General features: G+C 28.1%; 53 protein-coding genes, 3 pseudogenes and 4 riboswitches (1 of these 60 running past the window's edge). Of the genes and pseudogenes, 47 read left to right on the top strand and 9 right to left on the bottom strand.

The genetic code is table 11. From position 1 onward, the window contains the following. The 12 genes from Q0G30_RS02975 to Q0G30_RS03030 form a co-directional block, all read left to right on the top strand. A partial coding sequence (locus Q0G30_RS02975; protein WP_294386296.1) for an SH3 domain-containing protein occupies positions 1-750 on the top strand: 750 nt, incomplete at its 5' end. Positions 751-927: 177 nt separating this feature from the next. After that, the gene (locus tag Q0G30_RS02980; protein ID WP_294386297.1) at positions 928-1,755 is read left to right on the top strand and encodes an HAD family hydrolase; all 828 of its coding nucleotides are present in this window, start codon (positions 928-930) and stop codon (positions 1,753-1,755) included. A 368-nt stretch (positions 1,756-2,123) separates the two neighbouring features. After that, positions 2,124-3,641 carry a sodium-dependent transporter gene (locus tag Q0G30_RS02985; protein WP_294386300.1) on the top strand — a complete coding sequence of 506 codons (1,518 nt, stop codon included), beginning with the start codon at positions 2,124-2,126 and terminating at the stop codon, positions 3,639-3,641. A gap of 1 nt (position 3,642) precedes the next feature. After that, the gene (locus tag Q0G30_RS02990; protein WP_294386302.1) at positions 3,643-3,750 is read left to right on the top strand and encodes a MetS family NSS transporter small subunit; all 108 of its coding nucleotides are present in this window, start codon (positions 3,643-3,645) and stop codon (positions 3,748-3,750) included. Between the two features lie 147 nt (positions 3,751-3,897). Continuing rightward, the gene (gene asnB / locus Q0G30_RS02995; RefSeq protein WP_294386304.1) at positions 3,898-5,739 is read left to right on the top strand and encodes an asparagine synthase (glutamine-hydrolyzing); all 1,842 of its coding nucleotides are present in this window, start codon (positions 3,898-3,900) and stop codon (positions 5,737-5,739) included. A 121-nt stretch (positions 5,740-5,860) separates the two neighbouring features. After that, a riboswitch (purine riboswitch) is annotated at positions 5,861-5,958 on the top strand. Positions 5,959-6,084: 126 nt separating this feature from the next. Beyond that, entirely contained in the window at positions 6,085-7,155 is a 1,071-nt protein-coding gene (locus tag Q0G30_RS03000) for a BMP family ABC transporter substrate-binding protein (protein ID WP_294386309.1), read from the top strand. Positions 7,156-7,267: 112 nt separating this feature from the next. Continuing rightward, positions 7,268-7,365, top strand: a riboswitch (purine riboswitch). A 120-nt stretch (positions 7,366-7,485) separates the two neighbouring features. Next, complete coding sequence (locus Q0G30_RS03005) at positions 7,486-8,559, top strand: BMP family ABC transporter substrate-binding protein (protein WP_294386315.1); 1,074 nt, start codon at positions 7,486-7,488, stop codon at positions 8,557-8,559. 192 nt (positions 8,560-8,751) lie between these two features. Then, a riboswitch (purine riboswitch) is annotated at positions 8,752-8,849 on the top strand. Positions 8,850-8,976: 127 nt separating this feature from the next. Further along, a complete protein-coding gene (locus Q0G30_RS03010) occupies positions 8,977-10,047 on the top strand; it encodes a BMP family ABC transporter substrate-binding protein (protein WP_294386319.1) in 1,071 nt (356 codons plus the stop codon). A 458-nt stretch (positions 10,048-10,505) separates the two neighbouring features. Next, on the top strand, positions 10,506-12,026 hold the full coding sequence (locus Q0G30_RS03015; RefSeq protein WP_294386321.1) for an ABC transporter ATP-binding protein: 1,521 nt from the start codon (positions 10,506-10,508) through the stop codon (positions 12,024-12,026). Beyond that, a complete protein-coding gene (locus Q0G30_RS03020) occupies positions 12,026-13,105 on the top strand; it encodes an ABC transporter permease (protein WP_294386323.1) in 1,080 nt (359 codons plus the stop codon). Before Q0G30_RS03015 ends, Q0G30_RS03020 begins: the two co-directional genes overlap by 1 nt. Then, positions 13,105-14,052, top strand: coding sequence for an ABC transporter permease (locus Q0G30_RS03025; RefSeq protein ID WP_294386327.1), 948 nt, complete (start codon positions 13,105-13,107; stop codon positions 14,050-14,052). The genes Q0G30_RS03020 and Q0G30_RS03025 overlap by 1 nt, the downstream gene beginning before the upstream one ends. 159 nt (positions 14,053-14,211) lie before the next feature. Then, the gene (locus tag Q0G30_RS03030; protein ID WP_294386330.1) at positions 14,212-15,513 is read left to right on the top strand and encodes a homoserine dehydrogenase; all 1,302 of its coding nucleotides are present in this window, start codon (positions 14,212-14,214) and stop codon (positions 15,511-15,513) included. 670 nt (positions 15,514-16,183) lie between these two features. Here the strand turns inward: Q0G30_RS03030 and Q0G30_RS03035 are convergent. Then, entirely contained in the window at positions 16,184-16,681 is a 498-nt protein-coding gene (locus tag Q0G30_RS03035; RefSeq protein ID WP_294386333.1) for a ferritin family protein, read from the bottom strand. 153 nt (positions 16,682-16,834) lie between these two features. After that, positions 16,835-17,434: a hypothetical protein gene (locus tag Q0G30_RS03040; protein ID WP_294386335.1), complete on the bottom strand. Its 600-nt coding sequence runs from the start codon at positions 17,432-17,434 to the stop codon at positions 16,835-16,837. A 182-nt stretch (positions 17,435-17,616) separates the two neighbouring features. On the opposite strand from Q0G30_RS03040, the gene Q0G30_RS03045 reads away from it, so the two are divergent. From Q0G30_RS03045 to Q0G30_RS03055, 3 genes are all read left to right on the top strand, one after another. Further along, positions 17,617-18,033, top strand: coding sequence for a DUF3785 family protein (locus Q0G30_RS03045; RefSeq protein ID WP_294386339.1), 417 nt, complete (start codon positions 17,617-17,619; stop codon positions 18,031-18,033). Positions 18,034-18,198: 165 nt separating this feature from the next. Next, positions 18,199-18,333 carry a clostri-philic family protein gene (locus Q0G30_RS03050; protein ID WP_294386342.1) on the top strand — a complete coding sequence of 45 codons (135 nt, stop codon included), beginning with the start codon at positions 18,199-18,201 and terminating at the stop codon, positions 18,331-18,333. A gap of 111 nt (positions 18,334-18,444) precedes the next feature. After that, positions 18,445-19,104 (top strand): peptidylprolyl isomerase, encoded by a 660-nt coding sequence (locus tag Q0G30_RS03055; RefSeq protein ID WP_294386345.1) that lies wholly within the window; start codon positions 18,445-18,447, stop codon positions 19,102-19,104. 230 nt (positions 19,105-19,334) lie between these two features. On the opposite strand, the gene Q0G30_RS03060 is transcribed toward Q0G30_RS03055, so the two are convergent. Then, positions 19,335-19,847: a L,D-transpeptidase gene (locus Q0G30_RS03060; protein ID WP_294386348.1), complete on the bottom strand. Its 513-nt coding sequence runs from the start codon at positions 19,845-19,847 to the stop codon at positions 19,335-19,337. A gap of 258 nt (positions 19,848-20,105) precedes the next feature. Here Q0G30_RS03060 and Q0G30_RS03065 point away from each other — a divergent pair, with 258 nt between their 5' ends. The 3 genes from Q0G30_RS03065 (at position 20,106) to yidA (ending at position 21,698) form a co-directional block, all read left to right on the top strand. Continuing rightward, the gene (locus Q0G30_RS03065; protein WP_294386350.1) at positions 20,106-20,393 is read left to right on the top strand and encodes an ATP cone domain-containing protein; all 288 of its coding nucleotides are present in this window, start codon (positions 20,106-20,108) and stop codon (positions 20,391-20,393) included. A gap of 90 nt (positions 20,394-20,483) precedes the next feature. Next, a complete protein-coding gene (locus tag Q0G30_RS03070) occupies positions 20,484-20,753 on the top strand; it encodes an ATP cone domain-containing protein (protein WP_294386352.1) in 270 nt (89 codons plus the stop codon). Between the two features lie 138 nt (positions 20,754-20,891). After that, a complete protein-coding gene (gene yidA / locus Q0G30_RS03075) occupies positions 20,892-21,698 on the top strand; it encodes a sugar-phosphatase (RefSeq protein WP_294386354.1) in 807 nt (268 codons plus the stop codon). Between the two features lie 55 nt (positions 21,699-21,753). Here the strand turns inward: yidA and ade are convergent, their stop codons facing one another. Further along, the gene (gene ade, locus Q0G30_RS03080) at positions 21,754-23,493 is read right to left on the bottom strand and encodes an adenine deaminase (RefSeq protein ID WP_294386357.1); all 1,740 of its coding nucleotides are present in this window, start codon (positions 23,491-23,493) and stop codon (positions 21,754-21,756) included. Positions 23,494-23,528: 35 nt separating this feature from the next. Further along, positions 23,529-23,630: riboswitch (purine riboswitch) on the bottom strand. A gap of 116 nt (positions 23,631-23,746) precedes the next feature. Between ade and metA the strand changes: the two genes are divergently transcribed. The 14 genes and pseudogenes from metA (at position 23,747) to Q0G30_RS03150 (ending at position 38,683) form a co-directional block, all read left to right on the top strand. Continuing rightward, positions 23,747-24,661 (top strand): homoserine O-succinyltransferase, encoded by a 915-nt coding sequence (gene metA / locus Q0G30_RS03085; protein WP_294386359.1) that lies wholly within the window; start codon positions 23,747-23,749, stop codon positions 24,659-24,661. A gap of 586 nt (positions 24,662-25,247) precedes the next feature. Continuing rightward, positions 25,248-27,397, top strand: a pseudogene (gene nrdD / locus Q0G30_RS03090) (anaerobic ribonucleoside-triphosphate reductase). 311 nt (positions 27,398-27,708) lie between these two features. Continuing rightward, a complete protein-coding gene (gene nrdG / locus Q0G30_RS03095) occupies positions 27,709-28,206 on the top strand; it encodes an anaerobic ribonucleoside-triphosphate reductase activating protein (protein ID WP_294386362.1) in 498 nt (165 codons plus the stop codon). A gap of 172 nt (positions 28,207-28,378) precedes the next feature. Beyond that, entirely contained in the window at positions 28,379-29,137 is a 759-nt protein-coding gene (locus tag Q0G30_RS03100; RefSeq protein ID WP_294386365.1) for a hypothetical protein, read from the top strand. A 558-nt stretch (positions 29,138-29,695) separates the two neighbouring features. Next, a complete protein-coding gene (gene hemA / locus Q0G30_RS03105; protein WP_294386368.1) occupies positions 29,696-30,898 on the top strand; it encodes a glutamyl-tRNA reductase in 1,203 nt (400 codons plus the stop codon). Next, the gene (locus Q0G30_RS03110; protein ID WP_294386371.1) at positions 30,859-31,539 is read left to right on the top strand and encodes an NAD(P)-dependent oxidoreductase; all 681 of its coding nucleotides are present in this window, start codon (positions 30,859-30,861) and stop codon (positions 31,537-31,539) included. The genes hemA and Q0G30_RS03110 overlap by 40 nt, the downstream gene beginning before the upstream one ends. 5 nt (positions 31,540-31,544) lie before the next feature. Then, positions 31,545-32,417, top strand: coding sequence for a hydroxymethylbilane synthase (gene hemC / locus Q0G30_RS03115; RefSeq protein WP_294386374.1), 873 nt, complete (start codon positions 31,545-31,547; stop codon positions 32,415-32,417). A gap of 39 nt (positions 32,418-32,456) precedes the next feature. Next, on the top strand, positions 32,457-33,935 hold the full coding sequence (gene cobA / locus Q0G30_RS03120) for a uroporphyrinogen-III C-methyltransferase (RefSeq protein WP_294386377.1): 1,479 nt from the start codon (positions 32,457-32,459) through the stop codon (positions 33,933-33,935). Continuing rightward, positions 33,928-34,899 (top strand): porphobilinogen synthase, encoded by a 972-nt coding sequence (gene hemB / locus Q0G30_RS03125; RefSeq protein ID WP_294386379.1) that lies wholly within the window; start codon positions 33,928-33,930, stop codon positions 34,897-34,899. Before cobA ends, hemB begins: the two co-directional genes overlap by 8 nt. Before the next feature lies 1 nt (position 34,900). After that, entirely contained in the window at positions 34,901-36,175 is a 1,275-nt protein-coding gene (gene hemL / locus Q0G30_RS03130) for a glutamate-1-semialdehyde 2,1-aminomutase (protein ID WP_294386383.1), read from the top strand. 186 nt (positions 36,176-36,361) lie between these two features. After that, positions 36,362-37,138, top strand: coding sequence for a sirohydrochlorin cobaltochelatase (locus Q0G30_RS03135; protein WP_294386387.1), 777 nt, complete (start codon positions 36,362-36,364; stop codon positions 37,136-37,138). A 210-nt stretch (positions 37,139-37,348) separates the two neighbouring features. Next, positions 37,349-38,134, top strand: a complete 786-nt coding sequence (locus Q0G30_RS03140) for a formate/nitrite transporter family protein (protein ID WP_294386390.1) — start codon at positions 37,349-37,351, stop codon at positions 38,132-38,134. Between the two features lie 153 nt (positions 38,135-38,287). Continuing rightward, on the top strand, positions 38,288-38,473 hold the full coding sequence (locus Q0G30_RS03145; protein ID WP_195469631.1) for a ferredoxin: 186 nt from the start codon (positions 38,288-38,290) through the stop codon (positions 38,471-38,473). A gap of 36 nt (positions 38,474-38,509) precedes the next feature. Beyond that, positions 38,510-38,683, top strand: a complete 174-nt coding sequence (locus tag Q0G30_RS03150) for a (2Fe-2S)-binding protein (RefSeq protein ID WP_195469632.1) — start codon at positions 38,510-38,512, stop codon at positions 38,681-38,683. Positions 38,684-38,844: 161 nt separating this feature from the next. On the opposite strand, the gene Q0G30_RS03155 is transcribed toward Q0G30_RS03150, so the two are convergent. After that, complete coding sequence (locus Q0G30_RS03155) at positions 38,845-39,870, bottom strand: branched-chain amino acid aminotransferase (protein ID WP_195469633.1); 1,026 nt, start codon at positions 39,868-39,870, stop codon at positions 38,845-38,847. 276 nt (positions 39,871-40,146) lie between these two features. On the opposite strand from Q0G30_RS03155, the gene Q0G30_RS03160 reads away from it, so the two are divergent. The 4 genes from Q0G30_RS03160 to abc-f all read left to right on the top strand — a co-directional run bounded on the left by Q0G30_RS03160 (position 40,147) and on the right by abc-f (position 44,069). Beyond that, positions 40,147-40,524 (top strand): RidA family protein, encoded by a 378-nt coding sequence (locus tag Q0G30_RS03160; protein WP_294386393.1) that lies wholly within the window; start codon positions 40,147-40,149, stop codon positions 40,522-40,524. A 146-nt stretch (positions 40,525-40,670) separates the two neighbouring features. Continuing rightward, a complete protein-coding gene (locus tag Q0G30_RS03165) occupies positions 40,671-41,723 on the top strand; it encodes a spermidine/putrescine ABC transporter substrate-binding protein (RefSeq protein WP_294386395.1) in 1,053 nt (350 codons plus the stop codon). 128 nt (positions 41,724-41,851) lie between these two features. Beyond that, positions 41,852-42,409, top strand: coding sequence for a DUF3867 domain-containing protein (locus Q0G30_RS03170; RefSeq protein ID WP_294386397.1), 558 nt, complete (start codon positions 41,852-41,854; stop codon positions 42,407-42,409). Between the two features lie 103 nt (positions 42,410-42,512). Beyond that, positions 42,513-44,069: a ribosomal protection-like ABC-F family protein gene (gene abc-f, locus Q0G30_RS03175; RefSeq protein WP_294386399.1), complete on the top strand. Its 1,557-nt coding sequence runs from the start codon at positions 42,513-42,515 to the stop codon at positions 44,067-44,069. Between the two features lie 263 nt (positions 44,070-44,332). On the opposite strand, the gene Q0G30_RS03180 is transcribed toward abc-f, so the two are convergent. Then, positions 44,333-44,749: a TOBE domain-containing protein gene (locus tag Q0G30_RS03180; RefSeq protein ID WP_294386401.1), complete on the bottom strand. Its 417-nt coding sequence runs from the start codon at positions 44,747-44,749 to the stop codon at positions 44,333-44,335. A 264-nt stretch (positions 44,750-45,013) separates the two neighbouring features. Here Q0G30_RS03180 and Q0G30_RS03185 point away from each other — a divergent pair. Together Q0G30_RS03185 and Q0G30_RS03190 are read left to right on the top strand one after the other, a co-directional pair. Next, positions 45,014-45,184, top strand: a pseudogene (locus tag Q0G30_RS03185) (DUF2935 domain-containing protein); the annotation flags it as partial. Positions 45,185-45,454: 270 nt separating this feature from the next. Continuing rightward, positions 45,455-46,324 carry an alpha/beta fold hydrolase gene (locus tag Q0G30_RS03190; protein ID WP_294386530.1) on the top strand — a complete coding sequence of 290 codons (870 nt, stop codon included), beginning with the start codon at positions 45,455-45,457 and terminating at the stop codon, positions 46,322-46,324. A gap of 119 nt (positions 46,325-46,443) precedes the next feature. On the opposite strand, the gene Q0G30_RS03195 is transcribed toward Q0G30_RS03190, so the two are convergent. Next, positions 46,444-46,938 carry a DUF308 domain-containing protein gene (locus Q0G30_RS03195; protein ID WP_294386403.1) on the bottom strand — a complete coding sequence of 165 codons (495 nt, stop codon included), beginning with the start codon at positions 46,936-46,938 and terminating at the stop codon, positions 46,444-46,446. A 169-nt stretch (positions 46,939-47,107) separates the two neighbouring features. Here Q0G30_RS03195 and Q0G30_RS03200 point away from each other — a divergent pair. The 3 genes and pseudogenes from Q0G30_RS03200 to Q0G30_RS03210 all read left to right on the top strand — a co-directional run. Next, a pseudogene (locus tag Q0G30_RS03200) lies at positions 47,108-47,233 on the top strand (zinc-ribbon domain containing protein); the annotation flags it as partial. A gap of 716 nt (positions 47,234-47,949) precedes the next feature. Continuing rightward, a complete protein-coding gene (locus Q0G30_RS03205; protein WP_294386405.1) occupies positions 47,950-48,570 on the top strand; it encodes a superoxide dismutase in 621 nt (206 codons plus the stop codon). 230 nt (positions 48,571-48,800) lie between these two features. After that, on the top strand, positions 48,801-49,157 hold the full coding sequence (locus tag Q0G30_RS03210; RefSeq protein ID WP_294386407.1) for an aromatic acid exporter family protein: 357 nt from the start codon (positions 48,801-48,803) through the stop codon (positions 49,155-49,157). Between the two features lie 182 nt (positions 49,158-49,339). Here the strand turns inward: Q0G30_RS03210 and Q0G30_RS03215 are convergent, their stop codons facing one another. After that, positions 49,340-49,606 (bottom strand): hypothetical protein, encoded by a 267-nt coding sequence (locus tag Q0G30_RS03215; RefSeq protein ID WP_294386409.1) that lies wholly within the window; start codon positions 49,604-49,606, stop codon positions 49,340-49,342. 197 nt (positions 49,607-49,803) lie between these two features. Between Q0G30_RS03215 and Q0G30_RS03220 the strand changes: the two genes are divergently transcribed. Beyond that, positions 49,804-50,133, top strand: a complete 330-nt coding sequence (locus tag Q0G30_RS03220; protein WP_294386411.1) for a hypothetical protein — start codon at positions 49,804-49,806, stop codon at positions 50,131-50,133. A gap of 279 nt (positions 50,134-50,412) precedes the next feature. Beyond that, the gene (locus Q0G30_RS03225) at positions 50,413-51,048 is read left to right on the top strand and encodes a CAP domain-containing protein (RefSeq protein ID WP_294386412.1); all 636 of its coding nucleotides are present in this window, start codon (positions 50,413-50,415) and stop codon (positions 51,046-51,048) included. Positions 51,049-51,100: 52 nt separating this feature from the next. Here the strand turns inward: Q0G30_RS03225 and Q0G30_RS03230 are convergent, their stop codons facing one another. Beyond that, complete coding sequence (locus Q0G30_RS03230; RefSeq protein WP_294386414.1) at positions 51,101-52,327, bottom strand: helix-turn-helix transcriptional regulator; 1,227 nt, start codon at positions 52,325-52,327, stop codon at positions 51,101-51,103. A 670-nt stretch (positions 52,328-52,997) separates the two neighbouring features. Between Q0G30_RS03230 and Q0G30_RS03235 the strand changes: the two genes are divergently transcribed. The 4 genes from Q0G30_RS03235 to Q0G30_RS03250 all read left to right on the top strand — a co-directional run. After that, positions 52,998-54,332, top strand: coding sequence for a hypothetical protein (locus Q0G30_RS03235; RefSeq protein WP_294386417.1), 1,335 nt, complete (start codon positions 52,998-53,000; stop codon positions 54,330-54,332). 92 nt (positions 54,333-54,424) lie between these two features. Next, positions 54,425-54,886, top strand: coding sequence for a hypothetical protein (locus Q0G30_RS03240; RefSeq protein ID WP_148322604.1), 462 nt, complete (start codon positions 54,425-54,427; stop codon positions 54,884-54,886). 40 nt (positions 54,887-54,926) lie between these two features. Beyond that, complete coding sequence (locus Q0G30_RS03245) at positions 54,927-57,014, top strand: ABC transporter permease subunit (RefSeq protein ID WP_294386422.1); 2,088 nt, start codon at positions 54,927-54,929, stop codon at positions 57,012-57,014. Positions 57,015-57,019: 5 nt separating this feature from the next. After that, positions 57,020-57,671 carry the 5' portion of a sugar ABC transporter permease gene (locus tag Q0G30_RS03250; RefSeq protein ID WP_195515741.1) on the top strand. 245 nt of this gene lie beyond the right edge of the window, so the window shows 652 of its 897 coding nt (coding positions 1-652); its start codon is at positions 57,020-57,022; the stop codon falls past the right edge of the window.

Here is a 57,671-nt window from a genome sequence, read left to right on the forward strand (position 1 = left end):
AGTAAAGATTATATAACAGTATCATCAAGTAGTAGTGGAAACTCAAGCTCAAGTAGTACTGGAAGCTCAAGTAGTAGCAGTACTACAATACAAAGCGGAACAGTAAAAGTAAATGGTGGGCTAAATGTAAGAAGTGGAGCAGGAACAAGCTATTCAGTAATAGGATCATTAAGCAATGGATCAAAAGTAGAAATAGTAGAAACAAGTGGTACATGGTATAAAATAAAATACGGAAGCGGCTATGGATATGTAAGTAAAGATTATATAACAGTATCATCAAGTAGTAGTGGAAACTCAAGCTCAAGTAGTACTGGAAGCTCAAGTAGTAGCAGTACTACAATACAAAGCGGAACAGTAAAAGTAAATGGTGGGCTAAATGTAAGAAGTGGAGCAGGAACAAGCTATTCGGTAATAGGATCATTAAGCAATGGATCAAAAGTAGAAATAGTAGAAACAAGTGGTACTTGGTATAAGATAAAATACGGAAGTGGTTATGGGTATGTATCAAAAGATTATATTACAATAAATACAAGAAGTATCGCAGAAAATACAGTTTTAAAAGAAGGAACAGCTGTTACATTGGCATTAAAGGTTAGAGATGAATCTAACTATGAAGCAAATATTGTGGGAACAATAGCTATGGGAGAAAAAGTTTCTGTAGTAGAAGATAATGGTGAGTGGAGTAAAATACAATACAATGATACAATAGGTTATATATTAAATGAATATGTAGATTTCAATATAGCATAGTTTAAGGTTAATCTTTAATATAACTAATGAGTTATATTAGTTTGAATTATAGATATAGTAATTATTTATAAAAATCAAATTAATATAACTCTTTGAATTTTTATATGGCATAAATTATGTTTATGTGATAAACTAAATAACCCTATGAAAATAAGTACAAAAGAGGAGAGTGAAAATATGGAATTATTTGTGACTGATTTAGATGGAACATTAATTAATAGCAAAAGAGAGGTTCCTAAAAAGTCTGTAAAAATTTTAAATGAATTAATCAATCAAGGTGTTAATTTTACAGTAGCTACAGCTAGAACTCCGGCAACAGCAGTTGAAATATTACAAGATTTAGATTTAAAGCTACCAGTTGCTTTAATGAATGGAGTACTAATATATGATACTAGAGAATTAAAGTATATAGATATTAAAAGAATAGAGAAAGAATCAGCAAATAAAGTTTTAGATATTTTCAAATCATATAATAAAAATCCATTAGTATATGGTGTTAAAGATAATCACTTATGGGTGTATCATAAAGAATTTGAAAATGTTTATGAATATAACTTTTATAAGGAAAGAACTGACAAAAAGTTAAAAACCTTTGTAAAGATTGAAAATTACAAAGAATCAATTATAGAGTCAAATATAATTAATTTTGTAGCTTTTGATGATTATGAAAAAATAAAAGCAATAGCTGAAGAAATTAGAGATGTTGAAGGAATGACAGTTAACTATTATAAAGACGTATACGAAGATTGTTACTTTTTAGAGGCTTATAGTAGTGAAGCATCTAAAGCTAATGGTATAAAGTACTTATCAAAATATATAGACTATAGTAAGGTTATTTGCTTTGGAGATAATTTAAATGATATACCTATGTTTGAACTAGCTAACGAAGCATATGCTACTGCAAATGCAGCAGAAGAAATTAAAAAAATAGCTACTGATGTAATAGGTAGTTGTGAAGATGATGGAGTTGCTGAGTTCTTAGTAAATAGATTTAAAACTAAATAATAAATTAAAACAGAAAGTATTATATTATTAATAAAATAATAAAATATTTTCTGTTTTATTATTTTATTAATAAAAATAAATCTATATATATCCAAAGAAGAGAGGTGAAAACGATACAAAAAGAAAAATTTACCTAATAAATTAATAAATTGTAAATTTAATTAAAGTAAGGTATATCAATAGTTTTATATAGTTAAAAAATAAAAATATAAAAATAAATATAAAATTATTAACGAATTATCAATAAAATATAAGCTTTAATTAATAGTTTTTCATAAAATGCTTGAAAAAAATAATAAAACAATATATTATAAAAACAAGAGATGATTGAAATACATATTAAGGCAATTAAAAGAGGGGGAGTAATTATGGATAATAAAAGAGACCAATGGGGGACAAAGCTTGGTTTTATATTAGCAGCTGTAGGGTCAGCGGTTGGTTTAGGTAACATATGGAGATTTCCATACCTAGTTTATGAAAATGGAGGAGGAGCATTTTTAGTTCCATACTTCTTTGCTATATTTACAGCTGGTATACCATTATTGATTTTAGAATATGGAATGGGTCATAAATTTAAGGGCTCTACTCCATTAGCTATGGCAAGAGGAAATAAGAAATGGGAGTGGCTTGGATGGTGGCCAAGCATTACTGCATTCTTTATATTAGGATATTATTCAATGATTTTAAGTTGGGCTATGAAGTACTTTACACTAAGTTTTTCAAAAGGTTGGGGTAGTGATCCTAATTCATTTTTCTATAATGATTTTTTAAAACTTACAGATTCACCATTCCAATTTGGAACAGTTATTTGGCCGGTATTAATAGGAATAATATTAGTTTGGGGAATTAGTTGGTTTATATGCTATAAGGGTGTAAAAGGTGGTATAGAGAAATTAAATAAAGTTTTACTACCAACATTAGTGGGAATAATGATAGTAATTGTTGTAAGGGGCATAACTTTAGAAGGTGCTACTTTAGGATTAAATAAATTATTCACTCCTGATTGGAACAAAGTAATGGAACCAAAGGTTTGGATAGCAGCATATGGACAAGTATTCTATTCATTAAGTTTAGCTATGGGAATAATGATGACTTATTCAAGTTATTTACCTAAAAAGACAGATATAAATAATAGTGCATTTATGACTGGATTTGCAAACTGTGGATTTGAATTTTTATGTGCAATTGGAGTATTTGCAATTTTAGGATTTATGGCAACAAGCCAAGGGGTTGGAATTGATGAAGTTGTTTCAAGTGGTATTGGATTAGCGTTTATAGTTTTTCCTAAGGTATTTTCAGTTATGGGAATATGGGGAACTATACTTGGATGTTTATTCTTTACTTGCTTAGTTTTTGCAGGATTAACATCTTGTGTATCTTTAGTTGAAGCTGTATCATCGGCTATAATAGATAAAACTGGTTGGGAGCGTAAGAAAGTTGTTTCTGTCATAGCTTTAGCAGGTGTTGTTATGAGTTCAACATTTGCATCAGGAGCAGGATTATATATATTAGATATAATGGATAACTTTATTAATTGCTATGGAATTGTAGTTGTAGGATTATTAGAGGCTATTGTTATAGGATGGATAATTAAACCTGCAACAATTAGAAATCACACAAATAAAACTTCATACTTTAGAATTGGGAAGTGGTGGGATTTTACTGTTAAATTTATAACACCAACAATGTTAGCAATAATGTTAATTAGTAATTTTGTAAAAGAAATAAAAACACCTTATGGAGGATACAATATACCAGAATTATTTGCTTATGGATGGTCCGTTATTGCTTTAGGTATAATAGGAGCTTTATTAGCTTCAAAGAGCCCTTGGAGAAATAAAGCAATAGAAGATTTTAAAGAGGAAAGTGAAGAGGAGGTAGTTTAATATGACAGCAACAGCATTAACTTATTTTGCAATTGGTGCAATAGTATTATGGGGTGGTTTAATAACTACATTAACTATCTCAATAAAAAAAGAAAAAGAAATGAATTAGTTAAATCCAAGATTAACAATATAAAATATTTAGGAAACAAAAGGGAGGCGCAGATGCGTCTCTCTTTTGTTTCCTATTAACTAAGCGTTCACTTAAAGACAAAGTTCGTCATATTCTATAATATGAATTTAATGAGAAGGTGAAATTATGTGTGGAATAGCTGGAATGGTAGACTTTAATAGAATTTTAAAAGGGAAAAAAGATATACTTTGTAAAATGGTAAAAACATTAGAGAGAAGAGGACCAGATAGTGAAGGATTATATAACTCTAATAACGTATTGCTTGGACATAGAAGATTAATAGTTGTTGATCCTGAGGGTGGAAAACAACCAATGATTAAAATTGTAGGTGGAAAAAAATACGTTATAGTATATAATGGAGAACTTTATAATACAGAAGACTTAAGAAAAGAGTTATTAGAAGAAAATTTTACTTTTGATTCGTACTCAGATACAGAAGTATTATTGACATCATATATTGCTTGGGGAATAGATGCAATTAAAAAATTAAACGGAATATTTGCATTTGCTATATATGATGAAGATAAGCAACAAGTATTTTTAGCAAGAGATCCTATGGGGGTTAAACCATTATTTTATTCTAAAAAGGGGAGTACACTAATTTTTGGATCAGAAATTAAGACAATACTTGCACATCCAGAGGTAAAGGCAGAAGTTGATAGAGATGGATTAACAGAGCTTTTTGCATTAGGGCCAGCAGTATCGCCAGGAAGTGCAGTATATAAGGGGATAAATGAAATAGCAGCAGCAAATTGTATGCTAGTAACAAAGGATAATATAAAGATATGGGAATATTGGAAAGTTGAAGCTAAAGAGTTAAATGAAACAACTGATGAATCAGTAAGTCATGTTAGACAACTATTAATTGATGCTATAAGAAGACAATTAGTAGGAGATGTTCCAGTATGCACTTTTTTATCAGGAGGATTAGACTCATCAGCAATATCAGCAATAGCAGCGGCTGACTTTAAAGAGAAGGGAAAGAAGTTAACAACTTATTCAATAGATTATGAAGGTAATGATAAATATTTTAAGGCATCATTATTTCAACCTACTTCAGACCAATATTTTGCAGAAAGGATGGCTAAATTTATAGATAGTGATCATAGAACTGTTTTGCTAAAGCAAGAAGATTTAGCTTATGCATTAAGGGAAGCTACTTTAAGTAGAGATTTACCAGGTATGGCAGATGTAGATTCTTCATTATTGTTATTCTGCAAGGAAATAAGAAAAGATTTTGTTGTTAGCTTATCAGGAGAGTGTGCAGACGAACTATTTGCCGGTTATCCATGGTTTACTCATGAGGAAATGATAAATGCTAACACTTTTCCATGGTCAAGATCTGTTGGTGAAAGAAAGACAATTTTAAATGATAATTTAAAAAATATAAAGATTGAAGAGCTTACTAATGAAGAATACTTGAAAACTTTAAAAGAGGTGCCACATTTAGATAATGAAGATAAAAAGACTTATAGAATGAGAGAGTTATTTTATTTAAATTTAAAATGGTTTATGGTTAATTTGTTAAATAGAAAAGATAGATCAAGTATGTATAATAGTTTAGAAGTGAGAGTTCCTTTTGCAGACTATAGAATTGTTGATTATGCTTTTAATTTACCTGTAGATGTAAAACTTTTAGAGAGAAGAGAAAAAGGATTATTGAGGAAAGCTTTAGTAGGTATACTTCCAGATGATATAGTATATAGAAAGAAGAGTCCATATCCAAAGACTCATAATCCTATATATACTAATATTGTTTGTAGTATGATGAATGAGATATTAGATGATAAAACTTCACCTATACTTCAAATAATAAATAAAGATAAGGTTCAAGAAATAGTGGACACAAAGGGAGCTTCATATAAGACACCTTGGTTTGGACAACTTATGACTGGACCACAAATGATTGCATATCTAATCCAAGTTGATACTTGGTTAAGGGATTATAATGTTAATATATTAATATAATAAGATAAGGGAAGGTTGCAGATTAATAATTTGCAATCTTCTTTTCTTTTTTAAAATTAATTAAAAAGCACTATACAAAATAAATCATATATTGACAAAAAAAAACAGATAAATTATAATGATACCCGATAATTAAAGGACTCATATAAATCTCAAATATGGTGAGGTGTTTCTACTGAAAACCTTAAATTTTCAGCTATGAGTGAGCTTGATATATATTAACTCTATACGAAATATATATGGGTTATGGTGTATTAAATTCGTTGTAGCTGTTTATATGTTTTTTGAGTGTAGATTAAATATTGTAAAGCGCAAAAAAACATAATATTTAGGAGGAGTCTACTTATGAAGAAAAAAATCGTTGCATTAGTACTTTCGGCATTAATGGTAACAGGCCTAGTTGGTTGTGGAAGCGATAACAACTCATCAACATCAGAAGGAAGTGCATTAAAAGTTGGTATGGTTACTGATACAGGTACAATTGATGACAAATCATTTAACCAAGGTACATGGGAAGGAATAGAAGAGGCTAAAGAAAAATTTGGTCTTGAAACAACATTTATGCAACCTAATGGAGAATCAGAATCAAGTTATTTAACAGAAATTCAAAATCTTTATGATTCAGGTTATAAGTTTATAGTAACACCAGGTTACAAATTTGAAACAGCTATATATAAGGCTCAAGAAAAATATAGTGATGCAAAATTTGTTTTAATCGATGGGGAACCAAATGACGGTAAAAATAATTATGTTGTAGCTGATAATACAGTTGCAGTATACTTTGCTGAAGAACAAAGTGGATTTATAGCAGGTGTAGCAGCTGCGGCTGAATTACAAAATGGTGATTTTGGATTTATTGGTGGAATGGAAATACCAGCAGTTAAAAAGTTTAACTATGGATTCCAACAAGGGGTAGCTTATGCTAATGAACATTACGGAACGAATGTTAATTTAAAAGCTGAAAATATAGTTTACTCAGGCTCATTCTCTGATACTGCTTTAGGACAACAATTAGCGGCTCAAATGTATGATAATGGAGTAAAAGCAATATTTACTGCAGCAGCTGGTGTTAATATAGGAGTTATTACAGAAGCTAAATCAAGAGTTGTTAATGGTGAAGAAGCATGGGTTATAGGTGTTGACTCTGACCAATATGATGATGGTATTTATGAAGGAAGTAAATCAGTAGTATTAACTTCAGCTATTAAGAAGATTGAAGAAGCTACTTACCAAATAATAGAGAATGAGATAAATGGTGAATTCCCAGGTGGACAAGTTTTAAGATTTGATGCTAAAAATGATGCAGTGGGTATTCCAAGTGAAAATCCAAACTTAAGTGAAGATACAATTACAAAAGTTAATGAAGTTATAAATGCTATTAAGGCAGATGAAGTAGAAGTTAAAACTGAATTATAAAATTAATATAAGTTTAGGGTTATGTTAAAGAATTAACATAACCCTTTTCGTTAAATCTTGATACAAAAATGGATAAATAGTATTGACAGCAAAAAAAATATTAAATATAATATGACACGAACGATGGATAACTCATATAGATCCCGAATATGGCGGGGTGTTTCTACCGGAAGCCTTTAATTTCCGACTATGAGTGAAATTTATGAATGTGACTCTATACGAATAATTATTGAGTTAAGACGTATTATTTTCACTTTGGAAATTAATACGTCTTTTTTTATTTGGGTTAGATGAGTTTGTTTAAGATAAGTATTTGGGAGGAATGTACAAATGAGAAAAAAAATTATTACATTAGTACTTTCAGTACTAATGACAACAGGATTAGTTGCATGTGGAAACAGTGGTAACGGTTCGTCAAATTCAGGAGAAGGAACATTGAAGGTTGGTATGGTTACTGACTCAGGGACAATTGATGATAAGTCATTTAATCAAGGTACTTGGGAAGGAATAATAGAAGCAGAAGAGAACCTTGAAATTGAAAAGAACTACTTAAAGCCTTCTGGAGAAACAGAAGCTGATTATTTAACAGAGATACAAAATCTTTATGATTCAGGATATAGATTTATAGTAGCACCAGGATTCAAACTTGAATCAGCTATATATAAGGCTCAAGAAAAATATAGTGATGCAAAATTTGTTTTAATTGACGGAGAACCAAATGATGGTAAGGGTAATTATCTTGTAGCTGACAATACAGTTGCAATACAGTTTGCCGAAGAAGAGGGTGGATTCGTAGCAGGTGTTGCAGCAGCACTTGAATTAAAAACTGGTGAATTTGGATTTATAGGTGGTATGGAAGCAGCAGCGGTAAAAAGATTTAATTATGGATTCCAACAAGGCGTAGCTTATGCTAATGAAAAACTTGGAACATCTATTAGCTTAAAAGCTGAAAATATTGTTTACTCAGGTTCATTTACTGATTTAGCTTTAGGTCAACAAATAGCGGCTCAAATGTATGATAGAGGTGTTAAAGTTATATTTGCTGCAGCTGGTGCAACTGGTATGGGTGCTATAACAGAAGCTAAAACAAGAGCTGTTAACGGTGAAGAAGCGTGGGTTATAGGTGTTGACTGTGACCAGTATGCTGATGGTATTTATGAGGGTAATAAATCAGTAATATTAACTTCTGCTATTAAGAAAGTAAACGAAGCAGCTTATCAAATGATAGAAGCTGAGTTAAATAATGAATTTCCAGGTGGTCAATCATTAATATTTAATGCTAAAAATAATGCAGTAGGTCTTCCACAAGAGAATCCAAACTTAAGTGAAGATACAGTAACAAAAGTTAATGAAGTATTAGAAGCTATTAAGAATGGTGAAATAGAAGTTAAAAGTGAATTATAAAATTTTATAAAGGTAGGGCTATGTTCATATGATTAACATGGCCTTTTTAAAAATGATAAATTATTAACAGAGATAATAATATTATTTATTTTCGATGTAATAGTTCGTAAAATTCTAAAAAAACTAAAATAAATACAAATAAAATGTAAAATAAAACTTTTATTGACAAAGATGGACAAATAAAATATAATAAAGACGAACAATAGAATGACTCATATAAATCCCAAATGTGGTGGGATGTTTCTACCGGAAGCCGTAAATTTCCGACTATGAGTGAACTTGATATATACTAACTCTATACGAAAAATAATGGGGTTTTAACGTATTAATTTCACTTTAGAAATTAATACGTTTTTTTTTGTATAAGAGAGTATTATGAATTTATTAAAAATGTAAATGGTTTTAGGAGGAAATTTTATGAAGAAGAAATTTTTAGCATTAGCACTGTCAGCACTAATGGTAACAGGATTAGTTGGTTGCGGAAGTAATAGTGAATCAGGTAATTCATCAGAAACAAAATTAAAGGTTGGTATGGTTACCGATGCAGGAACAATTGATGACAAGTCATTTAACCAAGGTACGTGGGAAGGGATTCAAAAGGCTGAAAAAGACCTTGGAATTGAAAAAAACTACATGCAACCAGCAGGAGAAACAGAAGCTAATTATTTAACTGAAATACAAAACCTTTATGATGCAGGATATAAATTTATAGTAACACCAGGTTACAAATTTGAAACAGCTATATATAAAGCTCAAGAAAAATATAGTGATGCAAAATTTGTTATAATTGACGGAGAGCCAAATGATGGAAAAGATAACTACGTTGTAGCGGATAATACAGTTGCTATATACTTTGCTGAAGAACAAGGTGGATTTGCAGCAGGTGTTGCAGCGGCAGTTGAATTAAAAACTGGTGAACTAGGATTCATTGGTGGTATGGAAATTCCAGCAGTTCAAAAGTTTAATTATGGATTCCAACAAGGTGTAGCTTATGCTAATGAAAATTATGGATCAAATGTTAGTTTAAAAGCTGAGAATATAGTTTACTCAGGATCATTCTCAGATTCAGCTCTAGGACAACAATTAGCAGCTCAAATGTACGATAATGGTGTTAAAGCAATATTTGCTGCAGCTGGTGGAGTTGGTACTGGAGTTATAACAGAAGCTAAGACAAGAGTTGTTAATGGTGAAGAAGTGTGGGTTATAGGTGTTGATTCAGACCAATATGCAGATGGTATTTATGAAGGAAATAAATCTGTAATATTAACTTCAGCTATTAAGAAAATTGATGAAGCAGCTTATCAAATGATTCAAGCACAATTAGAAGATAAGTTCCCAGGTGGACAAATATTAACATTTAATGCATCTAATGATGGTATAGGTATTCCTACAGAAAATCCAAACTTAAATGATGATACAGTAGCTAAAGTTAATGAAGTATTAAAAGCTATTAAGAGTGGAGAAATAGAAGTTAAAACTGAATTATAAAAAATTTAATAAATTGGGGCTATGTTGAGGTAATTTACATAGCTCCTTTTATATGAAAAAAAACATAGCAAATTGAAATAATAGTATATACTAAATTGAGAAATATTTATTAAAAAATAAATTAAATATTTTAATTATAAATTGTTAAAATAACAATATTTAATTATAATAAGCAAAAAAATACAAAAATATATAAAATAATAAGTAAAAAGTATGCGTTATTTAGATAATTATAATTATATTAACCGATTTCAAATAAAAATATATAGACATAAATAATGTAGTATACTAATTATAAAAAAGAGCGAAAAAAATGTTGAAAATACGAACTATTTAAATTATACTTTAAGAAGAAGTTCGTATATAGTTATGAAATTATTATATAAGAATGTCAATTTATAACTTGCATAAGTTAATGATGCGTATTAAAAAAATAATTATTTAAGGGGAGGATATCCATGGAATATGTAGTTGAGATGCTAAATATCCGTAAGGAGTTTCCAGGAATAGTAGCAAATGATAATATTACATTGCAACTAAAAGAAGGAGAAATTCATGCTCTTTTGGGGGAAAATGGTGCAGGAAAATCAACATTAATGGGAATGCTATTTGGAATGTACAAGCCAGATAGAGGCTCTATAAAGGTTAGAGGAAAAGAAGTGAAAATATCTAATCCTAATATTGCAAATGATTTAGGAATTGGTATGGTTCATCAACACTTTAAGTTAGTAGATAACTTTACAGTTACAGAAAATATAATTCTAGGATGTGAACCTAGAAAAGGATTAACAGTAGACATTAAAAGAGCTGCAAAAAAAATCGAAGAGTTATCTAAACAATATGGTTTAAATGTAGACCCGTATGCAAAAATAGAAGATATTTCTGTGGGGATGCAACAAAGGGTAGAAATATTAAAAATGCTTTATAGAAATGCTAATGTTTTAATATTTGATGAACCTACAGCAGTATTAACTCCAAGTGAAATTGATGAATTAATTTCAATTATGAAAAATATGACTAAAGAAGGTAAGTCTATTATTTTAATTACTCATAAATTAAGAGAAATTAAAGAAGCCGCTAATAGATGTACAGTTATTAGAAGAGGAAAATATATAGGTACTGTTAATGTAAAGGATACTACAGAAGCCGAGATGGCTAAAATGATGGTTGGAAGAGAAGTAACATTTAAAGTTGAAAAAACTGAAGCAAAACCAAAAGATGTAGTTGTGAAAATAGAAAACTTATCAGTTAATAATAACAAAAAAGTACTTGGTTTAAAGAATTTTTCATTAGATATTAGAGCTGGGGAGATAGTTGGTATTGCTGGTGTTGAAGGTAATGGACAAACGGAGTTAGTAGAAGCATTAACTGGCATGAGAGGTGTTGAGGCAGGAAACATTATATTTAAAGGAAAAAATATAGTTAAAGAATCAATACGTCAAAGAATAGATGATGGTATGGCACATATTCCAGAAGATAGACATAAAAGAGGTTTAATTCTTGATTATACAATGGAAGATAATATGGTGCTTAAGGCATATAGAAATAAGCCATTTTCTAAAAATGGATTAATTAATAGATCAAAAATTTCTGAATATGCACAAAAGATTATTGAAACATTCGATGTTAGATCTGGTGAAGGTGGAAAATCTATAGCAAGATCATTATCAGGTGGTAATCAACAAAAAGGTGTAATTGGACGTGAAATAGAATCAAATCCAGATTTCTTAATTGCAGTTCAACCAACTAGAGGTTTAGATGTTGGATCAATAGAATATATTCATAAAAGATTGGTAGAACAAAGAGATTTAGGAAAAGCAGTTTTATTAGTATCTCTTGAGTTAGATGAAGTTTTAAATGTATCTGATAGAATAGCCGTTGTAAATAACGGTGAATTAGTAGGTATAGTAAATGCTAATGAAACAAATGAAAATGAAGTTGGTTTAATGATGGCCGGCATAAAGAAGGAGGAAGCTTAGTGCATAAGAATCAATTATTAAAATCTATTATGGCAGTAGTTCTAGGATTACTTGCTGGATTTTTATTAATGCTAGCAATGGGATTTAATCCAATAGATGGGTATACTTATTTATTTAAAGGCGGATTAATGAATCCTCAAAGAATAGGTAATTCAATAGCAACTGCAACACCATTAATTCTTACTGGATTATCTTTTGCCTTTGCAAATAAAACTGGACTATTTAATATAGGTACTCCAGGTCAAATGTTAGCGGGTGGTTTTACTGTAACAGCTATAGGATTATTAGTTGACTTACCATATCCTATATTAGTACCACTTATGATTATATGTGGTATTTTAGCAGGGGCTATCTGGGCAGCTGTACCAGGGCTTTTAAAAGCATTATTTAATGTTAATGAAGTTGTTTCAGCTATTATGATGAACTGGACTGCATATTGGATAGTTTACTACATGGTTCCAAAATATTTAAAGGGAACTACAGAAACGGAATCAGCTAGATTAGCAGATTCAGCAACTTTAAAGGCTGATTGGTTATCAAATATATTTGGTGGTTCGTACATAAACTATGGAATATTCTTAGCTATATTTTCTGTTTTAATTATATGGTTTATTTTAAATAAAACTGTTTTAGGATATGAATTAAAAGCTGTTGGATATAATAGATTTGGTGCTGAATATGCAGGTATGCCTGTAAATAGAAACATAGTAGTTTCTATGATGATAGCAGGTGGATTAGCTGGACTAGCTGGTGTTGCTCAATATATGGGTAACTCTGCAGTACTTCAAATTGGTGTAATGCCAGCTCAAGGCTTTGATGGAATAGCTGTAGCTTTATTAGGTAACAACAGTCCATTTGGAGTATTATTATCAGCATTATTCTTCGGTGTATTATATGTTGGTAAGGGATTTATGAATGCCAATGTTAAAGTACCACCAGAATTAGCAGATACAATAATAGCTACAATTATTTACTTTGCTGCAACAAGTGTAGTTATGGATAAAGTAATTAAGAGTATAAAGAAAAAAAGAGAAGATAAAAAATTAGTAACATCTGGTGAAAGGGCGGTAGAAAAATAATGTGGGATATAATTGTACAAATTTTTCCTTATGCAATAGCATATACTGTACCTATGCTAATTACTGCTTTAGGAGCGCTTTATTGTGAAAGAAGTGGTATTGTAAATATAGGTTTAGATGGATTTATGATAGTAGGTTCTTTTGCTGGAGCCTTAACAATATCTAAACTTCAAGCTGCAGGTGTTAATGGAGCATTATGGATAGGGCTTTTAGTTGCTGCAATAGTTGGAGCTTTATTCTCACTTTTACATGCTTTTGCAAGTATTAACTTAAATGCAGACCAAGTTATAAGTGGTACAGCAATTAATATGATGGCTGGAGCTTTAACAGTATTCTTAGCAAGAAATATAACAGGTAGTGGTAACATAAGAATAACTTTAGGATTCTTACCAAAAAGTATACCTGTATTAAAAGATATTCCAGTAATAGGACCATTACTATTTACAAAGACATATGCTACAACATGGTTAGTATTAGCAATATTAATAATAAGCACATTCTTATTATATAAAACTTCATTTGGATTAAGATTAAGATCTTGTGGAGAAAATCCACAAGCATCTCAAGCTGCAGGTATTAATGTAATGAGAACTAGATATGTTGGTGTTATGATATCAGGTGCATTAGCTGCTTTAGGCGGATGTATAATATTAGTAACATATTCTGGTGAGTTCAATGGAAGTGTTGCAGGATTAGGATTCCTTGCATTAGCAGCATTAATATTTGGACAATGGAGACCTTTAGGAATATTAGCATCAACTTTCTTCTTTGGATTTGCATCAACATTAGCAAATGTTGCACAAGTAATTCCAGAGTTAGCAAGTATACCATTAGTAGTATTAAAGGTATTCCCTTACGTAGTTACATTAATTGCATTAATTATATTCTCTAAATCTTCACAAGCACCAAAAGCTGCTGGTGAAATATTTGATGCAGGAAAAAGATAAATTTCAATTACATAAAAGAAGCTTTTTAAAGCTTCTTTTATTTTTTTACTTATTTTTAAGTGAATTTAAAAAAAATACTGTATGGAAAATTAAAGAAATATATTATAATATTTATAATACATATAAATTGGGGATATAAATATAAAGGGGGATAACTTAATGAAAAAAGTAAAAATAGCCTTATTAGGATTAGGTAATGTAGGTAGAGGTGTATATATAATATTACATCAAAATAAAGAAGAAATTATGAAGAGATCAGGATATGAAATTAAAATTTCTAAGATATTAGTTAGAGATTTAAATAAAAATAGGGGAATTGAAATACCTGAAAATATTTTAACCACTGATTTTGAAGAAATATTAAATGATGATTCTATAAAACTTGTAGTTGAAGTTATGGGAGGAATAGAACCAGCTAGGGAATATATGTTAAGAGCTATGGAAGCCAAAAAACATATAGTTACTGCTAATAAAATGTTACTTGCAACAGAAGGTGATGAAGTATTTGAAAAGGCTGAAGAAATGGGGGTTATGTTCCAGTATGAAGCTAGTGTTGCTGGAGGGATACCTATAATTAATGGGATAAATGAAAATTTAACTGCAAATAAAGTAAATGAACTATATGGAATAGTTAATGGAACAACAAATTATATATTGAGCAAAATGGAGCTTGAACAATTAGAATTTAATTCAGTATTAGAAGAAGCTAAAGAAAAAGGCTATGCAGAAGCTGATCCAACTTCAGATATTGAAGGTTATGATGCTCAATATAAACTTGCAATTCTTGCTTCCTTAGCATTTGGTACTAAAGTGGATATTAATGATGTATATAGAGAAGGAATAACTAAGATAAAGCCAATAGATATGAAATATGCTAGTGATTTTGGCATGTCAATAAAATTATTAGCTATTGCTAAAGATGATAATGGAAAAATAGAGTTAAGAGTGCATCCAACTATGATTCCAGAAACTCACCCACTTGCTAATGTATATGATTCATTTAATGCAATATTTATAAATGGAAATGCTGTTGGAGATTTAATGTTCTATGGTAGAGGTGCAGGTGATCTACCAACAGGTAGTGCAGTTGTAAGTGATATAATTGCTATTTTAAGAAAAAATATAGAAGCAGAAAACCAAAATCCAGTTATTAGAAATAATTTATGGGAAAAGCAAGTTAAGGATATAAATGAGGTTGAAAGCAGATATTATATAAGAGTAACTGTTGAAGATAAGCCAGGTGTATTAGGTCAAATTACTACTATTTTTGGTTCTAATAGAGTAAGTTTAAAATCAGTTATTCAAAAGGGTAGAAAACATCATGAAAATAGTGAAGTAACTTTAGTTTTAATAACGCATAAAACTAAAGAATTTTTAATAAATGATTCTATAGACAAGTTATATGATTTAAGAACAGTAAAAGATGTAGAAAACATAATAAGAATAGAAGAGTTTAACTAAATTGTTCGTTAAGGCTTGAATGCCGTGATGCCGAAAAATTGATTATATAATCTCCAGGAAGGAATATAATTTCACTAAGAATTTATATTATTATTTCCATAAAATCTGCTAAAGCTTCGAAAGTCATTTCATTCCCTCAGCTTCTTAACGCAGATTTTATTCCAATAATAATTAAATTCTAAAGTTCATTATATAATCTTCCTTCCGATAATATAATCAAATTTTTCTCTATCACTGGCTTTTAAGCTAAAAGATACAATTTTCTACGTAATCACCTTAAAAATTAACGACTTCTGCTATATTTTATATAATAAATTGTTAACTTCTAAATATATATTTTTAAATAAACTAAAAATATTAATACACAAATTAACTATAATATCAGAAAAATTTGTAGCACAAAACATTAACTATAAAGGGGTGCGTTATAAGCAGATACATGGAGAAAGAAAAAATGAAATATTAATTTGGAGAGAACATTGAAATTGAGCCGTAGAATTTAATCTTTGTGGAATTGAACTTGCGTAAAGAAGTTGTATTGAAGCGTTAGCGGCTTTTACAACTTTAGCAAGTTCAATGGAACAAAGATATAAATTCTAGGCGAAAATTTCACCGTTCCCGGAAAATAAATATTTCATTTTTTCGCCCCCATGTAATGCGCAATATTTTTCTATTTTACGTATTTGGTATAAAAGTTCATTAGAATTTGAATATGGAATTCTTCATCTAGAATAATTCTTTTAAGGATTGCATTTATATATTCATCATCAATTTTAGTTATAGTTTCTTTATATTGTTTAATAGCAGCTTTTTCATCTTGAATATCAATAGTTAAAATATCTTTAATTGATGATAAATCATAATTTACTAATTTACTAGACCAATAATGTTTCTTTTTATTATTAATCCAATAACCAGGTTCGCCACCAAGTAAAATTATTAATTTTCCTAGTATTTCTAAGTGATGCATTTCAACAATAGATATGCCACAGAGAGTATCGGATATTTCCTTATTACTATAAGTTAATGCAATTTGATGATAAGTATATTGTGCTATTGCATCAAACTCAGAAATAGCACTAGAATAATTAAGTAAGATTAAGTCAATATATTTTGAATTCTTTTCTTTTACTTTAATTTCTGGATATGGAAGATCAATTGAATACATTTATATACTCCTTAAATTAATTATAGGTATCAGTGTATTTTATGATTAAATATAGAGAAATGTTAAATAAAGCATTTATGACAATTGGAAATAAAATAAAAAAACTCTAAATTAGATTTATTGCTAACTAAATCTAATTTAGAGTTTTTTTCTCTAAGGCATTAATTTAGAAATTACTCTATAAATTCTTTGAGAGTTAAATAGAGTAAAATTACTTCTAATAGCTCTATCCTCATTTATAAAGCCTTCATAAAAAAGAGTTTTATTTTCGATTTCTAGTAAATCCATAGGTTTGATAACCTCAGGAAGCTTGTCCGTTTTATAAATACCACTATTAATTAATAATTCAGCTACAAACTGAGAACAGAAATAGTAATATTCTCTTTTATGAGGTTTATTAAAGTAAGCAGTTACTGTTCCTAGAACGCTATATTTATAGTTATCTTTATTTTCAAAAAAATTACTAATTTCTTTTTGTAAAAAATCAAATTGCTCAGAAGTAACATTAATTTTATATACTAAGCATCTACTATTAGGATACATAGCAAATACACCACTATATAAATTTTCTTCAACAAGGCCTGCAGGCAAAACCTTACTTGGGATTTTACGTCCAAAAGAAAACATTTTAGTGAAGGAACTATCAAGAGATAAAGAAACATGAGAATATTCTTTCTGTGTAAAAAGAGCAATTATATTAGAAAACATAGTACCAGTTCTAGATAAAACTATGTATATATCTCTATTATTCAAATTAATCCCACCTTTTGTTTTATAGTTTATATTGTACACTAAAAATATGTAACTGTTAATAATTTTTTTACAAACTTCACATAAACTTTATTAAACAACTTTATTTATCAATATTGGTATGTTATGATTTAAAATAAAGCTATTGAATAAAAGTTTTAAAGATAGAAAGGAAGATAATTTAAATGGAATTTAAATTTACTTTTGCTGATAAAGAATATATTTTAAATGAAGAGAATCTTGATTATTTTGTAAATGATGAAGAAAATCCAATTAAAGATATAGATGAAAAGAAAATAATAGAGATATTACATAATAGTGATAATGTTGAATTTATAAAAGCATTTTTTGATTTTCCGTGTGAAAATTGTAATGAAGGAGTTAGTGAAAAGAAGAAGTTCTTTGATTTCTTAGGCTTTAATTTTTATATATATACTAAAAATCAAGAATATGTAATAAGTACTTTAGATAAAGAGTATGAAGGATTATCTTTTAAAAGATTATTGAAAAGTGGAAAAATAGATAATAGTTATATTGTAATGATTAATGTTTGTAAGCATTGTGGAAGTTATTCTATAGAAATTGAAGAGTTTGAAGTTTAACTAAAGGGGTGGTATGTATTAAAGCTTAATATGTACCACTCTTAAATTTTTATATAAGATAAAAGTTTTATAATATATATTCATTATGATAATTTTCTCAGTATTTTTCTGAATTATATACAGGGATTTGGTAGAAAATAATACAGAAGGGAGCGTGTCTTACAAATGAGTACTGATAAGATTAAAGATAAAAAATATCAAAAGGGAGAAAGAAGACAAAAACTTCATCAAAATCAAAATAATGTAGGAAATGATAAAAATCCTAGTGAGTATAAAAGTTTTGATGGAGAACCCCTTTAGATAAGTTTGTATCAAAATAGTATATAGGTCTATATCAAAAAGAGCTTAACTTGAGGGTTAAGCTTTTTTTTGATATCATAAAAAGTGACAAGTTTTTTATGGAGGGTATTTATGAAGAAAGTTATTAAAAAGGGCGTAATTTTAGTAGGAATAAGTGCTATGTTAATTGGATTAATAGGATGTACAAATAATAAAATATCAAATCTAAATAATGATGAAGAAAATGAAGTATCAGTTGAAGCAACAGGAGAGTTGCCAATAGCAACTATTAAAGTTAAAAACTTTGGAACAATAAAGGCAGAGTTATATCCTAATAAGGCACCTAATACAGTTAATAATTTTATATCATTAGCTAATTCAGGATTTTATGATGGGTTAATATTTCACAGAGTAATTAAAGGTTTTATGAATCAAGGTGGAGATCCAGATGGAGTTGGCACAGGTGGTCCAGGGTACTCAATTAAAGGTGAGTTTAGTAGTAATGGATATACAAATAATGATTTAAAACATACAGCAGGTGTTTTATCAATGGCACGAGCAAGCAATCCAGATTCTGCTGGTAGTCAATTCTTTATAATGGCTGAAGATGCATCATATCTTGATGGTGAGTATGCTGCTTTTGGAAAGGTAATTGAAGGTATGGATGTTGTAGAAGAAATTAATTCTGTTAAAACTGACCAAAATGATAAGCCATTAGAGGATGTAGTTATTGAAAGTATTACAGTTGACACAAAAGGTATAAACTACAAAGAACCAGAAAAAATAAAGTAATAACTAAATTTTGCACTATGGCATAAAAATATATCTTACATTTGATAAAATAAAGGAAGATAACTATCCTATCAAAATAATTTGTAGCACAGAACATTAACTATAAAGTGGGGAGTTATAAGCAGATACATGGAGAAAGAAAAAATGAAATATAAATTCTAGGCGAAAATTTCACCGTTCCCGGAAAATAAATATTTCATTTTTTAGCCCCATGTAATGCGCAATTTTATTCAAGTTATATATATAGTAGTTCCTGATGGAACGTTATAATAAATCCATTTTGCATGTTTTGTTGCAAGTCTTACACAACCGTCTGTTAATTGCATACCTAAACGAGAATCTCTTATAGAACCATCTAGATTATATGGTATTGAATGAAATAAATAATTACCTTTTATTTGTGTATAATATAAGCATCTAAATCCACGAGCTTCACCAAAGGAATAACCTTTAGGTCCTGCATAAAAAGTGCCTTTTATTGTAGGGGAACTAGGCCTTCCCACAGTGCAAAGAAAGCTATTCTCTAATACCCAATAATGGGTATTTCCCTTAAATACATTAGTTTTGAAGTTTTTTGTATCAACCCATATAAAGTATTTAGTTTTACTAGAAAAATCACCTTCATTTATTTTTTTTAAAGCATCATCAGTATAAGATCTTGGTGTTTTTAAGGTGCTAGATACAAGTGTTAAATTTTGACGTGATGAATGATATAAGTTTCTAAATTTAGATATAAAATTCATAGTATTTAACTCCAATAAAGTTTTATAGTATATTTTACGATTATAGAAAATAAATGTTAAATGTAATAGTATTTATTTAAGGTGACCTCAATTGCAATATATATAATAGATGAAAAATATAAAAATATATTTATTATTTAGTAGATATGAGATTATAGAAACATATAATAGATTAATAGAATTTATTATGAACAAACTATGAAATCGTTTAAAAAACTTCTATGATAGTGTATAATTTTCTTATATGGGGGTGTGTTTATGCAAGTGATAAAAAAGGATGGTAGAATACAAAGTTTAGATATTATAAAAATAAGAAGTAGTATATTAGGTGCATCCATCGACAGCGATACAATTATAAATGAATCTGATCTAAAGGTATTGAGTACTAGAGTGTTAAAAGTATTACAAGGTATAAGAGGAGATGACGGAATTACATCAACTTATGAAATTTTTGCAATAATCATAGAAACTCTTAATAAGTATAGATTTAATGATATCGCAATGTCTTATTTAGGATATAAGAGTAAGGGTAAGAGTGATAGATAAAAATAGGTTGTAACTAATAATAGCAATTTTAGTTATTATTATGAGTTACAACCTATTTTTTTGAGAATAATATTATAGGAGGTGTAATAAATGAAAGTAATAAAAAAGGACGGAAGATTACAAGAATTAGATAAAAGTAAAATTGAACTAAGTATATTAAATTCAACAGAGGAAGAAATGCCATTGTTAAATGAGTCTGATGTAAAGATAATAGCAGAAGATGTGGTGAATTGTATTAAGGAATTTAGAGGAGAAGAGTATAATACATCTAGTTATGAAATAACAGGAGTAGTTATAAATATATTAGATAGGGATGGATTTGATGATGTAATTAGCTCCTATTTAGGATATAATAAGTAAAATTATGTGTTAAATATAGTATTCATTAAAGTTAAGTCAATTAAGATTATAAAATTTATATATAATACTATGATGCTATTAGTAAATTATATGTTATAATAAAACAGAATTTTATAGTAAGGAATGGTGGAGGAGTTTATGTATAAATTAATAGCAATTGATATGGATGGAACACTTCTTAAAGAAGATAAAACAGTTTCTGAAAGAACAAAGAATACTATAAAGGCAGCAAAAGAAAAAGGCGTTCAAGTTGTAATTGCAACAGGGAGACCAATTGATGGAGTAACAAGATATCTAGAAGAATTAGATATGTATAATGAAAATGATTGTGTTTTAACTTATAATGGTGGACTGGTTTTAAAAACTAAAAGTAGAGAAGTAATTTCTAAGATAGCCCTAACAGGTGCTGATTTACATTATTTACATAACTTAAGTAAGGAATTAGGCGTAAATATTCATGCATTTTCAGATGTACATGGATTAATAACTCCTAAGAATAGCAAATATACAGAAGTTGAAGCAAATATAAATGGAATAAAAATAAATATAAATGACTATTCAAATATTGAAGATGATCACTCTATAATTAAAGTGATGATGATTGATGAACCAGAAGTGCTACAAAAGGCAATAGATAAGTTACCGAAGGAAGTTTATGATAAGTATACTGTTGTTAGAAGTACACCATACTTTTTAGAGTTTTTAGATAAGTCTGTAAATAAGGGAACTGGTGTTAAATTATTAGCACAACATTTAGGAATAAAGCAAGAAGAGATAATGACTTTTGGTGATGCTGGAAATGATCTTGATATGATAGTATACGCTGGTATGGGTGTTGCAATGGAAAATGCATTTGAAGAGGTAAAAGAAGCTGCAAATTATATTACTGATTCTAATGAAAATGATGGAGTTGCGAAAGCTATAGAAAAGTTTGTACTTAACTAATATAATAAAATATTCTAATAAAATAGAAGTCTGACTATGTCAGACTTCTATTTTATTATTCACATACATTTATAAAATTAAAATTCTTAACATCAAATAATCCTTTATCTGTAATTTTTATATCTGGTATTACTGGCAATGATAAAAATGATAGAGTTAAAAATGGATTAAAAGTAATATCAGGAGCAATTATTTTTAATGCATCATGTAATTTGTTTAAATCGGAAATAACATGATTAGAATGTCTAGCTGTTATTATTCCACCTATCTCTAAAGATACAGAAGCTAAAACTTTACTATCCTTAATAATAACTATTCCACCATTTATATTTTTTAATTCTTCTATAGCAAATAGCATATCAGAATCATTAGTGCCACAAACAATTAAATTATGAGAATCATGAGCTATAGTTGTAGCAATGGCTCCAGCCTTAATATTTAGTCCCTTTAAAACACCAAGACCAACATTTCCAGTGTGTTTATGACGCTCTATAACTGCAATTTTTAATAAGTCATCATTAGTTGTTAAACTAACAAATTCATCATTAAGATTTAGTGTAGAGATATCAAGTTTTAAGTGATTACTTTCTAATTTATTTGGTATTAATTCTATAACATTTAGTGTTGATTTATTTTTTATATCTATTTTAAGAATATCTTTTGTAAGTGGAGGTATATTAATAGAAGTTGATAAAGTCGGACATAGATTATAGTTTTTTGTATCATCTATAAGTCTATTATTGGCTACTACTAATTTACCATTTTTATAAACAGAATTAATTTTAAAGTCTTCTAGGCTATCAAGAATAATAAAATCAGCAATATATGAAGGAGCTATAGCACCTTTGTTTTTTAGCTTATAACATTCAGCAGCATTTAAGGTAGCCATTTGAATTGCAATTTCAGGTGCTAACCCACCTTTAATGCATATTTTAATAGAAGTATCTATACTACCATTTTTAGCTAAATCATCAATATGTTTATCATCTGTACATAAGCAAAGACGTCTACTATTAAATATGGAAGCACCCTTAATTAAATCATTTAAGTTTTTAGCAACAGTACCTTCTCTCATTAATACATATATTCCCCGTCTAACTCTATCAATTAATTGTTCATAAGTAGCACATTCATGATCAGTTTTTATATTTGCTGTAGAATATACATTTATAGAGTGTGTATTTAAACCAGCACCATGACCATCTATAATTGAGTTATTAGAAATTGCATCATAAAGTTTGTTTATCATATCATCATTACAATTTGAAACAGAAGGATAATCCATAACTTCAGCTAGTCCTAAAACTTTAGAATTAGAATAAAAGTCTTTTAAATCTGAACTAGTTAATGTTGCACCAGAATTTTCAAATGGCGTAGATGGAACGCAGGATGGAAGCATAAAATAAAAATCAAAAGGTATATTTTTAGCAGAATCAATCATAAATTTGATTCCAGATTGTCCTAAAACATTTGCTATTTCATGAGGATCTGCAATTAATGAAGTTACTCCATGTAATAGAGCTGTTTTATAATATTCATTTGGGGTAAGCATAGACGATTCTATATGAGCATGAGAATCAATTAATCCTGGGCAAATAAATTTTCCAGTACCATCAATTTCTATATTACCACAATAATCTCCAAGGCCAACGATGAATCCATTTTTTATAGCAACATCGCAAATAAATGAAGAGCATTGAAATACATCAACGACAGAAATGTTTTTTACAACTAAATCACAGGGAACTTGTTTATTAGCTGCCTTAATATTATCCATAAGAATCTTTTTATTCATTTGATTAATCCACCTTTATAAAAATACTGCATTAACCTTCGTGGATTTTACTTCATAGTTATATCATTTACGGTGATATAGTAGAGACGCCTAAACCATATTTTTAAGCTTATACGAAGGTTATTTTTATAAATGATTTTTACTGTCAAAGAAAATTAGTGGAAATTAAAAATCAACAAAGATTAATATTAATAATAAATATTCTAAATTTGTAAAAAATATGATTTAATATTGGTGTAAGGAGGGGGAGGCTATGCCAATAAAAATTCCAAAAGATTTACCTGCATTTAAGGTTCTATCTGATGAAAATATATTTGTAATGAATAATGAAAGGGCAGTAAATCAAGATATAAGACCACTAAAAATAGCAATATTAAATTTAATGCCTAAAAAGATTCAGACAGAAAATCAATTACTTAGATACTTATCTAATACTCCACTTCAAGTGGAAATTAAGCTTTTGCAAACTGAAAGTTATAAATCTAAACACACATCTCTTGAACATATGGAAAAGTTCTATAGCTGTTTTAAGGATATAAAAAATGAAAAATTTGATGGATTAGTAATAACAGGGGCACCAGTTGAGCAATTAGAATTTGAAGATGTTAAGTATTGGGATGAGTTAAAGGAAATAATGGAATGGAGTAAAAGTAACGTGTATTCAACTCTTCATATTTGTTGGGGAGCTCAAGCTGGGTTGAATTATCATTATGGAATTCCAAAATATCAATTAGAGAAAAAAAAGTTTGGGGTATTTACACATTTTATAAATGATAGAACTGCAGATCTTACAAGAGGTTTGGATGATGTTTTTTATGCACCACACTCTAGACATACTGAAGTAAGAAGAGAAGATATAGAAAAAATTGAAGAGCTAGATATATTATCAGAATCTGAAGAGGCAGGAGTATTTATTGTTGCTAATAAAAGTAGAAGACAGATTTTTATATCAGGACATTTAGAATATGAAAGAAATACTCTCAGTGATGAGTATTTTAGAGATGCTAGTAAGGGATTAGATATAGAAATTCCTAAAAATTATTTTCCTAATAATGACCCAAGTTTAGAACCGATAGTTACATGGAGAGGAAGTGCAAATGTAGTTTTTAGTAATTGGCTTAATTATTGTGTATATCAAAATACTCCATATAATTTAGAAGAGTTATAGATAAAATGGTTATTAAATTGGTTGATTAATGATAAGTTAAAAAATCAATTTAGTAACCTTTTTATTATAAAAGGTTCTATATGGGGAGTTTTAAAAGCATATATTATATTAAATTTCAAGACCTGTTTTTTAAAATTTAATGTAGTATAATGAAAAATGTTGTAAAGAAGAATTAATAAAAAATCAAATAAGGATAATATAGGAAATTGAATAAAATATAAAGAAAATTAAAGTGCTTGTAAGAAATATACAGTAAATTCCTTTAAAATACGCAAAACTATATATTGTGTTTAAAAGAAAAAGATAGTACAATATGTTGTGTATTTAAGGTTGATGGTATTAATATAAGCACTATTTTTTTTGTAAATTTTTCATAATTTATATTACATAATATAAATTAAAATAGGTATTATTTTAAAGAAAAAGAGTTGAAAAAAGATAGATTTGAAAGTTTATTTAACATAATAGACTCTAGGACATTATGAAAATAAATATCGATTAGTGTATAATTAGCCTTTGAATTAATAACTTATTTTATTTAATAGTGATTATTTAAAATATACTGAAGTTTAGGGAGTGGTATTAATTGAAAGTAATTAAAAGGGACGGAAGTACAGTAGAGTTCGATAAAAGTAAAATAAGAGAAGCTATAACTAAGTCTATGAAAAATGGTAGTGGAATACTTCTAGCTGATATTGCAAGATTAATAGCAAATGATGCTGAAAAGTATTTTAGCAAACAAGATGAAATAGCAACTATTTATAAAATAGAAAGCTATGTATATGATAGATTAGTTCACTACGGACAAGCCGAAACTGCAAGAGCGTATGAAGGTTACAGAGCTGTACAGGAATTTAAGAGAAATACTAATACTACTGATGATAGCATATTAGAGTTACTAAGCAAGAGAAATGAAGATGTAATGAAGGAAAATTCAAACAAGAATCCTGTAGTATCTGCAACTCAAAGAGATTTAATTGCAGGGGAAGTGTCTAAGGATATTGCTAGAAGAAAACTTATTCCAGCTCATATAGTTCAAGCACATGATGAAGGAGCAATTCATTGGCATGATATGGATTATACTATATCGCCTATGTTTAACTGTTGCTTAATAAACTTAGAAGATATGTTTACTAACGGAACAGTAATAAATGAAAAATTAGTTGAAGAGCCTAAGAGTTTTGGAACAGCATGTACAGTAGCAACACAAATAATTGCCCAAGTTTCATCTAATCAATATGGTGGTCAAAGTATTACTATTAAGCATTTAGCTAAATACCTTAAGGTAACAGAAGATAAAGCATTTAAGCACTATATGGAAATGCTTAAGGATGAAGAACTTGCTACTAAGTTAGCTAAAGACATTAAGATGAAAGAACTTAAAGATGGAGTTCAAACTATAAGATATCAATTATCTACGTTACAAACTACAAATGGACAGGCACCATTTTCCACAATTTACCTAGAAATAGAAGAAGGTAATCCATATGAAGAAGAAATGGCAATGATCAGTGAGGAAATGATAAGACAAAGACTTGAAGGAATGAAAAACTATAAAGGTCAAGAAATTGGAGAAGCATTCCCTAAGTTAGTTTACTTACTTGATGAGCATAATTGTCTTGAAGGTGGTAAATATGATTATATAACTAAGCTTGCAGCTAAATGTACAGCTAAGAGATTAGTACCAGATTATCAAAGTGCTAAGATAATGAGAGAAAATTATGAAGGGAATACTTTCCCACCAATGGGTTGTAGGTCACACTTAAGTCCTTGGAAGGATGCAGAAGGAAATTACAAATTTTATGGTAGATTTAATCAAGGAGTTGTATCGTTAAATTTACCACAAATAGCTATAATAGCTGATAAAGATATGGAAATGTTCTGGGAAATGCTAGATCAAAGATTAGAACTTTGTAAAAATGCATTATTAACTAGACATAGAATGTTACTTGGAGTAACTTCAGATTCAAGTCCGATACATTGGCAACATGGAGCAATAGCAAGACTTAAGAAAGGTGAAAAGATAGATGAGTTATTAAAGAATGGATACTCAACTCTTTCACTTGGATATGTTGGTATAGCAGAAATGGTTCAAGCAATGTTAGGAGTAACTCATACTTCAGAAGAAGGAGAAAAGTTTGCTTTAGAAGTAATGAATCATATGAAAGATAAATGTGATGAGTGGAAAAAGGAAACAGGCCTTGGATTTGGACTTTATGGAACTCCAGCAGAAAGTTTAATTTATAGATTCTGTAGAATAGATAAAGCAAGATTTGGAGAAATTCAAAATGTAACTGATAGATTATATTATACAAATTCATATCATGTACATGTCTGTGAGGAAATTGATGCATTTAGTAAGCTAAAATTTGAATCACAATTCCATAGCATTAGTAATGGTGGATGTATTTCTTATATTGAAGTACCTGATATGAATAAAAATGTTGAAGCAGTTGAAGATATAATTAACTTTATATATCACAATATTCAATATGCTGAAATTAACACTAAATCTGATGTTTGTTATAAATGTGGATTTAATGGAGAAATGCAATTAGATAAGGAAAGCTTAACTTGGCACTGCCCATCATGTGGAAATGATGATGAAAGTGAATTACAAGTTATGAGAAGAACCTGTGGGTTAACTATATAGGCTCACATAAAATTACCGAAACTGCGGGAAACTCCTTAGAGCTTAATACTACCAATCTATTTAAGAAATTAAATAGTGGCTAAGAGTAATTGCTTAGGTATGGTAAAAAGGTATTTTGATTGGACAATCCGCAACCAAGATCCTAAGTCTATAGATAAGGATAAGGCTCAACGACTATAATGGTAATGCATGTATTAGTTATGCAAAGGTATAGTCTACTCCGACCTTTAATTAGGTGTTAAAGTATTGGGAAACCAACGGTATTAAGGATATAGGAAGTTCATACTGGAACAAAGGAAGAACAGCTGAAATTGGGGATAGAGTTCTTCATTTATAAAAAAATGAGAGGATTACCTCTCATTTTTTGTATAATAATTAATTGGAGGTATTTAGTGTGAAATATGCTAAAATTAGAAAATTAGATGTGACAAATGGACCTGGAGTGCGTACAACAATTTTTGTAAGTGGATGTACACATAATTGCGAAGGGTGTTTTAATAAAGAGCAACAAGATTTTAATTATGGAAATGACTTTACTAAAGAAACAGAGGATGAATTTATTGAGTTAACTAAAAGTAGACAAATAAAAGGGGTAAATATATTAGGTGGAGAGCCTATGCAACAAGTAATGGATGATACATTATTGAAGCTTTTAAAAAGAATAAAACTAGAAACCAATAAACCAATATGGTTATGGTCAGGTTATACTTTTGAAGAAATAATTAATAATTCTAAAAGAGCGGAAATGCTAAGAGAAGTAGATGTATTGATAGATGGAAAATTTGAAGCTGATAAAAGAGACATAATGCTTAAATATAGAGGATCATCTAATCAAAGAGTTATAGATGTAAAAAAATCATTAGAACAAGGTACTATAATTGAAATATTATAAAAATTTAATTAATAAAATTATCACAATAACAGTAATTAGGAGAATTTTTTTTCTATAATGTTATTGTGATTTTTTTAAATATATAAAAAATAGTGATTAAATATATTAAAAAAGATACAAATTAATTATACTAATAATATGGCAATTTTTATAAGGAAAGGAATAAAAGAATATGAGAAAGTTAAAAAGGTATATATTGGTTCTAATTGTAATAATGAGTATGACATTAATATTAATTGGGTGTGGTGAGGTAAAGGTAAGTACTGACACTTCTATTAATATAGATGGAACTAGTGATACAAAAATAAGTGTATATTATGATGATACTATAAATAAATTAGTAAATAATGATTTGTTATCAAAGGTTATTAATGAAGTTAAAGATGAGGTTTCAGATAAAGTACATTTTGGAGAAATAGTTAAATCAAAAGAAGGAAACTTAAATATAGAAGAAGTTAATATATTAACTGATAAAGTGAAAATTAATGAAGTATCTAATTTAAGTAGCGATTATTTTAGTATAATTGAAGACAAAGATAAGGGAATTTTCACTAATGAATACAGAATAACACTTAAACTTAATGAGAGTGTAATAGATATTATTAGTGATTATATAAATAGCAATATAAATAATAATATTGGATTAGACTTAGGAGCTTTAATAAATAGAAATATAGGAAATTTAATAGGTAATATTCCAGTAGATGTATCAATATCTATGCCTGTTAAAATAGTAGATACAAATTCTAGTGAGGTAGTTAATAATGGTAAAACTATAAAGTACTCCTATACTATAAATGATTTAAATGAAAGTAACAGTATAGTGATAGGGTTTAAAGTTCCTAATATACAAAATATAGCAATTGCTCTAGGGTTAATTATTTTAATAATAGTAATTATTATTATTTACATTAAAAGAAGAAAAAAGTAAAAATTACTAATTAGAAGGATAGTTTTGAAAAAATATTCTAAGATATTTATAATATTTAATTAAGGCTTAGTATTACAGAAAATTATAAAAGGGGACTTAAAAACTGATTTCTATATTTAGATGAAATCAGTTTTTAATTTATTAATTTTTTTAAATTTAAATATTTAAAATTTACAGTGCAACATAAATCTTTTAATAATAAATATATGGTAAAATAATATTTATAGTTATCTATATAGTAAGAAAACTATATTTTATTGTGAATTATAAAAAGAAAAAAGTACAATTAAATAAAATTAAATAAAAACACTTAAAAATAATAGAAAATGTAATAAAATGTAGAAGGTTGTATTAAATGAATTTCTACAATATTATATATATAGTATATAAATTAAAAAAAACTATATTAATCATTAAAAATTTTAATTATATAAAAGTAATGATTAAAGCTGTATTTAGTATTATAATGAAAAAGTTAAGGGAGGATACTTCCTTAATTTTTTTGTTAAGATAATTGAGAAAATATATAAAATCATATCTTAGAAGTGTGGTGATTAAGTGTTAGGTCTTATAGGAATAAGAAAAAATGTTGATATAAATATAAGAGAAAGGTTAGCAATTTCATTAAGTAAGCAGCCTAAGGCAGTAAAAGAATTAAATAAACTATATGAAGAAGTAGTAATAATAAGTACATGTAATAGAACTGAAATTTATATTTCAGGGTGTTTAGGAACTGAAAAAGAAATAAGAAGGATATTTGAAGTATTAGATTGGGATATTTCACTTTTAGAGTATACTTTTTATCTTCAAGGTATAAATGTAGCTAAACATTTATTAGAAGTAGTTTGTGGTTTTCATTCTAAGATATTAGGTGAAGATCAAATATTAGGCCAAGTAAAACTAGCATATGAATTAAGTTTAGAGCATAAAGCTATACATACAAAGCTTTTAAGGTTATTTGAAGAAGCAATAAGTTGTGGTAAAAAATTTAGAACAGAAAGTAAGTTATATGAGATACCAGTATCAGCATCATCTATTGCAGTAAATGAAGTTGAGGAATTTGGTGCAAGTAGTGTGATGGTATTAGGCTATGGAACAATAGGTAGTTTAGTAGTTAAATATGCATTAGGAAGTAAGTTTGAAAAAATATTTATTGTTGTAAGAAATAAAGATAAAGTACCAGATTTAAAAGATGACAGAGTTAATATCTTAGATTTTAATGAATATAGAGAAGTTATTAATGAGGTAGATGCAGTTATAAGTTGTACAGCAGCTCCTCATATTGTTATAAAAGATGATTATATAAATAAAGATGGAAGAAATATAATGCTAATAGACTTAGCGTTACCTAGGGATATTGATGAAACTTTATCTAAAAATAAAAGAGTAACTTTACTAGATATAGATACTATAAGTAAATTAGATGGAAATAATAAAAAATTAAGAAATGAAAAAATGAATGAATATAAATTTTTAGTTAATGAATATTTAAATGAATACAGAGATTGGTTAAATATTAGAGAAGTTACATATTATATACATGAAATGAAGAATACAGGAAATAGTGTTGTTGAAAGTAGAGCTAAGTCTTTTGAACACAAATGTAAAGATAAAAGAGATATTGACTTAGCAACAACTTTAATAAAAAGCACCTCAGATTACTATATAAATAGAGCTATAAAATTATTAAAGGAAGAAAAATTAAAAGGACGTGAAGAGGAATGCCTAAATATTCTAAAGCAAATCTTCATGGAGAATTAAGTTATGCACCTATAACACTTCTAGGGGAAAAGCTTAAAATAGGAGTAATAGGGGCAGGACGAGGTGCATTAATTAAAGTAAGAAACTTCTATAACAAAGGTAGTAAAATAGAAGTTTTAGCATTGGATTTTTTAGAAGATTTTTATAAATTTAATGGGGATAAAGTAAAGCTAATAAAGGGAAATTATAATAAGGAGTTTATATTAGATAAGCATTTAATAATAATTGCAATTGATGATGAGAATGTAATTAGTAAGATAAAAGATGATTGTGAAGAATTATATAAAATTTATATAAATTCATCAAAATTTAGGGATGGAATGGGGGTAGTACCTGTTACAAGAGAAAGTAAGTTTATTACTGTAGCAGTTAATACTAAAGTTGGAAATCCTAGAGGATCAGTAATGGTTGCAGAATCTATTACTAAGTCTTTGCAAGGGTTTGATGAATATATAAAATTAACAGGAGAAATAAGAAATTCTCTATTTTTAGATAAAGAAATTAAGGAGGATTTATTAAAATTTATAAATTCTAGTGATTGTAAGTTCTTTTATGATAAAAATAAAATTTTTGAAGTGTTTAAATTATTTTATGATGAAGATATAGTTAGTAAGATAAAATCCTTAAGGAAGGAAGAGTAGTATATATGGAATTAATTTTAGCAACTAGAAAAAGTTTATTAGCTCAAACTCAGACTGAAACAGTTATGAAGCTATTAAAAAATAAAGTTAATATGGATAGTAAAAAGTTATTAGTGGTAACTGAGGGAGATAAGAGATTAGATGTAACATTAGATAAGATTGGCGGCAAGGGTCTATTTACAAAGGATATAGAGATAGCTTTACTAGAGGGCAAGGCACATGCGGCTGTACATTCAATGAAAGATGTTCCCTATGAAATGGGAGAAGAATTTGAATTAGTAGCAATGCCAGAGAGAGAAGATGTAAGAGATGTACTTGTCTGTCAAAATGGTGAAAAACTAAGTGATTTAAGAAAAGGAGCAATAATAGGAACAAGTAGTATAAGAAGAGCAGCTCAATTAAAGGCTCTAAGAAATGATATAAATATTGTTCCTATTAGAGGAAATGTTGGTACAAGGCTTGAAAAGATGAAAAGTGAAGGTATGGATGGAATTATATTAGCCGCTGCAGGGTTAAAAAGATTAGGTATGGATGACATAATTAGTGATTACTTAAATCCAGAAATATTTGTTCCAGCAGTATCTCAAGGAGCTTTAGGAATAGAATGTTTAAAAAACAGCGAATATAATAATTACTTTAAAAGTTTGGATGATAAAAATGTAAGAATTACTGTAGAAGCTGAAAGAAGTTTTATGAGAGAATTAAATGGTGGATGTCATAGTTTAATTGGAGCATATGCTAGACTTCAAGAAAATGATATATATATAATAGGGACTTATGAAGTTAATGGTATAATAGTTAAAAAGGATATCTTAGGAAATAAAGATGAATACGTTGAATTAGGGAAAAAGTTAGCTCAAAAGATAGTGAGAGCTTAAAAAAGCATATAACCAGTATGAAGAAGGTAGGCGTTAATTATGAATGGGAAAGCATATATAATAGGAACTGGACCTGGAGATGAAGAATTACTAACTGTTAAAGCTGTTAAAATATTGTCAAAGTGTACAGCAGTACTTTATGATAGATTAGTTTCTAATAATATTTTAAATTATTTAAATGAAGATTGTTTAGTATATTATTGTGGAAAAGAGCCAGGAGCTCATTATAAAACACAAGAAGAAATAAATCATATGTTAGTTAATCTTGTTAAGGAAGGACATATAGTGGGAAGAGTAAAAGGGGGAGATCCATATGTCTTTGGAAGAGGTGGAGAAGAAGTATTATCACTTGTTGAAGAAAACTTAGACTTCGAGGTAATACCAGGAGTGACTTCTCCAATATCTGTTTTAAATTATGCAGGTATTCCAATAACTCAAAGAGCCATAGCACAAAGTTTTCATATTGTAACAGGAATGACAAGTGCAAGTGAAAAAATAAATTGGGAAGCCTTAGCAAAAGAAAATGGAACTCTTGTTTTTATGATGGGTCTTGAAAACATAGAGAGAATAGTAAATAACTTAATTAGTAATGGCAAAGAACCAGCAACACCAGCAGCTGTTGTAATGAGAGGCACTTCATCTAAACAAAGAAAGGTGATTGGTACCTTAGAAAATATTTCTGAAAAAGCAAGAAAGGCTAATCTTAAATCACCTTGTATAATTGTTGTGGGAGAAGTTGTAAATTTAAATGAAAAGTTATCTTGGTATGAAAAGAAGCCACTATTTGGAACGAATATATGTATAACTAGATCAAGAGAACAAAGTTCAAGTTTAAAGAGTTCTTTAAAGGATCTAGGTGCAGAGGTAACAGAAATAAATTCAATAAAAATTAAACCAACTAAAGAAAACTTAAAGCCATATTTAGAGAAACTTTCAAATTATGATCATATCCTTTTAACATCAGTAAATGGAGTAAATAATTTCTTTGATTATTTGATAGAAGAAAATTATGATATTAGAAATTTAAAAGCTAAATTTTCTGTAATTGGAAAAGCTACTAAAAAAGCATTAGTTAAAAGAGGAATAGTTCCCTTTGTAATGGCAAGGGAGTTTGTTGGAGAAGGATTATTTAAAGTTTTAGCTCCTCATTTAGTTAAAGGAGAAAAAGTATTAATTCCTTGTTCATCAAGTAGCAGAAGTTATTTAGTTGATGAAATAAGTAAATTAGGCTTAGAGGTAGATAGAGTTAATACATACGATACTGTATGTGGAATATTAAGAAATAAAAAGGTCTTTGATGAAGTGGATTATGTATTATTTACAAGTCCAAGTACAGTAACTAATATGATTGATATGTTAGGTTTAGAAGAAATAATGAAAAAGAAGATTATTGCAATAGGACCTCAAACAGCAAAATCAATAAGAGAAAAGGGAATGGAATGTCTTATGTGTAAGAAACATTCTGAAGAGGGATTTCTTAAGGAAATAATAGAATTTAAGGAGGCAGAAAATGTTTAGAAGAGGTAGAAGATTAAGAACAAATTCTGTAATAAGAAGTTTAGTAAGAGAGAATTCTTTAAGTGTAAATGATTTTATTTATCCTGTTTTCGTAGTTGAAGGAAATGATATAAAAAGAGAAATCAGTTCTCTAAAGGGAAATTATCACTGGTCTATTGATAGATTAGGAGAATTAGTTGAGGAATTAAACGAAACTAAAGTTAGTTCTGTAATATTATTTGGAGTTCCTGAGCATAAGGACTGCGTAGGAAGTGAAGCTTATAGTGAAAATGGAATAGTTCAAAAGGCTATAAGAAAGCTAAGAGAATTAAGTAAAGATTTATATATAATTACTGATGTATGTATGTGTGAATATACAGATCATGGACATTGTGGAATATTAAATAAGGATAATGTAAATAATGATAAGACTTTAGTATATTTAGGAGAAATAGCTTTATCACATGCTAAGGCAGGAGCGGATATGGTTGCTCCTTCAGATATGATGGATGGTAGAATAGCATATATAAGAAATGTTTTAGATAAAAATGGATATGAAAACTTACCTATAATGAGTTATGCCGCTAAATATTCATCAGCTTTTTATGGACCATTTAGAGAAGCAGCAGGTTCTGCTCCAAGTTTCGGTGATAGAAAGGGATATCAAATGGATCCAGCAAATTCTAGAGAAGCAATGGCAGAAATAGAAGCTGATTTAAATGAAGGTGCAGATATAATAATGGTTAAACCTGCAATGTCTTATCTTGATATAGTAAGAGAAGCTAGAGATAAAATAAATGCTCCTATATGTGTTTATAATGTTAGTGGTGAATATGCAATGGTAAAAAATGCAGGAGAAGCAGGTCTTATAAATGAAAGATTAGTAGCTTTAGAAATGCTTTTATCAATGAAAAGAGCTGGAGCTAAAATGATAATAACTTATTATGCATTAGAGGCAGCAAGATGGCTTAAGGAGGAAGAGTAATATGTCTAATAAACAAATTTTTGATGAGTCAAAGAAATATATGCCTGGTGGAGTTAATTCGCCAGTAAGAGCTTATAGAGATATGGGAATAGATCCTCCAGTTATGAAGTCTGGAAAGGGTGTAATAATAAAGGATGAAGATGGAAAAGAATATATAGATTTTGTTTTAGCTTGGGGACCAATGTTATTAGGTCATTGTAACGAAGAAGTTGTAACTGCTATTAAAGAGATTTCTGAAAGTGCTATAGCCTTTGGAGCTCCAACAGAGTTAGAATTACAAATGAGCAGATTCTTATGTGAGGAAATGGATAACGTTGAAATGGTTAGATTTGTTAACTCAGGTACAGAAGCTACAATGAGTGCAATAAAACTTGCTAGAGGATATACGGGAAAAAATAAAATAATAAAATTTGCAGGATGTTACCACGGACATTTTGATGGTTTCTTAGTTGAAGCAGGGTCAGGAGTATTAACTGAAGGAATAGCTGGATGTTTAGGAATACCTAATGATAGTATAAAAAATACTTTAGTGGGTGTTTACAATGATATGGAGCAAGTAAGAGGATTATTCGAAGCATATGGGGATGATATTGCAGCTGTTATAATCGAACCAGTGGCAGGTAATATGGGAGTTGTAAAAGCTGAAGATCAGTTTATGGAAACTCTAAGAGTATTATGTGATGAATATGGTTCATTATTAATATTTGATGAAGTTATGAGTGGATTTAGAGTTGCATATAAGGGAGCTCAGAGCTTATTTAATGTAAAACCAGACTTAATTACCTATGCTAAAATAATAGGTGGAGGTCTTCCATGTGGAGTATATGGTGGAAGACGTGATATAATGGAGAAATTATCACCACTAGGAGGGGTATATCAGGCAGGAACTATGTCAGGTAATCCAGTAGTTATGGCTGCAGGAATATCAACACTTAATATACTTAAAGAAAATCAAGATATATATGATCATATAAATAAAATAGGTGAAAAACTTCAAAAGGGAATTGAAGAAATTGCTAGAGAAAAAGGTATAAAATTAACAGTAAATAGAGTTGGGGGAATGATGACAGTATTCTTTACTGACAGAAATCCGGTAAGAAGTTATGATGATGCAAAAAGTTGTGATTTAGAAATGTTTAAGAAGTACTTCTTGCATATGTTAAACAGCGGATTTAACATACCACAATCTCAGTTTGAATCAATGTTTTTAAGTGCTGTTCATACAGAGGAACATATTAATAAATTCTTAGAGGCCTTTAGACAGTTTGAAGCATAAGGGGAAAATCAGTGACAAGTTTCAAGTTAGGGAACAAATTTAGCTTAGTCTAAATTTAAAAAATATAATCAGTGACAAATGATAAATGGCAAGTTTTAAGTTAAGGAATAAATTTAAGAAATCTTTTTAAGGATTTCAACCTTAATTTGTCACTTGCCATTTATCACTAAATATCGGGGGTGTTTTATGAGTAAAGCAATAGTTTTAGTGGCTTTTGGTAGTGCAAATTTAGAGGGTATTAAAAAAAGTATAGGGCTTTTGGAGAAAGATTTAGAAAAGTGCTTTGGTGAAGACTATACAATATTTAAAGCTTTTACATCTAATAAGGTTATTGATCTTTTAAAGGAAAGATATGATTATGTTGTACCACATTTAAGCAAAGTGCTTTTTAATTTAGTTAATCAAGGCTATGAAGAGGTTATTATACAACCACTACATATAATGAGTGGAAGAGATAAAAATCAAATTGAAGAAACAGTTAATGAATATAAATATTCAATGAAAAAGCTAGTAATTAGTAAATCATTATTTACTGAAGAAGAGGAAAATCTAAATAAAGAAAGTTATGAAGTTGGAAGGATAATTTCAGAAAATATAGGTAATAATGATATCTTGCTAGTGGGTCACGGTTCAAAAAGAAGCTCTAATAAGTTATATGATGTAATAGAAGAAGCTGTTAGAAATATTACTGATAAAAGGGTATATATGGCCACATTAGAAGGCGAGAAAACAATAGATACTGTCATTGAAAAATTAGTAAGAGATAAAGTTAATAATTTGATAGTAAAGCCATTGTTTATAATTCCAGGTAAACATGTTGTTTCAGATATATCTATTGGAGAAGGATCATGGATAGAGATGCTAAGGGAAAGAAATATTAATATAACTATTAATGAAGATTCTCTTTTACAATATGAAAAAATAAGAAAATTGTATATAAGAAATATTAATGAAGTTATTTAAAAATAATTAATATGTATACTAAATAATTAATAAATTTTAGGATTCTTTTTAGAATCCTTTTATTTGTTTTAAAAGTAAACCTTTATTATTGCGAGTTTAATTTAATTTTAAGTAATGGGATTTTTTGTTTGAAAAATGAATAGAAAAGTTGTATTATATATAATTGTGATAAAAAAATACAAAGATTAAATATTAGGTAGAGGTGTAGATATGTACAGGAGAGAAATTGATAACTTAACTCACTCTGCAGAAGTTAAAATTGGCTTATTTAATAGAAGTATAGCTAAATATTTAACATCTGCATTTCTTGGAAGCTTTTTTGTAAGCTTAGGAATTATGTTAATTTATTCTATTGGCGGAATAATGCATCATGCAGAAGTTGGAACTTACAAAATATTAATGGGAGCATGCTTTGGAGTTGCTTTAAGTTTAGTATTTATGTGTGGTGGAGATTTATTTACAAGTAATGCAATGATAATGACTATTGGTGCATTAGAAAAGAAAGTATCATGGTTAGATGCACTTAAAATTTGGGTTGCAGTTTGGATTGGTAACTTATTAGGTGGTGTTGTAGGAGCATTACTATATGTTAATGCTGGAGTTGCAAGTGGTAAGAGTGAATACATTGGAGAATTTATAGTAAATAATGTAGCAACTAAAATGAATACACCAGGAATGGAATTATTTTTAAGAGGATTATTATGTAACGTTTTAGTTTGTCTTGCAACATGGATGTGCTATAAGCTTAAAGAAGAAACTTCAAAGTTAATAATGATTTGGTGGTGTTTATTTACATTTATAACTGCTGGATTTGAACATAGTGTAGCTAATATGAGTTTTTTAACTATGGGATTATTATTACCACACGGAGCTGATGTTAGTATTATGGGAATGGCTCATAACTTACTTTGGGTTTCTTTAGGAAACTTTGTAGGTGGAGTATTATTTGTTGGTTTACCATATTACTTCATAACAAAAGAAAAGAAAAGTGCTTAATATATAGAAAGGGAACTGCGGTTTTGCAGTTCTTTTTTTATTTTAAATTTAAAGTTGAGCAAAATAGTAAGAAATAAATATTGACAAATAATTATTATTAGAAGATAATAATTTTGGAACAAATAATAATACTTAAACGGAGGATGAAATAAAATGAAGGCATTTGTTGATGAAAATGTATGTATAAGCTGTGGATTATGTGAAGGGGTATGTTCAGACGTATTTTCACTTGATACTGGAGTTGCAGTTGCAGTTGAAGACGTTGCAGCTGAGTTTGAAGATGCTACAAGAGAAGCTTGTGATGGATGTCCAGTACAAGCTATTTCTATAGAAGAATAATTAATTTAAAGTATTAAAACAAAGGAGATGAATTTTATGTCAAAAGTATGTTTATGTAGAGGAATAACAGAAGAGCAAATTGTTGAAGCTGTAAAAAATGGAGCAACTTCTTTTGAAGAAGTTAAGGAAGAAACTGGTGCGGGTGCTGGTGGATGCCGTGGTGGAAGATGTAGATGTAACATCGAATTATTAATTGAAAAGAACAAATAAGGCATAAATAATAAGATAGAAGTATAAATTAATATATTTCTATCTTATTTTATTACTTTTTATAGTAAGGCATTCTAAAATTTTAATTTATCAATATCAGTTATCTTATATTAATTAAAAAATGGACAAATTCCATTAGAAAATGTCCATATAAAATATAATTATTTAACTTTATAAATCCAACCTTCAGGAGCTTCAACATCTCCAAATTGAATTCCACAAAGAATTCTATAAAGTTCTTTAGTAATTGGACCAACTTCAGTTTCACTATAGAATACATGAAGTTCGCCTTTATATTCAATACCACCAATTGGTGTAATAACTGCTGCAGTACCACAAGCACCAGCTTCTTTGAATTCATCAAGAGAATCTATTGGAACTTTTCTTTCATATACTGGCATATTTAAATATTTTTCTGCAATTTCCATTAGTGAATATTTAGTTATACTTGGTAATACTGATGGAGATTTAGGAGTGACAAATTCATTGTTTTTTGTAATTCCAAAGAAGTTTGCAGCACCAACTTCTTCAATATATGTTCTAGTAGCTGGATCTAGATATATACAATCAGCAAATCCCCTGTCAGCAGCTATTTTATGTGGTTGCATTGAAGCAGCATAGTTACCACCAACTTTTTGACCACCAGTTCCATGAGGAGCTGCTCTATCATAATCTGCAATCATAAAGTTACAAGGTGTCATACCACCTTTAAAATATGCTCCAACAGGTAAGCAAAATACACAGAATATATATTCAGGTGCAGGTTTAACACCTATATTATCACCAACTCCAATAACAAATGGTCTTAAATATAAAGTACCGCCAGTTCCATAAGGAGGAACATAATGTTCATTTGCTTTAACAACTTGCATACAAGCATCTATAAACTTTTCTTCTGGAATTTCAGGCATAAGTAGCTTATTAAGACTATTATTAAGTCTTGCAGCATTTCTATTAGGTCTAAAAAGTTGAATATCCCCATTTTTAGTTCTATAAGCTTTTAAACCCTCAAAACATTGTTGTCCATAATGAAGAGCACAAGAAGCTTCACTTATAGTAAGCATGTTATCTTCAGTTAAATGTCCTTCATCCCAACTTCCATTTTTCCAAGTAGAGATATAACGAAAATCAGTTTTAATATACTCAAACCCCAAGTTATTCCAATCGATGTTTACTTTTTTAGTCATTTAAATCGCCCCTTTTTATTTATAATTAATATATAAAATTAACTTTATATTTATAAAAATAGTTAATAATAAATATCTGATATGTAACTTAAAATAATTAAGTTTATTTTCTTAATTATTTATTTTACCACTAATAAGAAAAATCTTAAATAAGAAACAAGAAAAATATAACAAAAAATATATATACATATGAAAAAAATTTGTTGTATAGTATAATATTGGTTAAGTGATAAAAGTATCATTTATATAATAGATATATATTTTAGGAGGCAAATAATGAAGAGAGAAGTTATTCATACAAATAATGCTCCAGGGGCAATAGGACCATATTCACAAGGAATTATAGTTGGAGATTTTGTTTATACATCTGGACAAATTCCAATTAATCCAGCTACAGGAGTTATGGAAAGTGATATAAAGCTTGCAACTAAACAATCAATGGAGAATATTAAAGCAATATTAGAAGAAGCTGGGACATCTTTAGAAAATGTAGTGAAGACAAGTATATTTTTAAAGGATTTAAATGATTTTGCTGCAGTTAATGAAGTTTATGGAACATATTTCACTGAAAATCCACCAGCAAGAAGTTGTGTTCAAGTAGCAAAATTACCGAAGGATGCAGTTATAGAAATAGAAGCTATAGCAATTAAATAGTATAAAAAAATAAAAGGGCCTTAAAGGCTTTTTTATTTTTTAAAAATATAGTAAATTATATATTTGTAGAATAGCATTAATGGGTAAAATATCACTATGTATAATATGAAGGTAAATATAGTATTTAAATGAAGGGAGACTACTTTATGAAAAAAAATAGAATGAAGTTAATAGCTATAGCCTTATCGACTCTATTTGTTGCAAATACTTTTGTTGGTTGTAATAAAAAAAAGTATGATGTAACTATTAACTTTTTAAATTGGGGAGAAAATATAGCTGATGGGCTTATAGATGAGTTTCAAGAAAAATATAATATAGGTGTTAATGAAATCTTTGTTGATGATAATGAAGCTATGTATCAAGAACTTACTTCAGGAAAGACACAATATGATGTAGCAGTTCCTGGAGATTACATGGTTGAAAGACTTATAGCAGAAGATAGATTAGAAAAGTTAGATAAGGACGCTATACCTAATTGGACTCAACTTTCAGAAGATAACTTAAATAGACCATTTGATCCAGGAAATGTTTACTCGCTTCCATATATGAATGGAACTATAGGAATTGTATATAATACAGATATAATAAAAGAGGATGTAGATAGTTGGAAAGACATGTGGAATCCAGAATATAGAGATGAAATATTTGTTCTTGATTCACAAAGAGATGCTATAGGAATGGCTCTTAAAATGCTAGGATATCCTTTAAATAGTACAGATTCACAACAGCTTGAAGAAGCAAAGGAAGCATTAATAGCACAAAAAGAGTTGGGAACTATTTATGGTGCAGATAATGTTAAGGACTTAATGATATCTGGAGAGAGAGCTATAGCTATGATATGGTCAGGGGAAGGGCTTAATTTAGCAGATGAGTATGATTATTTAGAATATGTTGTACCAAAAGAAGGAGCTAACTTCTGGATAGATTCATTAGTAATACCTAAGGGAACTGAAAATAAGGAAGCTGCAGAAGCATTTATTAATTTTTTATGTGATAAAGATAGTGCATATAGAATAGCTGAAGAAATAGGATATACTACACCAAACAAAGAAGCTATGGCTGAACAATCTGATGATGTTAAAAATAATCCAGGAGCTTATATGCCTCAAGAAATAATGGATAAATGTGAAGGATATAAGTATTTAACTCAAGATCAGCTTAAATTATATGATGATATTTGGATGCAAGTAAAGGGATAAGAATAGTTATAATTGATATTTACTATAATTTCTATATGGTAGAAGAATTGTAATAATAGTTTAGTAGAAAAACTAAATGTTTTGGTATATAATACTTATAAAAGGAAATGAGCTTAGGAGGAGAGAGTATGGATAAAATAATTGACTTTAATGAGCTTAAAAATAGAGTTAATGACAAAGATGTAGATCAATTTGAATCATATATTTATTCTTTATATTATAAGATGGCTGAAGGCAAGATTAATATGTCTGAGTTTTCTAAAGAGTTAGGTGAATATATGGAGAAAAATAATCTTTCTCCAGATAAATTCTTAAAAATGCAAACAAAGCTTATGGAGAGATATGGAATTGATGCTTCAGGGTTTGAAGATCAATTAAAATTATTAGGGTTAGAGAATATAGCAACTAATCCAGCTGATTATGAAAAAACACGTAGAACTTTAAGTTTCCAAGAAAAATATAAAAGTAGACTTAAAGTTAAAGGTGCTACAGAATATAGTATAAAGAATGAAAAAAACAATCTTACTATTCTTTTAGATGCCCATAATGTTATTTTAAAAAGTGAAGGATTAATTGATTTAACAGACAATGAGTTAAACGAGTTTTTATGTTCATATAAAAAGACTGTAGACAATGATTTACTTAAGATTTCAATTTGTGAAAATACCAAAGAATATGATTACTAAAAATAGAAAGAAATTTCTATTTATTTTGACTTAAATTAATGTATAATAAATAAGGTGTGATGTATTAAATCACTCCTTATTTTTTTACTAACGGAGGATAATAATGAGCGTTTTAACAGTTAAAAATATAAGCCATGGATTTGGTGATAGAGCAATATTTGAAGATGTATCATTTAGATTACTTAAAGGAGAACATGTAGGTTTAATTGGGGCTAATGGTGAAGGTAAATCTACATTTATGAATATAATAACAAGTAAGTTAATGCCAGATGAGGGGAAAGTTATTTGGAGCAATAGAGTTAGAGTTGGTTATATGGATCAACATGCTGAACTTGAAAAGGGATTAACTATAAGAGATGTACTTAGAAGCGCGTTTAAATATTTATTTGACATGGAAACTGAAATGAATGAGCTTTATGGAAGAATGGGCGAAATGGATGAAGATGAAATGAATAAAGCTTTAGAAAGAACAGCTGTTATTCAAGATATGTTAGATAATAATGGATTTTATGTTATAGATGCTAAGGCAGAAGAAGTTGCTAAGGGGTTAGGACTTTTAGATGTAGGTCTTGATAGAGATGTTACTGAGCTAAGTGGTGGTCAAAGAACAAAAGTTTTATTAGGAAAGCTTTTACTTGAAAATCCTGATATTCTTTTATTAGACGAGCCTACTAACTACTTAGATGAAGCTCATATTGAATGGTTAAAAAGATTCTTACAATCTTATGAAAATGCATTTATCTTAATTTCACATGATATTCCATTCTTAAATTCAGTTATTAACTTAATTTATCATGTTGAAAATAAAAAGCTTACTAGATATGTTGGAGATTATTATGAATTCCAAAGAATCTATGAAGCTAATAAGGCACAATTAGAAGCAGCATATGAAAGACAACAACAAGAAGTTGCACAACTTAAGGATTTCGTTGCTAGAAATAAGGCAAGAGTTGCAACTAGTGGTATGGCAAAAGCTAGACAAAAGAAGCTTGATAAAATGGAAATGATTGAGCTTGCTGCAGAAAAACCAAAGCCAGAATTTAATTTCTTAAAGGGAAGAACTTCAGGTAAGGTTATATTTGAAACTAAGGATTTAGTAATTGGATATAATGAACCATTAACTAAGCCACTTAATCTTTATATGGAAAGAGGACAAAAGATTGCTTTAGTTGGAGCAAATGGTCTTGGTAAGACTACACTTCTTAAGAGTTTAATGGGAGCAATTCCTTCATTAGGTGGAGAAGTTACTTTAGGAGAATATCAACAAATTGGTTACTTTGAGCAAGAAATAAAGGAAGCTAATTATAATACTTGTATTGAAGAAGTTTGGGAAAAGTTCCCTTCAAAAACTCAATATGAAGTAAGATCAGCACTTGCTAAATGTGGATTAACAACTAAACATATCGAAAGTAAGGTATGTGTATTAAGTGGGGGAGAACAAGCTAAGGTTAGATTATGTAAGCTTATAAATGAAGAAACAAATATATTAATCTTAGACGAGCCTACTAACCATTTAGATGTTGAAGCTAAAGAAGAGTTAAAGAGAGCTTTAAAAGAGTATAAGGGAAGTATATTACTAGTATGCCACGAGCCAGAGTTCTATAAAGATGTTGTAACAGATATTTGGAACTGTGAGGAATGGACTACAAAAGTTGTATAGAAATTTTAAAAAGTTAGTATGCGTAATACTAGCTTTTTTCTTTTAGAAAAGTTATTATAGGTCCAAGTTGAGATTTAACTTATAATAATTTACTATGTATAATAAAAAGTTATAAATCAAATAAATTATTTATAACCTTAGGGGTTTATTATATGATTCAGTATGAGATGTTATATCTTTACATCTCAAAACTGAATCAATTACTTTCATATGTGTTTTTAATTTTTATGTAATTAAAGTTATTCTTTAACTTGAATTAAATATTATTCAACACCAAACATTACAGATGTAGCTTTGATAACAGCAACAGCTTTTGTTCCTACAGTCAATCCTAATTCTTTTACTGCAGCCATAGAAATTGTTGCTGAAATTTTATTGCCACCAGCAATATCTAAAGTAACAATGGCATTTACTGCACCTTCATTGATATTAGATACTATACCTGTAATTTTATTACGAGCACTTAAAGTCATATCACCTATACCAATCATAACTTCTGTAGCTTTGATAATAGCAACTGCTTTTTTACCAGGAACTAACTCCAATTCATTTATTGAAGCCATAGAAATTGTACCTGTAATTGTTTCACCTGCAAATTCTAAAGTAACTATTCCGTTAACTGCACCTTCCTGAACTTTTATAACTTGACCCAATAACTGATTTCTCGCACTAATTCTCATTATTTTTCCTCCTAATATTTATTTTTTTAGTTAGTTATATCATTAATTTACTTTTATATACAAGTAATATATATCAATCTTAATACATATAAGTATCTGAGAAGTAGTTAATATGAAGTATTAGATAGGAATTAGACATATAACTTAATAGTTGATAATTAAAATTTAAAAGTTAATTATGGGGGTAGTTGCATTAAAAATTAATTTGAGAACATAATGCTTTTAAAAAGAGTATAATATAGAAAACTTGTATCGGGGGAAACTATGATAAGTAGAGAAGAATATATTACTTCATCACTAGAATTACATCTTTTTTTTGGACGAATTATGAAAGAACATTCATTATTTTTAGAGGCGGGATTTACACCGAAAAATACAAAACTTTCTAAAGAAGCAGAGCATTATAAATTAAGTTTTGAAAAACTTTTACTAGATGTAGTTAGGATAAGTAATGGAAGGATTAGACAAGCGGTGATAGACTCAGGAGAGATTATTACTGATTATACTTTAAATGCAGAAAAGAAGACCAGTTACTATACAGGAATAGATATTAATTCTAAGATAACGTTAAGAGAGAAAGAATTAGAATGCAAACTTACAAAGAGTGTTGATAATAAGGTAATAGATTGCGTAAGAAGTCTTAATAATAAAGCTATAAAATTAGTTGATGGGCTAATAGATTTTAAAATTAGAGTCTTAGATGGTATGTTATGTTGTGATTTATTCACAGTAAATTACCCATCGCTTATAGAGCATACAATAGAAGAGGCAAAAGTATATTCTTCATATATAAAAGATCTTGAATTAAATAAAAAAATAACTAAAGAAAATATTGGGGAATTTGAGCTGTTTTGGGATGAAGTTATGATGGATCATTCTTTATTTATTAGGGGATTACTTGATCCTAGTGAAAGTGAATTAATAAGAGCTTCAAATAAATTTGCAAATAAGTTTATTGAATTAATTGAAAGAACAGATGATGCTACAGAGATGATGACTAGTGTTACAAGTGACACATTAATTTTAAATAAATTTGTGTTATTAGGACATTCAACTGGTGGGGCAATAGCAATAAGGTATATGTCAAGGCATAAAGGAAAAGGAGTAGATAAACTAATTCTTTGTGGAGCAGCAGCTCCTAGCCTTATTAAACGTTCATATTTTCCATATGGAATAAGTAGAGAAGCTGTTGAAGAAATAATAGAAGGAACATATAGTGACAGACCTAAGATGTTAAAGAAATTTGGAGATATGTTTTTTTATAAAAAGGTTAGCAAACCTTTTATGGAATGGTTTTTTCAGCTAGGATTACAAGCAGCTGGTTGGTCAACGGCTAAAATTGCTCAGACATGGTTAGGTGAAGAATCTTTATTTGACGATATGAAAAAAATAAAGGTTGAAACTTTAATTATACATGGTATTCACGATAGAGTTTGTTTATTTCCTTTAGCAGAGGAGCAAAAAAAATTAATCAAGAATAGTAAATTAGTGAAGTTTATTAATAGTGGACATGCTACCTTTTATGATGAAAGAGAGAAATTTAATGAGGAGATAAAAAAGTTTATTGAGGAGTAGATTATTAAAAATTTAAATAATAAAAAATAATAGAAATAATATTTTAAAATATTTACATAGGAATTTATTGAAAAAAGTGTTTTATAAAAATATAATAAAACACTTTTTATAATATTTATTTAAATTTTAAATCCTAAATATATTTCACATATTGCTGAAATTATAAAAAAAGTACCTATAATATAAGGAGTTGCTAGTACTGTAACTGAAGGATTAATTAATATTAATAATCCTAAAATAAATAAAAGAATAATATAAACAGTATGAAAATTAAAACCTAAATTTCTATATTTAATTGCCATTATGAATAAGTAAACTCCTCTAATAATAGCCCATACACCAAAGAATAGAGCAAGTGTATCAATTGTTTCAATAGGCGAGAAACAGAGAAGTAGACCAAATAAAATTGAAATTGTACCATTTGCTATTAAAAAAACATTATTGGTAGAGGAAAATGCTCTAATAATACTAAATATACCAGCAAGGATTATTAATACCCCACAAATATTAATAAAATTTGCTAAGGCGCTAAAAGGATTTATAAAGAATAAAACCCCTATTACTCCAAATAATATTCCTTCAATAATAAATAGATATTCTAAAAATTTTCTCAAAAATATCACCACCTAAATATATTTAATAAGGAAATTACTTTTAGTTTGTGATAAATTTATAATATTATAAATTTATTAAAGAAGTTTTTTGAAATATATGATAACATATTAATTATATTATAAAGTTAAATAACTATATAATATTAAAAAAGTTAAATGGAGGTTACATGTGATAAAAAGAAATTGTAAGCAATGTGGAAAAGAATTTGTATTATCAGATTCAGAGGTTAAATTCTTTAAAGATAAGAATTTAGAGCTACCTAAAAGATGTAGTGAGTGTAGAAAGGAAAATAAAAATAATAAGGATTATAATATAAATAGTATTAAAAAAGAAAATATAAATAATAATTATAAAAACGATAGTTCTGAGAATAATAATTATAAAAGCGTTAACAAGAAAAAAACATTTAAAAATATTATAGCTGCTGGATTAGTGCTTGTAGTTTTATTTTTAGGTAAATTATTTAATATAGATATTAACTGGCAAGCAATTGGTACAAGCTTTGGGACAGAAGAAAGTAACGTTTCTCTTCAATTCCGTAATGAAACAATGTGGGAAGACCATTTTGAAAAGCATGGGAGTGAATTTGGGTATAAAAACAAGGAAGAGTATCTAAAGGGAGCTAATGAGGTTATTAATTCATCTACTTCAAAACATAAAACAGAAGCAGAAGATGGTGATGAAATATACTATGATGAAGATAAAAATGAAATAGTATTTGTATCAATAGATGGATATATTAGAACATATTTTAAGCCTAGTGATGGAATAAACTATTATAATAGGCAGTAATGAAATTGAAATTATATAATAAGAAAATATGATTGGTGGAATATTCTTTGTTGCAGTACCTTATTATTTAATATCAAGAAAAAATAAATAGTTTTATTATTATAAGAGTTAGTATAAATGCTAGCTCTTTTTTATTAATATATTTAAAAAAGTATCTATATTTATGAATATAAAAATAATAAATAAAATATTAGTAGAATAAGAGGGGAGGAGTGTATATGAAATATGATAAGTGGCCATTGACTTATAAATACAAGGATTTAGAGCCGTATATAGATACAGAAACAGTATGTATACATTATACAAAGCATTTACAAGGATATGTAGATAAGCTAAATAAAGTACTTGAAGGGTATGAAAAACTTACTGAAGGAAAAACATTAGAAGAAATACTTTTTAATGTTGAGAAAATACCTAAGGAAATAAGAAAAGATGTAATTAATCAAGGTGGAGGTGTAGCAAATCATAATTTATATTTTTCTATTTTATCAAAGAAGCCTAAGAAATATCCAAGTGGTAAGTTATTAATAGATATTAATAAGAAATATGGTGATATAGAAAAATTAAAAGAGGAATTATCAAAGAGAGCTTTAAATCAATTTGGATCAGGATATTCATGGCTTGTAGTTAATGAAAAGGGGGAACTTGATTTACTTTCAACATCTAACCAAGATTCGCCGTTAATTTTCAAGATGAAGCCTATATTAGCAATCGATGTATGGGAGCATGCTTATTATTTAAAATATAAGAACTTGAGAGTTAATTATATAAAAAACATTTGGAATGTATTAGATTGGTCAAAGGTTGAAGAAAATTATTTAAGAGAATACTTTAAGTAAAGATTAGAGATGAGCAATATAAAATAACAGTTATAATACAATGTATTGTTATATCTATAATATATAACAAATAAAGGTGAACTAAGTATAGGATAAACTTTTACTACTGTGAATGATATAAGAACATTTATTGCATAAAATAATTGATGATGATATAGTTTAAGCTATATTAGTGTTATATTAATATGAATAATAACTAAAGAAAGATTAAATAGATATGGGGGATATTAATGAAAATTAAATCCACAGCACTTCCACCAATCGGAATGCGTATCATTAAATCATCAATTGGAGTACTGTTAGGATTTATTATTTATTTAATTAGAGGAAGAAGAGGAGCTCCTTTTTATACTGCATTATCAGTTTTATGGTGTATGCAACCATATCCTAGTAATGCTAGGGCAAATGCAAGGCAAAGAACTATAGGAACAATGATAGGAGCATTTTATGGATTAATAATGATATTATTAGAGTATTATTTCTTACCATTTGATAGTGAATTTATTAGGTATCTAATAATATCTATACTAATAATACCAGTTATATATACAACAGTAGTAATAAATAAGAAAAATTCATTACATTAAAGAATTAACTAAGTCTGAAGATATAATAATATTAGAAAGTAATGAAGAAGAAAAAAATTACGAGTAAATAAAAATGAATCAAATGAAATAGTTAGAAATTTAAAAGGGATGTATGAACCCTATTTTTGGAAGTAAATAATAAGCTACTTTTTATAAGAAAAGTAGCTTATTATTTATCAACATTAGTGTTTATATCCACTTCCGGCACCAGTTTTAGCTTTTATTTCATGTAAGTTTAATTTACCATCATTTTCATTTATAATATTTTCAATTTTATGGCTTTTATGAGAGTTTTCATAGTTACTTATCTTTTCAGCAATTTCTAAATTAGTATTATCATGCTTATATCCATTTCCAGCACCGGTTTTAGCTTTTATTTCATGTAAATTAAGATCTTCATCATTTTGTTCAATAACCTCTTCTATTTTATGACTTTTATATTTTTTCATTTTATCCTCCTATAAAAACAATAATATAAAATATATTTTATATTATTGTTTTATGTTAATTAAAAAGAAAGATACATTGGTTTTATTACCATTTTAGTATTTAAATAAAAGGTATTAGTATTATTTAGAAAGAAAATGAATATATATTAACATGTAAAGGTATATAGAGGTATACAAAGGTTGGGGAGGGATTTTAAATGAGAATAAAAATTATATCACTTTCAGTTGTTAGGGAGAAAAATAAAAATGTAGGAAACAATAAGAAGTTTAGAGTAAAGGATATAATAATAAATACTGATTCTGAAAGTTTACAAAATTATGGAGAAAAATCAGATATATTAAGGTGTTTAAAAGAATGTATAAAGGAAAATGGAAACACAATAGATTATAATGAAATGAAAGAATTAGTTAACTGTAGTAATATAATAGGAAATAATTTCTGGAATGAAGATTATTTTGAAAATACATGTAGATTTGAGTGTAGAGATTATTTTGATTTTTCAGAGTGTAAATTCAAATATATATAAAATAAAAAGATTAAATAAAAGTCGAACAATAAATATGATTTACTTATATATGATTAATTATAAGCTCATATTTAAGGTTCGATTTTTTTATACCATTATTTAATTATATATGATAATTATTTTTTTGTAGGATATATAATATATTTTAACCATAAACCTACTATTATAAAATTTAAATTCTTATGTTAATATAAGGTGGACAAGTTGTTACAGATGTAAAAGTACATAACGACTAAAAATGAATTATTAAAAATAGTTCAAATTATAGGAGGAATGGAAATGAAATCGAGGATAATTTCATTAGTATTATTAGGAAGTATATTTATTGGGGGAGTACAAGCTCATGCAGCTACTATTAGTAATAGTGATAGCGCTAGAAAGGTGACAGTTTCTAGACCTAATAGACCAAGTAGACCATCAAATGGAAGTACTTCTACAATAACACCACCATCAAGTGGAGAAAGTACAGAGAATAATACTACAACAGATAATAGTACAAATATTAGTGATAAATTTATGGCACAAGTTGAACAAGCTATCTATAACAAAGTAAATGAAGAGAGAGCTAAAGCTGGAGTACCAGCATTAAGTTATAATAACACTATGGAAAAGTATGCTAGAATTAAATCTCAGGATATGGGAGATAAAAATTATTTTAGTCATACAGATTTAAATGGAAATTATATAACTACACAAATGCAAGCAGATGGCGTTTCATATAATGCTTGGGGAGAAAATATAGCATACATAGCTGGAATTACTGACCCAACAGCATTAGCAAATCAATTTATGACTAATTGGATGAATTCAGAGGGACATAAAAAAAATATATTATCTACGAATTTTGATAGTATAGGTGTAGGTGTATATAAGGTAGGAAATAAGGTATATGCAACACAAGAGTTTTATAAATAAAATTTTAAATATATAAACATAGAGAGGTTGTCCAATGGCAACCTCTCTATGTTTATAAAAATAAAGCATCTTTATATCGTCTATTAATTATATAATAATCTTTTAGTAAAGTAGTAAAGACTTTTTTTAGTTCTATTAGCTTTTTAATATTATTAATAATCTTGATTAATAATTCCTCCCAAAGGGGATTTCTTATATAATTATCATCATTAATAAATAGCTCAAATAATTCATAAATTAAATTTGCTAATTCTAAATTAATATGTTGTAGTGTATATTCATTATTTAAATAATGAATAACAGCTTTTAATGAAGTCTTATCTCCTAATGAAAAATAAACTAAAGATTTAATAATAGTATCTGGAATTATTATACGATGATCTATTAATTCTGTATTATAATTTAAGTATTCCAATGATTTTTCATAATCATCTAATCTATAATAAGTCCAAGCTAAAATGGAATTAATATGTTCAATAAAATAAATATTATTGAATTTTTTAGCCATATTTAAGGAAATTTCTAAATAATCAATAGCATTACTATAATTATCTAACATGAAATAAACCTCTGCAAACTTCTCATAAGTATTCATTATGCTTATTATATTTCCCTCAGCAACATATAAGTTTAACGCCTTTTGAATCGACTCATAAGCTTTAATAGGATTATTTTCTATTCTATATGAATATGATAACCAAAAGTAGCAATGTCCACTTTCTTTATATCCTAAAGCTTCTTCTAGTAGGATTTTTCCTAATTGTTTATTGTCAGATAATATTAATATGTCAATTGCAACATAAAAATTATATATAAATTTTTGGTTGTTTGATAACAAATCAAATGATGATAAAATCATATCTTTAGAATTATCAAATTTATCTCTAGAAGGAGTAGAAGAATATCTAGCAAGTTTGGCTAAGAGATAATCCATAATTAAAGGAGAGGAGAGATATTTATCCTCATCCTTTTCTAATATATCAAATAGCTCATTTGTATAATCAAATTCATTATAATTAAGATTATTAAAAAATTCTTTTAGATAATTTACACCTTTATTTACAAAATCAGGAGAGTCATTAAATTTAAGACCAAGTCTACTAAAGATTATAGATAGGACATCTTCACTAGGTAATAATTCACCATTTTCAATACGACTTAAATAAGATGGTACACAAATACCTTTTGATAATTCTTTTTGGCTAATATTATTGTTTATTCTATTAAATTTTATTATTGATCCAATTAATTTTTTGTTATTACTATATGTGTCAATCATTTATTACCCTTTCGTATTATCCTATAAATTGATATGATTAATAATAACAAAAAATACAAATTATATCAAATAAGTATTAAAAATATTATTAATAAAAATTAAAATGATATTAAGTAAAGATTTAAATGTAATATAAATACAGATTTTAAATTGAAATATAAAATGTAAATCTATAAAAATAGTAACAATAAAATAAAAATGTGAAACTTTAAATAAAAAACAGTATTTAACTGTTAATATATGTATAAAGTTTAACACAAGAAAAGTTAGGAAATTTATTGACTACTTTTGTAAAATTTATTATAATGTAAATGTAAACAAAGAAAAAAACATAAAAAATTCAAAAAAATGTAAAAATATTTTTTGAATTTAAAATAAATAACAATAAAAAAACTATATTTTTTTAAAATAATTGGAAACGATACCTAATAATTACTCTTAGAAATATAGATTTGAAAAATATAAGGGGTTATGTAAAAGTCTATGAAATCAATTACAAGAAATTTTAAGCTTTTACTATTAATTATTTGCAAAGGATAAAATAGTTATTAAAATAGAAAATGATTTATTTAAAAATTAACTGGAATCGGTTTCTGGGTATTGATGTGTATTTAAGTTATATTTGATTAACTTTAAATAAATAGATTTTTTAAAAGTGGAGGAGAATATTATGAAAAAACTATTAGTTACATTACTTGTAGCGGCTACTTCAATTAACTTTGTAGCTTGTGGTTCAAGTGATAAGGGAGAAAGCAGTAAAGGAGAAGGTAGTGTTAGCACTGGATCATCAGCAACTGATGAAAAGGTAACTTTAAAAGTTCAAGCTGAAAAAGAATGGATACCTTATTATGAAAAGGTTAAAGAAACAATAGTTGAAAAGTATCCAAATGCAACAATAGAATTAGTAGAAACAGGTTCATTTGATCATTTAGATACTATAGATAAAACTGACGCAACTAATTCAGATGTTGCAGATGTATTTGCTTTACCTGCTGATAGATTATATGGATTAGCTAAGAACCAAGTTTTAGCCGCTATGCCAGCTAAAGAAATGGCTGAAGAAGTTGGTGGATTTGCTGACTTTGACAATGGATTAGGAGGAAACTTCGAAATTGATGGAGAATACTTAGCATTCCCTTACAATATAGAAACATTAGTCGGGTATGTTAATGTTGAAAATGCTAAGGCTGCAAACATAGATACAACTCAAAATATAGAATTTACAGATTTAGAGTACAATCAAATCTTAACAACTGTTCATGATGCTTGGTATGGAGTTGCATTTACAAACTCAGTTGGTTTTGAATTATTAAACTTTGATGACTCAAAGGAATTATATTCTACAGCTACTAAAGAATGGGCTGATTTAACAGATGAACAAAAAGCATTATTTGAAGGATTATATAACTACTGGAAGGGACACAAAGAAAATAATACATCTTTATGGGATAAAGATGCAGCTGCTGGATATATAGATGAACAATTCAAAACTGGTGGAAGTGATGTTGTAAAGATTGATGGACCATGGGCAACTAATTCAGTTAAAGAGTTAGTAGGAAGTGCTGACAATATGCAAATTATTCCGTTAAGCCAAATAACATTTAATGGACAACCATTAAAACACTGGAAAGGTGGATGGGGTCTTGGAATAAATGCAAGATGTGAAGACAATGAAGCACAAATGGAAGTTGCAGAAGCTTTCATTAAAGAAATTGTAAATCCAGCAAATGCAAAAGAATTATTTGATGCTACTGGTAAAGTATTAGAAAATGCTACAATTGACGATTATAAGGATGTAGATGAACTACAATTAAAAGTTATAGAAGCAACTTATGCTAGTTACGAAGTTGCAGAAAATAGACCTTTATTCAGCGAATATGGACAAGTTTGGGATACTTGGCAAAATGCTTTATTATCATGGTCAGCTAAGAACCCTGCAAATGCAGAAGAAGCTTATAAGGAAGTGAAAGCTTCATTTGATGGCATGATGGCTAACTTCAACTAAGATGTTGAAAAATCTTAAAGCTTAAAAGGGGACTTAAGTCCCCTTTTAATAAAATTAAATATAAAGAAGAACAAAGGTCAAGGAGGAGCCACATGAGAGATAGTATAGAAATGCCAAAAGGAACATTTTATACAATTGCAGCAATATGTGCAGTAATTATTATGCTAACATCATTAGAGATGTTAATTAAAGCAAAGGATTCAAGTTTATTTAATATGTGGTTATCCAATGGAAATTTAGGTGAAGACTTATTAACTCAAACGACAAACCAATTATATTCTACATATTTAAATGTATGTATAGCAACATTCTTTGTTAGAGTAATAACTCCAATGGCAGTGGCAATTCATAGTTATTTTACTTTTACAAGACTTAGAGTAAATAAATTATTTGTAATTATTTGGAGTGTAATAATAGTAGGAGCATTTGCATTAACCGCTTTAACAGAACAGTTTTATTCAATATTCTTTATCGGGAGTGGAATTGGTTATTTAGCTTTGATTTTGACAATGATTTACTTAGGGAAGTGTTTAAGAAATGTTAGAAGTATATAATTATGAAGTTATTCAGAGGGTATAAAAGGGGGTAACAAGGTTGAAAAAATTCAATAAGTATTTATATGATAATATTAATCGAGAGTATGATAGAAAAAATTTATACCTTTATGAAGTTTCGGCTTTACAGGAAAAAATTGAAGCTGCAACTGGTAAGGAAAAAGAAGAACTACAAAGTAAATTAAAAGAATTAGTTGAAAATAAAAAAAATCATGCTTATAACAAAAAATTAGAAGAATACAAGAAAAAGGAAAAGGCATTCCTTGAAGATGTTAAGAAAAAAATAAATAATTATAAAACAAAAGTAGATACAAGCTTACCTAAGAGTGTTCAAAAGTTACAGATAAGATTATTTAAGGCTAAAGAATTAGTTAAGTTCTATCAAAATTATGTAAAATTAACTTATGATGCAGAATTAATTTATGAACAAAGTAAATTAGAAATAGCTCAAATACCACCAGTAATTGAGTTTGCAAAAGAGTGTACAAAGGATTTAAAGGAAGCACAAAATAAACTTTCCAAAATAGATAATACAAATAATGAAAAGTTTAATTCAGAATTTAAAGCTTTTAAAGAAGCGGAAAATAAGAAGTTACAAGAGAGAATTAAAGAAGTTAAGTCTAAATGTAAAGAAGGCTTAATTTCAGGACAAGCAAAAGATAATACAATAAAAGAATTAAAAAGAAAATATAAAGAAGTTGTATTAGTAAAATCATTTGAATGTGAAAAAACATACAATGAGGAAATAGTAAAAAATAAAAAATATGAACTTTCAAAAACGGTTAAGCAAAAAATTAATACTGTAAATATTAATGTTGCAGATTTAAGAAGAGTTTATCCGATTGAAACTGAAAAAACTATGCCATGGGTATCTTGGGTTACATTCTTAATTCCAGGTCTTGCTCAAGCAATTAATAAACAATATATAAAAGCGATAATTATGTTCTTTGCAACATTATATATATATTTAATGGCTATTCCTTATTCATTAGGATATGGTAACTATAAAGGTGATGGTATCGCAGGTCTTATTACTCTAGCTGCAAATGGTGGTAGACTAGATAGATCTATTATCTTTATGATTGAAGGTATATTAGCAATATTCTTATTATTAATTGGAATATTCTTAATGTTCATATGCTTTAAAGATGCAAATAAAGTAGAAAAGGATACAATCAAGGGTACTAGATATAAGAGTTGGATAGAAACTAAACAAACTGTCTTTGAAGATGGATTCCCTTATTTAGTTTTATCACCAGCGGCTATAATAACTATATTTATAGTATGTATTCCTGTTGTAACAACTATACTTTTAGCATTTACAGGAATGGGACCAGACACACAAGCTAAATTTGGATGGGAAGCATTAAAGAACTATAAAATGATATTCTTAGGAGAAGGTATGATAGGTGCAATCTTCTGGAGAATACTTGGTTGGACTATAGTTTGGACAATAGGAGCTACAACTTTAGCAATAGCTTTAGGATTTATTTTAGCCATTGTTCTTAATAACGATAGAATTAAAGGTAAAGTATTATTTAGATCAATTTATCTTTTACCATGGGCGGTTCCAGCATTTATTTCAATATTATTCTTTAGTATTTTATTTGCAGATGGTGGCACAGTAGTTAACTCATTAAGAGAGATTTTTGGAGCAAACTTTTCAATAAAGAATGATCCATTTGTAATAAGAGTAGTATTAATTTGTATTCAAGCTTGGCTTGGTAGTGCATATATCTTCTTATTATCTACAGGTGTTTTACAATCAATAAATGCAGAATTATATGAAGCTGCTGATATAGATGGTGCTACAAGCTTTAAGAAATTAACTAAGATAACAGTACCATTAGTATTATTCCAAACAGCACCACTTTTAGTTGGACAATATACATTCAACTTTAATAATTTTAGTATCATAGCCTTATTTAATGATGGAGGTCCTTTTAATCCAACTAAATATGGTAACTTAGCAGGTTCATCAGACCTTTTAATATCTTATATATTTAAATTAACAATGAATAGTCAATATCAAGCTATAGGTGCAACAATTACAGTTATTATTTCTGTAGCTCTTATTATAATTGCATATATAGGATATAGAAACACAGATGCATTTAAGAGGGGGTAGGATTGATGAGTATATTTAAGAAGAAAAAAAATGATTTATATCTTTCTGATAAACAACCTCTTACTGTAGGAGGAAAAATAGCACTTGGTGCATCATATGCTTTCTTAATATTATGGGCAGTAATAGTAATAGTACCAATTGCACAAATTGTAATATCATCATTTAATGGAGCACAAGCAAATAGACTTATAATTGGTGGAGAATTTAGTTTCTCATTTAAACACTTTGAAACATTATTTAAAGATACACTTTATTTAAAATGGATGGGAAATACTTTATTTGTAAGTATTAGTACAGCAATTTTAGTAATATTAATAGTTTCATTTACTGGATATGCTTATTCAAGATATAGATTTAAAGGAAAAAAAGCATCTCTTATGACAGTTATGCTTATACAAACAATACCAACATTCGTTGGAATTACAGCATACTTTACAATGTATTCAATTGCATCAGATATAATTCCAGGATTTACAAGACAAATGATGCTTATATTAGTATATGCAGGTGGGGGTATAGCAGGTAATACTATTATCTTAAAGGGATATTTAGATTCAATATCTACAGAGCTAGATGATGCAGCTAAAATAGATGGTTGCTCTAGTATGAAGATATACAGACTTATCATTATGCCAATTGCAAGACCGATGCTTGCAA

Source organism: uncultured Clostridium sp. (assembly GCF_934754925.1).
Classification (GTDB): Bacteria; Bacillota; Clostridia; order Clostridiales; family Clostridiaceae; genus Clostridium.

Coding starts and splice junctions, on each gene's coding strand:
- Q0G30_RS03145 (WP_195469631.1), top strand. CDS start 38,288: ATGAAGGCATTTGTTGATGAAAATGTATGTATAAGCTGTGGATTATGT.
- Q0G30_RS03060 (WP_294386348.1), bottom strand. CDS start 19,847: ATGAATTTTATATCTAAATTTAGAAACTTATATCATTCATCACGTCAA.
- Q0G30_RS03035 (WP_294386333.1), bottom strand. CDS start 16,681: ATGTATTCAATTGATCTTCCATATCCAGAAATTAAAGTAAAAGAAAAG.
- ade (WP_294386357.1), bottom strand. CDS start 23,493: ATGAATAAAAAGATTCTTATGGATAATATTAAGGCAGCTAATAAACAA.
- Q0G30_RS03210 (WP_294386407.1), top strand. CDS start 48,801: ATGAAAATTAAATCCACAGCACTTCCACCAATCGGAATGCGTATCATT.
- Q0G30_RS02985 (WP_294386300.1), top strand. CDS start 2,124: ATGGATAATAAAAGAGACCAATGGGGGACAAAGCTTGGTTTTATATTA.
- metA (WP_294386359.1), top strand. CDS start 23,747: ATGCCAATAAAAATTCCAAAAGATTTACCTGCATTTAAGGTTCTATCT.
- Q0G30_RS02990 (WP_294386302.1), top strand. CDS start 3,643: ATGACAGCAACAGCATTAACTTATTTTGCAATTGGTGCAATAGTATTA.
- Q0G30_RS03140 (WP_294386390.1), top strand. CDS start 37,349: ATGTACAGGAGAGAAATTGATAACTTAACTCACTCTGCAGAAGTTAAA.
- asnB (WP_294386304.1), top strand. CDS start 3,898: ATGTGTGGAATAGCTGGAATGGTAGACTTTAATAGAATTTTAAAAGGG.
- Q0G30_RS03030 (WP_294386330.1), top strand. CDS start 14,212: ATGAAAAAAGTAAAAATAGCCTTATTAGGATTAGGTAATGTAGGTAGA.
- Q0G30_RS03065 (WP_294386350.1), top strand. CDS start 20,106: ATGCAAGTGATAAAAAAGGATGGTAGAATACAAAGTTTAGATATTATA.
- Q0G30_RS03045 (WP_294386339.1), top strand. CDS start 17,617: ATGGAATTTAAATTTACTTTTGCTGATAAAGAATATATTTTAAATGAA.
- Q0G30_RS03005 (WP_294386315.1), top strand. CDS start 7,486: ATGAGAAAAAAAATTATTACATTAGTACTTTCAGTACTAATGACAACA.
- cobA (WP_294386377.1), top strand. CDS start 32,457: ATGAATGGGAAAGCATATATAATAGGAACTGGACCTGGAGATGAAGAA.
- Q0G30_RS03100 (WP_294386365.1), top strand. CDS start 28,379: ATGAGAAAGTTAAAAAGGTATATATTGGTTCTAATTGTAATAATGAGT.
- Q0G30_RS03025 (WP_294386327.1), top strand. CDS start 13,105: ATGTGGGATATAATTGTACAAATTTTTCCTTATGCAATAGCATATACT.
- Q0G30_RS03135 (WP_294386387.1), top strand. CDS start 36,362: ATGAGTAAAGCAATAGTTTTAGTGGCTTTTGGTAGTGCAAATTTAGAG.
- yidA (WP_294386354.1), top strand. CDS start 20,892: ATGTATAAATTAATAGCAATTGATATGGATGGAACACTTCTTAAAGAA.
- Q0G30_RS03155 (WP_195469633.1), bottom strand. CDS start 39,870: ATGACTAAAAAAGTAAACATCGATTGGAATAACTTGGGGTTTGAGTAT.
- Q0G30_RS03070 (WP_294386352.1), top strand. CDS start 20,484: ATGAAAGTAATAAAAAAGGACGGAAGATTACAAGAATTAGATAAAAGT.
- abc-f (WP_294386399.1), top strand. CDS start 42,513: ATGAGCGTTTTAACAGTTAAAAATATAAGCCATGGATTTGGTGATAGA.
- hemL (WP_294386383.1), top strand. CDS start 34,901: ATGTCTAATAAACAAATTTTTGATGAGTCAAAGAAATATATGCCTGGT.
- Q0G30_RS03240 (WP_148322604.1), top strand. CDS start 54,425: ATGAGAGATAGTATAGAAATGCCAAAAGGAACATTTTATACAATTGCA.
- Q0G30_RS03000 (WP_294386309.1), top strand. CDS start 6,085: ATGAAGAAAAAAATCGTTGCATTAGTACTTTCGGCATTAATGGTAACA.
- Q0G30_RS03055 (WP_294386345.1), top strand. CDS start 18,445: ATGAAGAAAGTTATTAAAAAGGGCGTAATTTTAGTAGGAATAAGTGCT.
- Q0G30_RS03205 (WP_294386405.1), top strand. CDS start 47,950: ATGAAATATGATAAGTGGCCATTGACTTATAAATACAAGGATTTAGAG.
- Q0G30_RS03110 (WP_294386371.1), top strand. CDS start 30,859: ATGCCTAAATATTCTAAAGCAAATCTTCATGGAGAATTAAGTTATGCA.
- Q0G30_RS03220 (WP_294386411.1), top strand. CDS start 49,804: ATGAGAATAAAAATTATATCACTTTCAGTTGTTAGGGAGAAAAATAAA.
- hemB (WP_294386379.1), top strand. CDS start 33,928: ATGTTTAGAAGAGGTAGAAGATTAAGAACAAATTCTGTAATAAGAAGT.
- Q0G30_RS02980 (WP_294386297.1), top strand. CDS start 928: ATGGAATTATTTGTGACTGATTTAGATGGAACATTAATTAATAGCAAA.
- hemC (WP_294386374.1), top strand. CDS start 31,545: ATGGAATTAATTTTAGCAACTAGAAAAAGTTTATTAGCTCAAACTCAG.
- Q0G30_RS03150 (WP_195469632.1), top strand. CDS start 38,510: ATGTCAAAAGTATGTTTATGTAGAGGAATAACAGAAGAGCAAATTGTT.
- Q0G30_RS03170 (WP_294386397.1), top strand. CDS start 41,852: ATGGATAAAATAATTGACTTTAATGAGCTTAAAAATAGAGTTAATGAC.
- Q0G30_RS03225 (WP_294386412.1), top strand. CDS start 50,413: ATGAAATCGAGGATAATTTCATTAGTATTATTAGGAAGTATATTTATT.
- Q0G30_RS03190 (WP_294386530.1), top strand. CDS start 45,455: ATGTTATGTTGTGATTTATTCACAGTAAATTACCCATCGCTTATAGAG.
- Q0G30_RS03050 (WP_294386342.1), top strand. CDS start 18,199: ATGAGTACTGATAAGATTAAAGATAAAAAATATCAAAAGGGAGAAAGA.
- Q0G30_RS03180 (WP_294386401.1), bottom strand. CDS start 44,749: ATGAGAATTAGTGCGAGAAATCAGTTATTGGGTCAAGTTATAAAAGTT.
- Q0G30_RS03230 (WP_294386414.1), bottom strand. CDS start 52,327: ATGATTGACACATATAGTAATAACAAAAAATTAATTGGATCAATAATA.
- Q0G30_RS03160 (WP_294386393.1), top strand. CDS start 40,147: ATGAAGAGAGAAGTTATTCATACAAATAATGCTCCAGGGGCAATAGGA.
- Q0G30_RS03215 (WP_294386409.1), bottom strand. CDS start 49,606: ATGAAAAAATATAAAAGTCATAAAATAGAAGAGGTTATTGAACAAAAT.
- Q0G30_RS03015 (WP_294386321.1), top strand. CDS start 10,506: ATGGAATATGTAGTTGAGATGCTAAATATCCGTAAGGAGTTTCCAGGA.
- Q0G30_RS03010 (WP_294386319.1), top strand. CDS start 8,977: ATGAAGAAGAAATTTTTAGCATTAGCACTGTCAGCACTAATGGTAACA.
- Q0G30_RS03235 (WP_294386417.1), top strand. CDS start 52,998: ATGAAAAAACTATTAGTTACATTACTTGTAGCGGCTACTTCAATTAAC.
- Q0G30_RS03165 (WP_294386395.1), top strand. CDS start 40,671: ATGAAAAAAAATAGAATGAAGTTAATAGCTATAGCCTTATCGACTCTA.